This is a genomic window from Amycolatopsis sp. NPDC051903 (genome assembly GCF_044452505.1).
Classification (GTDB): Bacteria; Actinomycetota; Actinomycetes; order Mycobacteriales; family Pseudonocardiaceae; genus Amycolatopsis.
Map to the genome: position 1 here is coordinate 1 of NZ_JBITBT010000048.1, position 52,569 is coordinate 52,569.

A 52,569-nucleotide genomic window follows, 5' to 3' on the forward strand; every position below is an offset into this window, starting at 1 on the left:
GGGTTTCCAGCTGCCGAGTCAGCTCGGCCAGCTCGGTGTCGAGCGCCGCGATCTCCGCGGCGCGTGCCGCGGCGGCGCGCGCCAGGTCCGGGTGGTCGACGGCGAGCTCGGCGGAGGTAGCCAGATCAGCGCGTGTGGCGACGCTGTCGCGCAGCCGCGCCAGTAGCGACCACCGCTTGGCCCGCACGGTGCGGCGCAGGCCGGCATCGATCCATTCGTCCCGCACCGCGCGGGTGCGCTCGAGCGCGTCGAGCGCGGCCATCAGCCGATCCGCCTGGACCCGAAGCGGTCCCTCCGGCAGTTGATCGCGCCGGACCTGGTGCTGTGCAGCCCACCGGTGGGCCTCGGCCCGGGCGGTGCGCCGAGCCTGCGCGGCGTCGGCGAGCTGCTGCTCGGCCCGGGTTCGGTGCCGACGCCCACGTGCGCGGGCCACGGCACGGCCGAGCGCGACCAGTGCCGCGAGCGCGACGAGGACAGCCCCGCCCGCCTGGACGGTTCCCTCGGGCGGCACCCAGGTCGCGTCGGTGACCGGCGCGACAAGATAGGTGGCCAGTCCGACGTAGAGGCGGGGCACGGCGAACGCGGTGACACCGATCAGCATCAGCCACGCCAGGATCTTGCCGCGGCCCGGCGCTGGCACCGTCCACCTCGGCCGCCGCGTCTCCACACCGGCGGGCGGGACGACGGGACGGTCCGGCGCGTGCGGATCGGTTACGGTCCAGTCCACGCCGGTCACCGGGTCACCCGCCCCGCGGCGGTGGTGATCTCGGCGAGGCGCGTGCGGTGGCGGGTGATGAGGCTGTCCAAGCGGTCTCGGGCGCCGTCCTCGACGTCGATGTAGCGTCCGTCGCCGCGGTGGTCCACACCGTGCCCGATCTGCCAGTCCGCCACGCCGTCGATGCCCAGCTCGCCGGCCACCTGCTCCCGCAGCTCGGCCAGGCCTCCGCAATAGGTGCCCAGCTCGGCGCCGATGGTGGCCAGCTTGCCCTCAGACAGGTATTCCCAGTTGCCCACGATGGTCTTGGCCGCGTCGTGGGCATCGAGCAGCTGCTTGACCGCAACCTCCCAGCCGTGTGGCGGGTGATCGAGGTCCGACCAGGCCTGCTCGATCCGGGCGAAGGCGTCCGCGACTTTCGGCCAGGCGTCCGCCGCGTCACGCAGTACCCACTCGGCCTTGCGTCGGTAGGACGCCTTGGCCCACAACGTGGTCGCCGCGTCGTACTCGGCCTCGATCAGGCGCTGCTGCGCGCGCTGGCGCTCGGTCGCGTCCGGGATGTAGCCGGGCGCCGTCGAGACCGGCTTCGGCTCGTCCCCGGTGAACTCGGTGAACCGGAACCGCACCTTGCCCTCCGGGCGCCCCATGACGTGGGTCTGGGTGGCGTCGATGAACTTGTCGTGGTGCGCGAATGGGGAATCGTCGCCCGCCTTGGCCACTACGACGTTCTTGGGGCGGCGCGCTTCCCTCTCCGCTTCCCTGGCGGCGAGTCGTTTCCGCAGCTGCTCGGCCTCGCGGGCCCGCTCGGCGGCCCGTGCCTGCTCGGCGGCAATGCCTTCGGCGATCAGCGCGTCGATCTCGGCCGGCTGCCCAGGGTGGCTCGCACCGCCGGCGTCGAGGTAGAAGCCCTCGTAGGACGGCTCCGGGGAGGTGCGGGCGCCGTGGTGCAGCTGGACCGTCAGTTCGGGCGCGTGGCGCTGCCATGCGGCGTGGGCCCGCGTTGCGTCGTCCCGATCAGCGAAATTGCGCAGCGCGACGAGTCGGCCCCGGTGTCCCTGCACGGCCGCGGCGTCGTAGACGGACACCGTGGAGTACGGGTCGCACAGGGAGTCGAAATCGAAGTCGCCGAAGTGCGGCGAGGGCTGAACCAGTTGAGTGGGCTCGGAGGCGCGGCGCCAGGGCCACAGTCGGATCATCGGATTCCTCGTTTCTGGAGCGGGCCGCGGTTCGTTGTTCGCCTGTCGCTGCTCATCGGGCCACGACCGATCCGGCAATCTCGTTGAAGGCGGCGGCGGCCGCGGTGTCGTCGGTGCCGCGGTAGTACTCGCCGGTGTGGTCGGTCAGCCGGTAGGCGCGGATCGCGGTGCACCACTCCAGCCGCAGGGTGCCGGACTCGGCGACGACAATGGTGTCCCGTTCGCGGGCCAGGCCGCGGCGGACCAGCAACTCGGCCCGGTCGGCCGTCAACTCCGCCGGCGCGATGTGCCGCGGCCGCTCGGCCAGCAGCCCGGCCTCAGCCAGGACCTCAACCGCCCGGCGAGCACTGTCGCCCAATCCACGCCAGCCGTAGCGGGTGCAGCTGATGTCGCGGGTGCGCAGCACGTGCTCGGCCCGGGCGAGCATGTCCTCGTCGACCGCGCCCGTGTCAGTCCGGTCCATCGGAATCCTCTCGCTCATCGCGCACGACCGGCGGGGATCAGCTGCAGCGCACCGGAACGCAGGGCGGCGTTAATGGTCTGGACGTCGACGACCTCAACGGCGTGCACGGCCCCGGAGTCGATGGTGACGGTTAGGTCGGCCGCGGTGACCGCGGTGGTGACTGCGCGCTCGGCGACGCGGTGGGCGTCGCGGACGTCGACACCCTCGGCGTCGACGAACACGGTCACCGCCACCCGCACTTTGACACCCGATTGTGCGCTTGCGTGCGTTTCCGGCTGGTTCACGGTCATCTCTCCTGTCTCGCCGTAAGCTACTGATATCACAGGTTATCGGTAGCTTCTGATCGCCGACGCAGCCGAACGAGTGAAATTGTCTAATGACTCGACATGTCGAGTGGTTCGTCATATTGTGGGTGCATGCCGAACACCACTCCCCCCGAGCCGGCGGCCGCCGCGCCCGCCCAGGCGATGGCGCTGGAGGCGCTGCAGTCCTGGGCACGCAACCGCGACCGCCTCCCAGACGACCGGGCGATGCTGGTGGCGCTGGCCTGGCACACGGGTGCCCGTAACATCCGCGAGCTCGCGCGCCTGGCCGACGTCTCCCGCGACACCATCTACGCCGACCTGCGCGCCCGCGGCATCGACGCCGGCGACCGCACCGCAGCGCCCATGCCCCCGAAGTACCAGACGCTGACCGCCGCCGCGATCGCCGGGCTGGGCCGGCTGGTGCAGACGCGGGCGCTGCCCTCGCTGATCGGCGATGACCGGCAGCCGCTGGCCGAGGCCGTGTGGGCCATCGGCATCGCGCTCGACCGCATCGAGCATCTGCTCGGGCACCCGCACGGCATTGACGACACCGCAGGCGAAGCGGGGAGCGGTTCGCGTGCGCAGGTGTTGCAGGAGATCGTCGACCGCGCCGCCATCGTCATCGACGAAGCCCAAGGGCTCTTGACGGAGGAGTTCGCGGGGTTCACGGACGCGCAGCTCGCGGCCCGCACCGAGGAAGCCGAGATCGCCGCCCTCGAGGGCGGGCAGCGCCCCGTCGTCGAACGCGCCGAGCTGCGGCTGGTCCTGCCCAACGACGAAGCTCCGGCCGTCACGATGACGCTGCACCGCCCCTCGGGCGGGTTGCTGGCCGTGTCCAGTGACAACCCGCTCGTCGTCGGCCAGCTCGATCGCCGCGGCCACGTCGTCCTCACCGAGGCGTTCGGCGTGATCGCCGGTGCACTCGAGGCCGTGCTCGCCGACGAGGCTTACCTCGATGACACGATCAACAAGGGAGGCGACCGTGAATGAGCGCCCCGATCTCACCGCCGGGCTCCCGACCCCGGCGCAGCTGCGGGTCCTGGCTGCCGACGTGCGCGCGCTGCGCCAGCGTGCGGTCGAGCTCGGCGCCGCGTTCACCGCCTCGGCGGATGAGGGCATCCGCCGCATCGGCTACCTCGTCGACGACGACGGCCACGGCTTCCTAGAGGGTTATCTCGCCGACCTCGACCGCGCCGTCGAGCTCCTCGTCCGCCACCGGGCCGCGGCCGGCCCCGGTCTGTGCGGAGTGCCGTGGGGCGTGTGCCCTCAGCACGGCAACACCCTGCGCTCCAGCGGCGGCCGAACCTGGTGCACCGCCACCGGATGCGACCGCAGCTGGAACTACGACCGCCTCGGCGCGCCCTGCGGTGAACCGGTCGCCGCGACTATCACCGACGCCGGCGGCGAGACCCGGATGTGGTGCCTCGGCCATGCCCGCGACGCCGAAACCGCGATCCTCGGCGCGAGGGTGCTCTACCTCGCCCCCGACGAATCCGATCCGAGCTGACCAGACACCACCCAGCCTCGCCTGCAGCACCGTCCCGATCGCCACGACTCACTACGAAAGGCCCAAGTCATGAGCTTCGACGACTTCGAGGACGAACAGCCCCGCAGCGTCCTGCCCGCCGACCTCGACGCCCTGCTGTCGCGGCGGTTTCCCAATGACGGCAAGGAGCACTACGCCTCCGATCAGGCGCTCGAGGTGCTGGCCCGGGTGCTGCCGCACATCGAGGACACCGCCGACGTGATCGGCACGGTGTTCCCCTACGACGGCCCGCACAGCCGGGACACCGTCATCGACGCCGCCCGCGCGATGGCCGCGATCGGGCGCTACCTCAACAACGCCACCCAACCTGGGAAGGCGACTCTGGAGTGGGGCAGCACGATCGGCTCGATCATCGGCTCCGTCAAAACCGTGCTCTTCCAGTTCGACCAGCTGCTCGATCAGCTCGCGGAAGGCTCGCTGCGGCTGGCCGAAGACCCCACGCTCTACTCCGACCAGACCCCCTACCCCAAGGGCATGCCGCACGAGCAGTGGATGGCGGCCCGGCACGACGACGGCGTCCGCACCGCCATGACCCTCGCCGACCAGCTGCGGCAGATCCGCACAGCCCTCGTCACCTGGGACAGCCAGGGGTTTTTCCCCATCGGCGGAATTCCCACCCAGCTCGAAAAGCCGCACTCCCTCGCCATCCAGCTCGGCCACGACACGCCTCTCGAGGACGACTGAGCGTTCGTTGCACCCGATCTGTCGACCGACGCGGCGCCCTGGGCGGGACCCCGCCCAGGGCCTCAGCCCGCCACTGCTTCGCGCCGGGGAGCGGAAAACGCCTCCAGCGCGGCGTCTTCGAAGGCTTGGATTGCTGTGGCGACCCTGTTCGCGGCTACCCGGCCGTCGACGACCACCTCCATCGGCGCACGCCCCCGGGCGTCACGCGAGCAGGTCGAGAACGCCTGCATCGGCTCCAGTGCGTTTTCACTGGCGGACTGGATCCGGTCGAGTTGCTCTCTCAACGCAGGTGTGACGATCGCCAACCGGGCGAGCACGAGAGCGTGGTCGAATTCGCGGCTCGCTGCCAGGTAGTTGTCGTGTGTCCACGAATTGGCTTGTTCGACGGTGTCGGACACCACGCTGAGGAACATCAACAGCCCTTCGAAGGCTTTCGCATAGCGCGGCGCCGAGCGCAGGAGCTCGACCACAGCTTCCCGCTCGTCGAGCCGCTCCCGGTCGGCACGCTCCGCTCGGGCGAGGTCCAGGTGTTCCTTCGCGATCATGGCCTGCCCTTCGGCGGCAGCGGCCGCCGTGCGCGATGAGCCAGCTTGGTCCTCTGCGGCCTTGCGTGACTTCTTCGCCTCGCGTGCCTGCCAGAACGTGATCGATGCGCTGACGATCGCGACGACGGCCGCACCGGTGGCGATCCAGTCGCCGACGTCCATGCGCTCGGTGAGCCAAAGCCAGAAGGAATGCACGGTTGGTGATCGCGCGTGGCGTGCGAAGTGTTGCCGCGCTCGCCCGTGTCAGCCACACGGTTGCAGCTTGTGCTGGTCTGGTCCAGCTTGATTCTGATCAGATTCCGGCGCGACGCCTGGCGATCTCGGCTTCCCACTCCTCGTTGGTGGGCGCCGCTTCGTCTGGCCCCAGAACCTTCCAGGTCTCCTCGTCACCCTCGACGTCGATCGCCTTGACTTCCCATCCCCAGCCTTCGGCGCAGACACCGGGGATCACCCGAGTGTCAGGCCCGACTTTCGCCTCAAAGTCGGAGGTCGGCGACACGAGAACTTCGCTGCCTGGCTCGTCGGTGAAGGTGAAGTTGTGCCGTTCTTGCACCAGCCACGCCGCGATGGGCGCTACGTTGCGGCGTCCGTTGAAGACGCTGAGAAGTCGCCAACCTGGAGGCGCCGCCTGGCACGCGATCGTCCGCCAGTGTTTCTCCACTTCCGCATTCTCGGCCACTCGTTCTCCCTGGTGTTATTGGTGTTGCCCATCTCTATTGCGCTGACCGATGCCCCGGCATGACCGCGTACTTCCGCCGCCCGCACTGGGCGGGCCGGCGAGCTCGGGCACCGAACATCTCGGCCAACGCCAGCCCACCAGTTCACGCTCAGGTGTTCTGAGGTTGGTAGGGCATCGTGCGAGGTTCGGGCGGAGGTGCAATCAGGTTGTTGCCGGGCCAGAAGGCACCTTCGGCGGCGAAGCGGTGCACGTGCTCGGTCAGCTCGTCGAGGTGCTGCTGCCGGTCTGCCGGCCCGGCCTGAGATTGGCCTCCGTCGGGGTGGTGCAGGGTATGCACGGTGGCGGGTCCGCCGCCGAGCAGGATCGCGCCCAGCTGCGGCAGCCCGATCGGCATCGCGTCACAGGCCTGGCGGCGGGCCAGGTCCGCGACCGCGTCGATCACCCGCGGCCAGTCCGCGACCTTCGGCCACAGCTGCCCGCCGGCCAGCTCGAACGTCAGCGTGGACAGCGGCACGAGGCTGCCCTCCGTGCGGCCGGGGGCCTCGGTGAGGCACCGATACATCCGGCCGCCGTCCGGCTGTGGCACACGCGGGTGCAGCAACGTCTTCGCGTGCACCACCGTCGCGTTGATCATCTGTCCCTGCGGCGACTGGTACGGCTCGTGCAGGGCGAGCAGGTACACGTCCTCGACCATCGACTCTTCCTTCCCTGTCGGCGAGCGGCGGCGCTCGCCGTGACCGTCTGGCACGTGCCGCGGGTCGATCTACTTCGGGTGGTGTCGGCTCATCGCGTCGGCATGGCCGGCCATCTCGCTCACGTGCGCGTCGAGCGCGTCGGCGTGCTCGTGCAGCGCTTCGGCGTGCGCGGTCAGGGCGGCGATCTGCTGGGTCGCCAGCTCGTTGCCGCGGCGGATCTCGTGGTAGATCGCGAACAGCAGCTCGGTGTGCATGGAGCTGTGCTCGAACAGCGCCACCGGTACCGCCTCGGGCGCCAGCTCGTCGTTGTCGACCCCGGTGTAGAGGCCGCGGGCCTGGGTGAAGTGCTTGTCGCTCAGCGCGCGCTCGGCGAGGTCCTCGGGCAGCTGTGGGTCCTCGGGCATGTGGTCGGCACCGTCCTGCTCGTCGTGATCAGCCCGCGCGACGCGCGTTCGCGACGGGGCTACGTCGGGTCGCCGTCGATCGTCGCGCGGCACCGCGGCCGGTCGCGGCTGCGACGCACCGCGCATTCGTGTGCTCTGCCCCGGCCTCGATCTCGCGCCACGTGATCACCGTGGCCTGGCCGGTGATCACGTTCGGGGGCAACCGCTAGGGCAAGCCGGTGAAGACCGCCCGGCCCCGCGGTTCGCGACGCCGGCTGCCGGCCGTGGAGTGCCAGCATCGCAATCATGGGCGCTGATCGTGACCGGTCCGACATGAGCGAGCAGAAGCTAATCCGCGGCTGGGCCACCGGCAGCGCGGGGGTGAAGATCCGGCTGGCCAAGGCCGACCACCTTCCCGCGATCTCCGAGCTCACACCGGAAACGGGGCAAGAGCTGGGACCGCGGATGACCACGATCATCCGCGACGGAGTGATGGGATCGGCCCACCGTGCGGGCCTGGCCGCCCGCGGCCGCGACAACAGGCAGGAGGCGTTCTCCCGCGCGCTGGCCGAGGCAGCGGGCCGGCACGGCCCCGACCAGGCCTTCAACGTCACCTCCCTGGTCCTGGTCGCCGAGCACCCCGAACACGGCGTCATCGGCACCGCCATCACGTTCTCCCCCGCCAACGTCGCCGAGCAATACGCCGAGCACGCCCAACGCGCCGGCGCACCGCCGCGGGAGATCACCGGGGTCCTCCTCAGTTCGGTGATCGCGCTGGCGAAGGTCTCGACCTTGGCCGTGGCCGAGCCCTTTCGCGGCAGCGGGATCGGCGCGGCGCTGCTGAGCCGGGTGAAGAAGGTGTTCTTCGCCAACGGCTACCAGTACGTCTACGGCCAAATCCCAGCCGATCGCCCGCACCTGGTGGGCTTCTACCGACGGGCCGGGTTCGACGTGCTCGAGCCCGACGAAGGCCTCGATCTGTGGACGGTGTTCGGCATCCCCGGCGGCATCCGCCCCGACCGCGGCGAGCGGTTCTTCGTGCACACCAACGCGCCCGGATGAAATCCCCGGCCCCCGCGGGCATCCCTCGCTAGCGTGCAGGCCATGGCGAACCTTCACGACAACCAAGCCCGCGGCCGCTCGATCAACGTGCGGCTCGGAGTCGCAGAAGACGACGGCGGGGTCTGGACCGGTGTCGGCGTGTGTCTGGCCTGCCAGCCCGACACCGACGTGCGCCGGACGTTCTCCCACGACGAGCCCTGCCCCCGCTGCGGCGGCCCCGGCGAGCTGGAATGGCGCCGCACCCCCGACATCGATCACCTCGCCGCGGGCATCACCACCAAACTCCGCTGGCCAGACCGCGCCGATCGCTAGGCCGCCGACCGAATCTGGTCGATGAGCTCGTCGAGCTCGCGCTCGGACGGAACGTTGATCCCGGACCTGTTGATCGACCACGCACGCCGCAGGTTCGAGCCACCACGGCCCACATCGCCACAACGGCCGTTTACGCAGAGGACGAGACCTCGGACGACCTTGGTCTGCCGGCTTCTCGCGGCTCGTCCCGACGTAACAGCCGCGCGTCCGGTGGCGACGTGGTGGTGTGCACGAGAACCCTGACGAGCGGCTGGCGCGGTTGCTGGCCGCGTGGCGCCGTGGCGTCGACGCCGAGCCGCTCCCGCCGTCGCTGTGTGTGGCCGCGCTGCGCCGGCGGTGGCTGGGTCGCCGCACGTCGCAGCCCGGGTAGCGGCCGGTCCTGCGCGGACCAGGCGGCCGCCGCATGCCGACGACCGTTCGTCGCAGACAGCCAGACGAGGCCGTCACGCCCGCGCTGGAACCACCCTCAGCAGGTGCCCTTCCTGGGGACTTACCCCCGAAATTCGTAATGCACGTGCATATACACGTGCCAAAACGCGTTGACGTGCAGGTCTGCTGAGCGCACAGGCCGTGATCGGTCCGACGGGACTCCACTGGCCGTTGTCCGCACGATGCCGACCGGTTGCCGCGCGTGCCCCGCGCAGACGATGTGGATCACGTGGTGGTGGCCCTAGATTGCGGCTGACGCCGACGGTCCGCAGGTACTGGGGGCGGGTGGCCCCATCGAGACATGGGGGCCACCCGCGGGCACGCGTCGCTGGGGTCCAGCCCGGCGACGCGGCCATTGGCCCTCGCCGGCGTCGCATCCAGGCTGCCGGCCTCGGCCCCGCGTGAGCGGCGCCGAGGCGGGCGGCGTTCGACACCGGAAAGGTTCCGACGTGACCCTACGTTCCCCTCGTCCCCGCGAGAACCCGTTGCCGCCGTGGCACGACGACCCGACACCGACGATCGACCGGCGGTATGCCGAGCCCGCCGACCCCGACATCACCCTCCCCGCCCCCCGTGTTCCGGTGGACGAGCGGTGCGACCAGCGGCGCGGACTGGCTGGCCTGGCCGCGCTGTGCCTGGGTAGCTGGCGCAGTACGGCCAGGTCAGTGACGGTTGCCGCGGTGGCAGCCGGGCTGATCATCGCGGTGCTGCACACGATGGACGTCTCCCAGATCGACATCGGCCCGATCCGCATCGTCGGCGGCGCCGGCACCGCCGCCCCGTAGGTCCCGTACTCCGACGGTGGCCCGGCCGCGGCATCCAGCTCGCGCCGGGCCACCAGCCCGCCGATCCTCAAACAGGCGCTGCACCCCACCGCGCTCGCTGCGCCGATCGGCTGGTCGTGACCGCCACGCCGAGCGATCCGTGCCTGCTGCCTCCGGGTGACGCCCATGATCATCCGTGGCGGCCTCCCCTGCGAGAAAGGCGATCATGACCGTGGACAACTCCCTCGAGCGCATCGCTCGCGACGACACCTCCCCCGAGCTCGTTGCCCGCGACGTGCTGTCTGGCAGCGGGAGTCTGGACGTCTCGGTGGCCACGATCCGGGTCGCGCCGCAGGAGCGGATGGCGTGGCTGGTGCGGGCGTTCGGCAACCCTCGCGACGCGTTCCATCTGTGGCCCGCGCTGGTGCAACCGAGCGCGACCACGGTGCAGACCACCGTCGGGCCGTTCGCAGACACCGCCCTGGATCTGGGCATGTTCCTGCGCATCGCGAAACGACGCGAGCTCACCCCCGAGAGCTCGGCGATCTACCTCGCGTACGTGGACCAGCCCCGCGACCTCGACGACGCGGGCAACGCCGCCATCGGGGACGGCCTGGTCGTCCAGTTCGTCGCCGGCGGCATCCTGCACACCTGGCAAGGCGCACCGGTCACCGAGCCCGCCGCGGCGAGCTCACACCCCAACCCGAGCCAGCAGGAAGCGATCGACGAACTGGTCGCCCAGCTGGCCGGGGATCCGGCGTACCGCAAGCTGCCCCGCAAAACCGCCCGCGACGACTATGCACGCACCGACGGCACGGGCGAGGTCGCCGAAGTGTTCCGCGGCGAGCACCTGGTGCTGCCGCAGAACTTCGGCTACCGGATTCTGCAGGACGCCCACGCCGTCGTGGAGAAGGGCGCCCGGCGCGCCTACGCCGGCGTCGAGCGCGACGAACCGGAGCTGATCCGCCAGCTGCACGAGGACGTGCCGCTCGCCGGCGTGCACGACCGCACCGCGCGCCGGGCCCGGATCCGGGAGCTGCTGTTCCAGCGCTACCAGTACGCCCCGCCCACCGACCTCGTCGGCCGCCTCTACGACGCCACGAAACCCACCAGCCGCCACTGAGCCCGACGATGGCCAACGATCCCCCGAACCCGGGATCCGACACGAACCCCGCCACCGCCGGGCAACCCCCAACCGGGCCCGGCGGCGTTGATCTCGGTGGCGGTGTGCGGCTCGGCCCGGTGCACCGCCGACACGAGCCGGAGGGCGTCCTCAACCAGTGGCACCGGATCTACCGCGGCCAGGCCGAGATCGGCAGCATCGACTACGACATCTGCCCGACCTGCCGCCAGATCCTGATCCTCGAGATCGGCCTCCTCGACACCGAGCAGCGCCGCGGGATCGGCACCCGCGTGCTCGCGCACCTGCACACCGAGCAGGCCGGCTACCGCTGGTTCATCACCCCGGAAAAGGTGACGTCACGCCAGTTCTGGCCCCGCATCCGCGCCGCCTACCCCGGCGACTACGACAACTTCGGACGCGCACCAACCCGGTGCCCGCACATCGACTGACCCGCAGCCCCGAAGCGAGACCTCGCCGCGAACGCGCACGCCCACGACGAGGACACCCACCGCTCGGAACTTTTCCGGGCACGTGATCCTCCCGCACCCACGACGGCAACCCGGTGGCGCGTGCTCGCCCAAGCTCGGTCCCGGATCGCCTGACGCGCCGGGCAAGATCGTCGAGGCTGTGACCTGCGCTGTTCCCGGCACCACTGCGCCACACGGGTTACGCTCGCCTTCAGCGCCACCGGGCGCGCACGGTCCCCCGGAGGAGCACGGGAGGCCACGATGGCAGGCGACGCATCAGGCGAGCGATCCCGGGTGCCGGCCGCGATTGAGCCGATGCTCGCGACCCCTGACGGCGGCATGCTGCGCGATGGCCCGGGCTACGCCTACGAGTTCAAGTGGGACGGCTACCGGGCGATCATGCGCGTGGCGGCCGACGGCACGACGGTTCTGACCAGCCGCAACAACAACGACTTCACCGGCCGCTTCCCCGAACTCGCCGGCGCCCTGACCCAGACGCTCGGCGGCCGGCGCGCGATGCTCGACGGCGAGATCGTCGCCCTCGACGAGCAGGGCCGGCCGGACTTCGGGCTGCTGCAGAACCGCGGCACCAACGCCGCCCCGGCCGCCTACTTCGTGTTCGACGTCCTGCAGCTCGGCGACGACGTCCTGCTCGACCTGCCCTACGACCAGCGCCGCACCGTCCTCGAGAGCATCGAGCCCACCGACAAGAACCTCGTCGCGATCACCCCCTCCTTCAGCCACGCCGACCTCTCCGCGACCGGCATGACCCCGCAGGACCTGCTCGACCTCGCCGCGACCAGCGGCCTCGAGGGCCTGGTCGTCAAGGCCCGGGCCTCGAAGTACCGGCCGGGCCGGCGCAGCCCGGAGTGGTTGAAGCACCCCCTGATCCAGACGTTGGAGGTAGTGATCGGGGGCTGGCGCCCCGGGCAGGGCAGCCGCGACGGCCTGCTCGGCGGGATGCTGCTGGGCGCGCACGACCGCGACACCGGCGACTTGCTCTACATCGGAGACGTCGGCACCGGCTTCAACCAACGGGCCCTGCTCGACGCCCAGCAGAAGCTCTCGCCGCTGGAGCGCGCGAGCAGCCCGTTCGCCAACGAGGTGCCGCGCGACCGCGCCCGCGGCGCCCGCTGGGTCGACCCGACCCTGGTCGGAGAGGTCGTCTACCGCCAGTTCACTCCGCGCGAACACCGCCTGCGCCACACCGCGTGGCGCGGATGGCGGCCCGATCGCGTGCCCAGCGAAGCCGTTGTCCCCGACACCAGCCGCGGCGCCGGCGGGTGAGCCTGATGCCCGAGAAGAAGCTGACCGTGCAGGTTGGGGAACGCCGATTGACGCTGTCCAACCTGGACAAGCCGCTCTACAGCACGGGATTCAGCAAAGCCGAGGTCGTGCGGTACTACACGCATATCGCCCCGCTCCTACTCCCACACATCAGCCGCCGGCCGATCACGATGGTGCGCTTCCCAGACGGCACAGATGGCGAAGCGTTCTTCGAGAAGAACTGCCCGCGCGGCGCACCCGACTGGGTCCAGACCGTGACGCTGCCCAGCTCCGGATCCCGCAGCGGCCGCGGCCCCGGCACGATCACTTACCCACTGATCGAGGACCTGCCGAGCCTGGTGTGGGCGGCCAACCTCGCCGCGCTCGAGCTGCACGTACCCCAGTGGACAGTCTGCCCCGGCCCGAAACGCCAGCCCCCCGACCGGCTCGTGTTCGACCTCGACCCGGGAGAGGGCGCCAGCGTGGTCGAGTGCGCCCGGGTGGCCGAGCGGCTGCTGGAGGTCCTCACCGCCGACGGGCTCACCCCGCTGCCCAAGACCAGCGGTTCGAAGGGCCTGCAGATCTGCTGCGGCGTCCGAACCCGCCGGCCCGACCGAACCTCCACCTACGCCAAGGCAATCGCCGAGCAACTCGCCGCCGAGCTGCCCGACCTCGTGGTCGCCAAGATGCCGAAGAACCTGCGCACCGGCCGCGTACTGATCGACTGGAGCCAGAACCACGTCGCGAAGACCACCATCGCCCCATACTCACTGCGCGGCCGCGACATCCCGACCGCCTCCACCCAGATCACCTGGGACGAGGTCCGCGCCTGCCGCACCCCGGCCGACCTGCGCTTCACCGCCGACGATGTACTGCATCGCGTCGACGAGCACGGCGACCTGCTCACCGAGCTCGAGACGTCGCGCGTAGCTCTCCCCGCGAACGACCGCAGGTGATCGTCGGCAACGGTATGTGGCCCCTGGGGCCTAGATATACGTCGAGTCTTCGACCGTCTCGATGGGCGGCAGTGCCCAGGTCGCGGGTTCGCCGAGGCGGTGCGTGGTGACGATGACGACTATGTGCAGGTCAGAGGTCTGAACAAGGCGATGAATGACAACGCCCGGCGGCCGGTCAATCCGGTACGCCGGGCGGTTGGTGCTACCCGAGTTGAGATCCGCTGAGGATCTGAATCAGCGGTACTGGCTGGACAGCTTCTTGGCGTTGGCGAGAGCTACGTCGTAGGACAGCGGTGCGGTGGTGATGTCGTGCAGGCAGCCGGCGCACAGCACGCCGCCGGGGCCTGGTTCGGCTTTGCGGCACTGGAAGCACTTCTTCGTCGGCTGCTCTTCGTCGGCCACGGCCATACCCCTGCTTTCGTCCACCTTGGTTGCGCTGACCGTAGGCCGGGCCGCGCCGGCTGCCGGCGCTCGACATGCCCTCCCGTGGTGTGGCGTTCGCAGCATGCCTGCGTTCTGACGGTGCCCACCGCGTCCATCACCCGTTCAGAGCAGTGTGGCGGTGGGCATGTTGCGATCAGCGCATGTCGGAGAGAGTATACGAACACGCGTTCGAGATAGAACCAGGTTGCCGTCTCCCCACGGCGAAGACGTAGTGGGAGCGGTCGATGGCCTTCAACAACCCCCCGATGCCCTGGTCGGAGCTGGAGCGGATCGCGTCCGGCCGGGGCGTCCCGCCCGCGCGGCCGGTCGGTGACGAGGAGGCGCCGCGCTCGCACAAGCGGGAGGGCTACCAGCCGCCCCGGGGCCTGCGGCCGCGCGCGGATGTCGAGGCCGCGGGGGTGCGGGTGCCGTACGCGGAGCTGCACTGCCACTCCAACTTCAGCTTCCTCGACGGCGCCAGCCACCCCGAACAGCTCGTCGAAGAAGCCGCGCGGCTCGGTCTCGACGCCATCGCGCTCACCGACCACGACGGCATGTACGGGGCGGTCCGCTTCGCCGAGGCCGGCCGCGAGCTCGGCGTGCGCACCGGCCACGGCGCCGAGCTGTCGCTCGGGCTGTCCGCGCCGCAGGGCGGCGTCCCCGATCCGGAGGGCGCGCACCTGCTCGCCCTCGCGCGCGGAGTGGAGGGCTACCGGCGGTTGTGCCGGGTGATCTCCCACGCCCAGCTCGCCGAGGGCGGCCGGAAAGGCCGCCCCGTCTACGACTTCGACCAGGTGGTGGAGGAGCTGCGCGGGCATGTGCTGGTGCCGACCGGCTGCCGCAAGGGCCTCGTGCGCCAGGCCCTCACCCGCGCCGGCGGCGGCCCGGGCTCGGCGGCCGCCGAGCTGCGGAAGCTGGTCGAGTGGTTCGGCCGGGAGCACGTGGTGGTCGAGTTGATCGACCACGGCCAGCCGGCCGATGCGGTGCACAACGACCTGCTCGCGGGCATGGCGGCCGAGCTGCGCCTGCCGACCATCGTGTCGAACAACGTGCACTACGCACGCCCGGAGCAGCACCGCCACGCCGCCATGGTGGCGGCGGTGCGGGCGAACCGGTCGATCGACGAGCTGGAGGGGTGGCTGCCGGCCGACGGGATGGCGTTCCTGCGCGGCGGCGCCGAGCAGCGGGCACGATTCACGCGGTATCCGGGTGCGGTGCAGCGGGCGGCGCTGCTCGGCGTGGAGCTGGCGTTCGACCTCGCCTTGGTGGCGCCGAAGCTGCCGCCGTTCCCGGTGCCGGCCGGGTTCTCCGGCGAAGACGCCTACCTGCGCCACCTCACGTTCGAGGGCGCGCGGGCGCGCTACGGCACCCGCGCGGACAACCCGAAGGCCTACGCGCAGCTCGAGCACGAGCTGGCGATCATCGAGCAGCTCGGGTTCCCCGGTTACTTCCTGGTGGTGTGGGACCTGGTGCGGTTCTGCCGCGAGGCCAACATCCTGGCCCAGGGCCGCGGCTCGGCGGCGAACTCGGCGGTGTGCTTCGCGCTGCAGATCTGCCACGCCGACCCGGTGAAATGGAACCTGCTGTTCGAACGGTTCCTCTCAGCCGAGCGGGACGGACCGCCCGACATCGACGTGGACATCGAGTCCGACCGCCGCGAGGAGGTCATCCAGTACGTCTACGCCAAACACGGCCGCTTCCACGCCGCCCAGGTCGCCAACGTCATCGCCTACCGCGCCAAATCCGCCGTGCGCGACGCCGCGAAAGCGCTCGGCTACTCCCCCGGGCAGCAGGATGCGTTCGGCAAGAAGGTCGACCGCTGGGCCCACGTCTCAGCCGGTGCGGGCGACGAGCTGCCCGCCGACGTCGTCGAGTTCGCCCGCTGGCTCGAAGACAGCCCCCGGCACCTCGGGGTGCACTCCGGCGGCATGGTCATCGCCCACACACCGGTCTCGGAGATCGTGCCGGTCGAGTGGGCCACGGCCAAGGACCGCAGCGTGCTGCAGTGGGACAAGGACGATTGCGCCGCAATCGGGCTCACGAAGTTCGACCTGCTCGGCCTCGGGATGCTCTCCGCGCTGCACTACACGATCGACCTGCTCGCCGAGCACCACGACGTCCACATCGGACTGCACGACCTCGACCTGGCCGACCCTGCCGTGTACGACATGCTCTGTGAGGCCGACGCGATCGGCGTGTTCCAAGTCGAGTCCCGCGCGCAGCTGGGCACCCTGCCGCGGTTGCGGCCGCGGAAGTTCTACGACCTCGTCGTCGAAGTCGCGCTCATCCGGCCCGGCCCGATCCAGGGCGGCTCCGTGCACCCCTACATCCGCCGACGCCGCGGCGAAGAACAGTGGCAGCACGAGCACGAGCTGCTGGCGCCCGCGCTCGAGCGCACGCTGGGCGTGCCGTTGTTTCAGGAGCAGGTCATGCAGATGGCCCGCGACGTCGCCTCCTTCACCGCCGCCGAAGCCGATCAGCTGCGCCGCGCGATGGGCTCGAAACGCTCCAGCGCGAAAATGCAGCGTCTCGCAGGCCGGTTCTTCGAGGGCACCGACGCCAACGGGATCCCGCGCGAGCTCGCCGTGCGGATCTTCGAGCAGATCCACGCCTTCTCCGGCTACGGGTTCCCCGAGGCGCACTCGATGTCGTTCGCGCTGCTCGTCTACGCCTCCGCGTGGTTCAAGCGCTACTACCCCGCCGCGTTCTGCGCCGGCCTGCTGCGCGCCCAGCCGATGGGCTTCTACTCACCCCAGTCGCTCGTGGCCGACGCCCGCCACCACGGCGTCATCACCCACGCCCCCGACCTGAACCTCTCCCTGCCCCACGCCACCCTGGAGCCCTGCCCGGACAGCACCGGCGGCGTCGCGATCCGCCTCGGGCTGGCCGGGATCCGCGCCGTGGGCCAGGACGTCGCCGAGCAGATCGTCGCCGACCGCGACGCCCACGGCCCCTACCGCTCGATCAGCGAGCTCACCGAACGCGTCCAGCTCGCCCGCCCGGTCGTCGAAGCCCTCGCCACCGCCGGCGTGTTCACCGCGCTCGGCCCCGACCGCCGGGCCGCGCTCTGGACCGCCGGCGCCGCCGCGGGCACCCGCGCCGAGCACCTGCCCGGCCTCGCCATCGGCCACGACGCCCCCGCCCTGCCCGGCATGAGCAGCTTCGAGCTCACCGCCGCGGACCTGTGGGCCACCGGCATCACCCCCGACCGCCACCCCGTCGCGTTCCTGCGCGAACGCCTCGACGCACTCGGCGCGACCCCCGCCAAGCAGTTGCTCGACGTCCCCGACGGCACCCGCGTGCAGGTCGGCGGCGCCGTCACCCACCGCCAACGCCCCGCGACCGCCGGCGGGATCACCTTCCTCAACCTCGAAGACGAAACCGGCATGACCAACGTGATCGTCTCGCCCGGGGCCTACACCCGGTTCAAGCAAGTGCTCCGGTCCCAGAACGTGCTGCTCATCCGCGGCATCGCCCAAGTCGGCCACGGCACCGTGTCCCTCGTCGCGGACCACGTCACCCCGCTCGACCTCAAACGGCTCGCCACACCCTCACGCGATTTCCGCTGAATGCCCAGGAAATGTCGGAACCACCACCGTCACCGACCAGTGCAGCCCAGTACTGACGGTCCCCTGCCGGTGAAAGCAGGTCGACGCTCATGCTGCTCAGCGGGCCGGGCGTGGCCCGGTCCGCTCGGTGATCGTCTGGTCACGACCGACGGGCAGGCCGCTCGAAGTAGGTCACGTCGTTGTCGGAGACCACGCTCAGGCCGAACACGTAGAACACCGTGGTGCCCGCGGCGTCGCGTCCATCGGCCCAGCCGGGGCCAGTGGCCCAGGTGAGCGCGCCGGGGTTGTCCGGGTGCTGGGCACGGAACCCGTCGAGATACGCGATTGCCTTCTGGATGGACTCGAACGCCTCGGACAGGATGCCGGGCTGGGCAGACGTAGTGCGGTCATGCACCACGTACACGGCTCGCTTGCTGGTCATGGACGTCATGGTGCCAGGCACAACCGACAGAAACGATCAACACGCCCAGGCCGGGGAGCGAAGTCAGTCATCGAGGTAGGAGCGGCGTTTCTTGCTGATCGCCCACTTTCCGAGGGTGGAGAACACCGCGGAGATCACCACGCCCAGAGCGATCACGAAGACGACCTTCACCGCGACGCCGTAGGGCAGGACCGGGACGAACGGCCACCAGTCGTGCACTATGCCGACCACCCACGTGGCCAGCCAGGCCAGGACGAAGGCCCACCCGACCGACAACGCCAGCGTGACGAACCAGCCGACCACGCGCTGCGCCGGGCTGCGCAACTCGTCCCCGGCGCGGCTCGTCGAGACGCTGGGCGGCGTGCCGAACGGTGAGGCCGCCGGCGTGCCGTAGGGCGCGTAGCCGCCGGGTGGTGGCTGGTGTTGATCCATTCCGGTTCCCCTCGTCTGCGACCCCCGGCTTCACACGGCGGTTCCTGCGGGTCTCACCATGGTGGATCACGACGGTCAGCACAACGCGACCCGACGGTGCCGAAGCGGCACGCCCTCGACGTCCACCTGGGGTGACGGCGTGATGCTCGGCTCCGGCCTGGCTTCGTCAGTCGTGAGCGACCCGCGTGGCTACGCTGCCGTGGTGGGGATCGACAGCGGCCCGGCGCTGGCGCGGTTGCACGCGCTGATGGTGCAAAGTCGCCGGTGGCGCGAACAGCATCCGGATCAGGTCGCGGCGGTGCCGCCGGGGTACGTCTCGACGGAGAAGAGCCGGCGTGTGGAGGACGAGGCGGCGGCCGCGTTCGACTGGTCGCGCCTGGTCTACGGGCAGTGGCCGGAGTATCTGGCGTGGCCGCAGTCCACGCTGCAGCAGGTTGTCGGGGGGCCGGTGCGTGAGCAGCTGCTGGACTGGCTGCCGGAGATGGCGGGCTGGTGGGTTCCGCAGGCCGAGCTGGCCGCGCTGGGCGATCTCACCCGCGACAGCACCGGTCAGGACGCACGGCAGCTGCTCCTCGAGGAGGGCTTCAGCCCGCTGCCCGGGGCGGTGCTTCATCCGTGCCATCGCCTGCAGCTGATGCTGCACGCCGCCGACGGGCTGCTGGCCGAGATTCACGAGGCCGAGTCCCTCGTCGACCCGGCCGGCGGTTTCGAGCTGCGGCACGTGCGCGTCTACGGGTGCGTCAAGATCCTCGACCGCGACCTGCTGCACACCGGCACCCACGGCATCAGCAACGTCCTGGACGGAGACCGGCAGCGCACGCGGTTCGCCGCCGGGCGTCTGACGGGTTTGCCGGGGGGCGGCGCCGGGAGCCTGCGCGTCGCGCTGGCCGTGCTGCGGGCCGCGACCCGACCGGCGCTGCCCTGGCCGCACCCGCCGATCACGACCTGGATGGGACCGGGCTCGCTGCCCGGCCTGCCCGCCGATTCCACCCACGAGGACACCGTCGCGGCCTCGACCGCCGCGACCCGCAGGGTGCTCGACGATCTGCCGCGGCACGTGCACGAGCTGCTTGGCCCGAACCTGATGACCCGCTGACCGTCCCCGGCACGCCCCCGGCTGCGATCCCAGCGCCGGACGGTCAGCGGTCGAGCGAGATCACCGGGTGAGGGCGCCCGGGTCGAGGTCGAGGATGACGGGCGCGTGGTCGGTGCACTGGCCGACCGCGGCGTGATCGACAACCTCGACACCGCGCACGGCCGCGTCGGGAACGTGGTGGGTGGCGTACCAGCGGTCGATGCGCCGGGGCGGGTGGTTGTCGGCCGGGTGGAACCCGGTGGTGGCGGCCCAGGGGGTGCCGGCGATCCGGGCGCAGTCGCGCATGCGGCCCAGGTGCTCCAGTCGGATCGCGACGCGCCGGTCGAGCCGGCCGTGCTCGTCGAGCTGGTAGGCGTGGTTGGGGTGCCAGGGCTGGTGCAGGTAGGGGTCGTCGTCGTAGAAGGTCTCCCCTCCGTCGAGCAGTGCCACCTTCGTCGCGCCGACGCCGTTGAAGTCCCCGCCGACGACCCCGGGCACGTCGTCGCTGTGCATGGCGCGCAGGATCTGCGCGGCGTCCGACCATCCCCAGGCCTGGTCGAACGGCGAGAGCTGCACCGACCCCACGCGCAGCCGGGGACCACCGAGGTCGAACACGCAGGTGACCATCGAGTGCCACATCCCGGCGCCCTCGCGCTCGAACCGGCCGAGAGTTCCGGGCACCGGGGTGATCCCGTCGCGCCACAGCAGCGCGGTGTGATGGATGCCGCCGCCCAACGCCAGCACCGGCTCGCCGTCGTGCTTCCACTGACGGTCCACCGCCTTGGCCAGCCGTCGCAGCCGCGTGACCGCCAGGTCCCGCTTGCCGGGGTCGCGCGGTCCCGGTTCGCGGGCGACGATCTCCTGCACCGCCAGCACGTCCGCGTCGAGCCCGCGCACCAGCGCCTCCAGCCGCGCGAACCGTTCCTCCGCAGCCGGGGCATCGCCGTCGTAGAGGTTGAACGCGTTCACCGACACCAGCCGCACCACGACCCCCATTCCCGTCACCACACCATCGACCCCGCCGAGGGAGCCAGCCGGCGTCACCGTAGCGGCGGTGATCATCCAGCACGCCCGGTGTCGGGTACCGGGCCTGCCGCACCGATGCGACATCCGACTCGACCGGCTTTTCGCTGACGGAAAGGCTGGCACCACAGCCAGCACGATTGCCTGCGTCTCGACGTAGTGCCACAACGAGCGTTTTCGCTCCGCCGACCGACCCCGCCGAGTGTGTTCGCGGCGTGGGCTACAGGCCCAGGGGCGGGCCGTGGTCGAGGTGCTGCCTGTGCTGCGGCGGGTCGTAGCGTTCGTAGTCCAGGGCCTGCCGGCGTTCGGCCTGCCGCTGCTGGGTCTCGTGCTCGGCTTGCTCGGCGCGCCAGGTGGTGCGGAACCCGTCTTCGCGGTGGCGCTGGCGGTCGGGCATACCGGCGCGCAGCTGCTGCTCGTCAGCTCAACTCGAGCAGGCGGAGTTAGGCCTCCAAACGTGGGAAAGGAGAGATGATCGTCGATGTCTCGGGCTCTGCGGTCGCACCGAAAGCGACGTTGGACGCGGAAGCTTCGTCAAACGCGAGGAGTTCCGGCTGCGCGAACAACTTCGTGGCCGCCAGAACCTCCGGCACCGGAAACTCTCGCCGCTCGACATAGACACGGGCGACTTCTCGGTGCAGAGGGCTGGGGAGCTCCGACTCCTTTGGCACCTTGAAGTCGTTTTCGAGGAGGACCTGCACGATCCGCCAGCCCTCGTAGAAGACCTGCATGAAGCTTCCATCGTGCGGCATCGGGCAGACGATCAAGTTCTTCTGCTCGTCCTTCTTGATGCTGTCCGACACCCCGGACTTGCTCGGAACTATGGCGATTCGCAGCCCTCGGGCTGCTTCAAGGTGAGATCGGTTGATTTTGACGGTGGTCCCTACCCAGTGGTCCGGTGCCGTCGATCCGAGGAAGAGGTCCGCCTTCCATAAGCCTTTGATGCTCTGCGGCAGTTGCGCACGAGTGCCGGGCCGTCGGAACGCCGCAGCCAGCTGGTTGAGGTACCCCTTCAGCTTGACCGGCTGCCCGCGCTCTCCGGACAGCACCCTGGAGTCGGCTGTGATCAGGTCGATCTCAGTGGAGATCAGTTGCTGAGATCCGCTCTTCTCGATAGCGAACAGGATCGATGACGGGTCACCTTGGATGATCTTGCATCGGCCGAGAGCATCTGCAACGCGTTCTACGACAATAGGGACCCCAGTCGCCACTGCGTCGTGCACCGCGTACTCGAACGCGATGCCGGTATCGCCGTCACCCTTACTTCGGATCTTGCCGAGGATCTTGAGTTTGATGTCCTCGCGCTGCCCGATGCCACCCAGCACATCCTGGCTGATCGAGTGATAGACCCCGGCGATGATCGGTCGGGTGACCGCGATGAGGGCGCTTACCTCATCGGCCACCGGGTTTCTCTGTTTCTCAGCACGAATCCGCAACGCGTCCCCAGCTTTCTAGCCCGCTCGTCGGAGTGACGAGCATAGAACCCAGGTACGACAATCCCTCGTTTGTAGACCCGCGCGTGCTGAGTCACTTCGCGAGTGGGCTGGCAACCTCCACGTGGTCGTCGCACTGCTCCGAGGGGCCGACCTGCGAAACCTCGGCGACGCGAGCTCGGACTACAGGCCCAGGTGTGGACCGCGGTCGAGGTGCTGGCTGTCGTGCGGTTCGTAGCGTTCGTACTCGAGGGCACGGCGGCGTTCGGCCTGCCGCTGCTGGATCTTGTGCGCGGTCTGCTCGGTGTTCCAGGTGGTGCGGTACCCGGATTCGCGCTGCCGCTGGTCGTCGGGCATGTCGGCGCGCAGCTGCTGTTCCTCCCCCAGCTCGGCGCAGGCGGCGGAGGCCTTCGCGGCGGCAGCGCCGTGGCGGTCGATCTGGTGGCGCAGCTGGTCGAGGTCGTGCTGGTCTGCGGTGCGGGCGGCGTGGCGGTCGCGGTCGTGCTGGTCGTGGGCGCGGCGAGCTTCTTGCTCGGCGCGGTGCAGCTGGCCGGGTTCGCTGGCCTGCTGGGCGAGCTCGCGCATGCGGACGCCCAACTCGGCCGCGGTGGTCTCGGCGCGCGCGGCGGCCGCGCGGAGCCCGGTGGCGCTGGCGGCCAGGGCATCGCGGCGGCCGGGGCGGCGGATCGAGTCCCAGTGGGTGAGCCGGCTGGCTTCCCAGTCTTTGCCGATGGCCTGGGCGGTGGCCATGTCGCGCTCGGCGCGGGCGGCCTGCTGCTCGCGGGCGACGCGGGCATGTTCGGCGGCCAGAACGGCGCGTTCGCTCAGCTCGGCCAGCCGGGCATCGACGGCCTGCACGCGGGGTCCGTGACCGGCCTGCACCTGTGGAGCGAGCGCGGCCAGCCGGGCGGCGGTGTCGGCCTGGCGCTGGGCGGCGTCGGCGGCCTGCTGGTACTGCTGGGTGATCTCCGTGACCAGTTGCCGGTCGGTCAGAGTGGCGAACGGGCGGGACTCCCACGCCGCGAAGCCCTCGATCGCGCTGGGTGCGTCGGCCCGCAGGGCCCGGATGTTGTCGCGCTGGTCGGTGTCGACGACCTCGGGGTGGCGGGCGGTGAACTGCTCGAGCGCGGCACGCGCGTGCTGCTCGCGGATGTGGTCGCCCTCAGCCTGGGCGAGCAGCGCCTCGATCGCGAGCCGGTTGTACTCCCGCAGCAGCTGCCCCCGCTCGTGCACCTCCTCGCGCACCTCGTGGCGGGTGTCGAGGTCAGCCGGGACGGCGGTGGCCGTGGCGGTGAGGTGGCGTTCGACCCAGGCACGGGCCCGGTCGGCCTCGCCGGAGCGGCCGGAGGGCAGCAGGGCGGGGTCCTCGTCGGGGATGGCGAAGCGTTCGCGGTAGGCGGCGACCTGTCCGGCCACGGCGATCCAGCGTTCGCGCTCGATCGGGTCCGGCGGGAGCGGCCCGAGGTGGGCGGTCCAGACCGGGGTCTGTTCGGCGGCGCGTTCCCCGAGGTCGCGCACGCGCGCGGCGATGGCGTCGGCCTGCTCGCGCAGCCACCCGCCGAGCTCGGCCACGGCCGGGTCCTGGCCGGGCCGCTCGCCAGGCGGGGCCGCAACCCACGCGGGCAGCAACTCCGGCTGACCCGCCCCCACCGCCGGGTCAGCCACAGGGCTGGCGGTGGGGAGGTCGGCGGCCAGGCGGTGGTGCAGCACCTGCGCGGCGGAGCGGGCCGGGTCGGCCGGGTCGTCCTCCAGGGGGCGCTGGGCGGCGCGGCGGGCGAGCAGGAGCGCGGGGTCGGCGCCGGTGTCGCGGATCTGCAGCAGCGTCGCAGCCAGGGCGGGCCAGGCCGAGTCGGCCACGATGTCGTCGTGGCGCGCGGGCAGCGCCTGGCGAACCCAGTCCGCAGCCGCGGCCATCGCGTCGGGGCCGCGGTGCAGGGCCAGCGCGTGCTCGTAGCGGGGCACCACGGTGTCGAGCCGGTAGGGCTCGTCCAGGCCCGCGCGCAGTGCCTCGGTGGCCGAGGACTCGGCACCTTCGCGGCGCAGGATCGTCGTGAACGCCGCCGCGACCGGGGCTTGCTCGCGGTGCCGGTAGAACAGATCGCCGGGCAGGGTTTCCGGCTCGTCGGTGGCCAGCACCGTCTCGGTGTCGAGGTAGGCGTGGTTGGCGTCGGTGCCGCGCGAGAGCGCGACCAGCGCGGCTTCCCGCACCGCCAGCGGTGTCAGATACGCGCGCGAGATGTCGACGGTGAGGCCTTGGGAGCGGTGGATGGTGGCGGCGTAGCCGAGTTCGACGTGCTCGGCGACGTAGGAGGCGGGCAGCATGACCTTCCCGTGGTGCCGCGCGTGACGGACGGTGAGCGCGCCGTCGTCGTGGCGGGCGGTGACGTCCCACAGGTCGCCGTTCTTGACGTAGTCGGCGCCGCCGAGCACGGCCAGGCGGCGCGCGTTGCGCCGGGTCACGACCCGATCCCCCATGCCCGCGGTAGCCCCGTCATGCAGCTGCACGCCGCCGGCCTCGGCGCGGCCGGTGGCGCGGCGTTCGGTCTGGGCGCGGGCGGAGAGCTCGCGGGTGATCTCGGTCGAGTCGGAGATCATGATCGCGGTGCGCCCGGCCGCGGTATCGGTCCGCCAGTCGCCGTAGAGCTGGTCCAGCACCGCGGCGCGGGTCCCGCCGTGCAACCGCCCGCGACCTGTGTAGAAGTCGAGGCAGGTGGGGTCGCCGACGCGCAGGGCGAGCACGGCGGCCGCCTCGGCGGGGTCGCGGAAGCGGTGCACACGGGCCAGTTCGGTGCCGCCGTGCTCGTGGTGGATCAGCCGCAGCGCCCCGCCGGCCTCGACCGCGGCGAGCTGGCGGTAGTCCCCGACCAGCCGCACCACCGCGCCGCGCTCAGCGGCGATCGCGCGGATCCGGTCGAGCAGGAGGGTGCCGGCCATCCCGGCCTCGTCGACCAGCAGCATGTCCCCCGCCCGCACATCCACCTCGTCGCCGCGCCCGTGGGCGGCGGCGAGGCTGTGCAGGGTGTCCGCCGGGATCCCGAGCTCATCGCCCAGCACCGACGCCGCGGCCGCCGACGGCGCCAAGCCGATCACCCGCCCGCCGGTGGTCTCCCACGCCGCACGCACCGCGCGCATAGCGGTGGACTTGCCCGTGCCGGGCGGCCCGATCCCCACCGCCAGCGCCCGGCCGCCGGAGACGAAGTGCTCGACCAGCTGCCGCTGCCCCGCATCCAGGGCACGGCCTGCGTCGTGCTCGTGACGGGCGATCGCCGCCCGCGCCACCAGCGGCGGGACGACCGGGCCGGCGGTGCGGGCGGCGGCGTCGAGCAGGCGGGTTTCGGCGTCGAGGATCGCCGTGGAGGTGTAGCGGGTCGAGCCGTGCCGGTGGTAGATCGACTCCCCGTCCGCGCGCGCGAGCAGCGCCGGCGGCGGGGCCGGCGCGATCCCCAGCTCGAGCGACTCCGTGCCGAGCGCGGCCGCCACCACCTGCTCCACGGCCTGCTCCCGCGCGGCCGCGGTGGCGAAGCCGTGCGGCTTCAACGCCCGGATGGTTTCGGCCCGCACGTGATAGATCGTCCAGGTCGCGCGGTGGGCGGACACGACGTCGATGACCTGCGCCGCCAGCGCAGCAACGTCCAGCGGCTCGGCCGCCATGGTGGCGCGGCCCAGCGCGGCGGCGAGGACGGCGTCGACGTTCTGGCCGGGCAGCATCCGGGCGGCGTCGGCGGTCCACGCGGTGACCTGCTGGTGCAGCGTGCGCCCGGCCTGTTTGTCCGGGCGGTCGGCCAATGTGGCCTGCTGGGCGAGCTGGATCTGCACCGAACGGGGCGGGGTGTGGCCGTAGCGGGCCACGTAGTCGGCGACCAGCGCGTCGTAGCCGGCCTCGACCTGGGTGCGGCGCCGGGAGAATCCGCGGATCAACTCGACCGGGACGCCGTCGATCTCGCGCACCGCGCGCTTCCCGCCGGCCTTGGCGACCTCAACCCAGTCCACGCCCAGCCGCTCGGTCAGGCCGTGTTCCACGGCGGCGTTGTAGACCTCCGACATCGACACCGCGACCCGGTGCAGCTGCTTGGAATCCAGCGTCCGCCACCGCCCGTCCACCCCCAGCACCCGGTTGGCCACGGCGACATGGGTGTGCAGGTCCGGGTCGCCGGCACGGGAGTCGCGGTGTACGAACGCGGTGGCCACGAACCCGTGCGTGTCGATCTGGGCGACGCCGTTCTTCCCGACCCGGGTGTAGCCGGCCTCCCGCTCCCCATACGCCAGCGCCTGGCGCCACGCGGCCTCGTGCACCTGCTCGACGACCTGGCGCACCTGGGGCCCGCCCAGCGCCCACAGCACCGACACGCTCTTGACCGGGCTGAACACCAAGTCCACCCCGGCCACCGGCTGCCGGGCCTTGCCCAGCTCATCCGCGAGGAACCGGCGCACCACCTCCGGTGCCGGCGGCGTCCCGCCCGGGCCGGCCAACAGCTCGCCTGCGACGCGTTCCTTGATGACGCGCCGCTCGGCCACGCTGGGGCGCCGCTGATGCTCCCGCTCAAACTGGTCGTAGCCGTTGCGCGCGGCGGCCACGAGCGGGATGTCGGGCTCGTCGAACGTGTAGAAGCGCCGGCCCAGCCGGGTGCGGTCCACCGCTTTCGCGAACGGCATCCCGGCGGCGATGTAGGTCTGGATCAGCCGGTCGGCGTCCGGGTGCAGGCCCTCGCCGAACAGGGCCAGCATGTGCTCCTCCGACACCTGCCCGCGCATCCCCAGCGCCGTGATGCCCGAGCCGACCCACTCCCCTGGCGGGTTCCCGGCCGCCAGGTAGTAGTCGGCCAGCTCTTCGTGCGCCGAGCGCTCCACATCGCCCGCGGCGACCTGGCGGGTCAGGTACGTGTAGCCATCCCCCGCGTGCAGCACGTGACACGTCATCGTCATGAAGGGTCCCCTCCCCCACAAGATCCACTGTACGCCTCCGACCAGCGCATTTGCGTCCGCACATTGCAAATGCCAGAGGTGTGGTCGGTGTGGATCTTGGAGAAGGGGTGCGGATGGGCGCCGTGGAGGCGTGAGGCGGGCCGTGGCCAGACGTGGCGGTGAGGCGTGCGGGGTGAGCGTAGTGGTCGGTGAGGGGTGAGTGGAAGGTACCGGTGGGGTGGTGCGGGAAACCGGGTGATCTTGACGAGAACCGTGCCTAACCTGGGGTGATGGCGCGTACATCAGTCACGACACAGGCCCGGCGGGTGGCGCGGGCGCGGCTGGCGGAGAAGAGCGAGCTGCGCCGGCAGCGTGAGCAGGCCGAGCTGGAGCACATCACCGACTTCGAGGCCGCGGCCGCACGCAGAGCCCAGGCCGAAGCGGAGATGGCAGCCGCGGTGGCCGGCCTGATCGCCCTGGGCAACACCGTCGCGGAGGCTGCGCAGCTCACCGACCAGACTGAGGCCGAGATCCGCCGCCTGCGCAAGCTCGCGGCCGCCACCGCCGCCGAGCCTGCTGAGGAAGGCGACGCGGCCGCGGAGACCGGCACGAGCGAGGACGGGCAGGGCGCGCTGGTGTTCGACACCGCAGCCGATGAGCGGGCGGCGGGCTGAGCGCGTGCCGGTCACACACCCGCGCCCGCGGGCAGCGACGCCGCCTAGGCTGACGGGGTGGAGCCGACACCTGCACAGATCGGGGCCCGGGTCCGGCACGTGCGCAAGCAGCGGGGCATGACCCAGGCGGTGGCGGCCGGGCTGGCCGGCATCAACCAGGGCTACCTCGCCCGCCTGGAACGCGGTGAGCGGCACTTCGAGCGCCGCGGCCTGATCGAAACCCTCGCCGAGGTCCTCGGCTGCTCGGTCACCGACCTCACCGGCCAGCCCTACCAGGCCACCAGCCGCGACAGCGCTGCCGCGCTCGCCGCCCTCCCGCCGATCTCCCGCGTGCTGGCCGACGCGACGCTCGACGACGTGCCCGACACCGTCGCCCCGCGCCCGCTGGCGCAGCTCGTGGGCCTGGCGGCCGAGGCGAACGCGGCCGCCGCCGACTCCCGCTACGCCATCGCCGGGCACGACCTGGCGCAGCTGCTGCTGGAACTGCACGCCCACACCGCCCGCCCCCGCGACACCGCGGCCCGCCGCGTCGCGCTCGCGGCGCTGGTCGAGGCGTGCATCGTGGCCGTCGGCACCGCCCGCACCTTCGGCAACCTCGACCTGGCCACGCTCGTGGCCGGCCGCGCCCAGGACGCGGCCGCCGAACTCGAGGACCCCGCGCTGGGCGGGTTCGCGGCGATGTCCGCGGCGATCGTGCTCACCCGCTTTGGCGCCCGCCACCGCGCCACCCGCGTCACCGACACCGCTCTGGCCGGCCTGTCCCGCCTCGACCCCGACGCCACCGACACCGCCGCGGCCGAAGCCGCGGGGATGCTGCACCTGGCCACTGCCCAGCGCGCGGCGAAGAACCGCGACGCCGACACCGCTGCCACCCACCTCGCCGAAGCCCGTGCGCTCGCCACCCGCACGGGCGAGCGCACGACGCTGCGCTATGACTTCGGGCCCGCGAACGTCGACGCCTGGGACCTGTCGATCAACGTTGAGCTCGGCCGCGGCGCCGAGGCCGCCGACGCGATCACCCGCCGACCCGGGTTCGGCACCGGCCTCGCCTCGGCCGACCGCACAGCCGCGCTGCACTTCGACCTCGCCCGGGGCTTCGCGCAGGCTGGCGGCGTCCGCGACGACCTCGCGCTCAAGCACCTGGACCTCGCCGACGTCACCGCGCCCCTGCGCATCCGCCACGACCCCGTCGCCGCTGAGCTCATCACCGCGCTCGACGCCCGCGCTCAGCGCCGCCAGTGGCAGCTGACCAGCCTCAAATCCCGCATCCAGCCCCACCCCGCCCCGGCCGGCTGACCCTCGCGCCGCGGCGCCGGGCGGGACGACCGCGGGCACCTCATCGGGTGACGGTTGCCCGGATATGCCGCAGTGGCATATCCGGTGGTGAGCTGCGGTTCTAGCGTCATCGGTCATGGGGGAATCTGCACCGCGCGAACGGATCACGATCCGGCTCTACGTCCTCGATGACCGCCGCCACGCCTACCGCGCCGCGGACCTCGCTCCCGGACGGTGGTGGCAGGTTCACCCGGTCTGCCAGGACCTTGACGCCGTTCCCGGTGATGAATTGTTCGAGCAGCTCTACGCGCTCGCTCACCCCACCGATCTGCTCGACCCGCGCCCGCACGGCAGCCTCGGCGACCCGCCCCTCTGCTGTGACCGATGCGCGCGGCGGCTGCGGGTGCTCGAGCACGACATCGTGGTCGGCACCGGCATCGTCGCTCTCGGCGGAACCCTCGTCCTGCCCGCGCCTCGCGCGGTCGACCAGTCCGATCACGCCGGCTCAACCCGGCAGCCGCCCGGTCTCATTCTCGCCGGCGCCTGACCCGCTCCGGCCCGCGCGCGTGAATCCCCCGCACCCCCTCCCCGCGCGGGCCGGAGTTTCCACCGCGACGCCCGCGCAGCACTTCGGCGCGCCACGCGGTCTGCGCTCGTCGCCGGTGTGCGAGCAGGCGGTTCGGGCCGTGCGGCGGGTGATGATGGTGATCATGGGTGGCGGGGTTTTCGAGCGGGCAGAGTTGGCGGTCGCGCGGCAGCGAGCGCGCGCCGAGAAAGTACGGGTGCTGGCCCAGGCGGTGCGGCTGCCGGTCCTGGCCGGCGTCGCGTTGGTTGCGCTGTTCTCCAGCGCGTTGTCCGGCTGGGCATGGTGGCCGTGGGCAGCCGGTGCGGGCGTGCTGATCCTGTTGGCGTTGCTGCGCATTCCGGCGCGCCTGGGTCCATCGTGGACGGCCACGGTGGTGCTGGTGATCGTCGACGCGGCGTTCGTTGTCTGGTACGTCGATCCATGGTGGTGGGCGGTGTTGGCTGGTGTCGTGCTCACCGCGGCGGCCGCGGCCGCCGCGGTGCGGTTGCGGCTGCAGGTGCGCCGGCGCGAGACGCTCGGTGCGCTCGCGCTCGGGGTGGTGCTGCTCGCCGGTGGGGTGGCCGGGCTGCTCGTCGACGCGGCGGCCGAGCGGGCGGCGGCCGAGCGGGACTTGCAGGCCTCGCACGACGCGGCCGTGCCGCGGATCCTGCCGCGGACACCGAACGACATGGTGATCTTTGTCGTCGAGCGGCTGACCTACACACGCCAGGAGCAGCTCAAGCGGCCGCCCGGCTCGGCGCCGACAGCGGCCGAACGGAACTGGGCGGCCGACGCGTGCTTCGTGCTGGCGCCGGCCGCGCAGCGCGAGCTCGCGGCGGCGTACGGCGGCCCAGACTGCCCGGGTGCGGTCGAGGCGCTCGCGCAGCAGGTGCGGGATCCGCTGGACTACGCGAACAACGTGTGGGTGCCCGGCGAGGCGACGTCACAGCTTCCGGATGGGTCGACGCGGGTCGACGCGTGCCGGTTGGATTTCGGGTCGATCACCGATGACACGCCGACGTCGGATCCAGGACCTCAGCTGGGGGTTCTGACGCTGCAGCAACAGCAGGGGCAGGGCCAGCTGGTGACGAGGTTCGAGCGCTGCCCGAGCTGACCGGCTCGGCCGCGCCGCTCGCGTCGTTCTCGGCGCGAGCGGCGGGGTGAGAGGACTCAGTCGTCGGTGCCGCTGGCGGCGGTGGCGAGCAGATTGCCCAGCTGCAGCTTGACCAGGTCCAGGGCGGCCGTGGTGTCCTCGAGCGAGGTCGACAGCAGCGTGGAGTGATCCTTGGTGGCCTTCTGCACGTCGCGGAAGCGGCGGTGCAGCTTCGCCAGGACGTGGTCCGGGGCGCCGTCGCGCTGGGCCGTGGCGATCTCGGCGGAGAGCTGGTTCAGCTCGTCGCGGGCCTGCGTGGTGAAGGCGGTGATGATCATTTCCCGCATTTCGGCCTGGTCGGGGATCGGGATTCGCACGAAGTGCGATCCCTCGCCGAAGCGGGACGCGAGCGTGCGCAGCGCGCTGAGCACCTCGGCGTGCTGGCGGTGCACGAAGTAGACGCCGCCGGTGGGGCGGACCTTGATCCCGCCGAGGTCTTCGACGTATTCGCGGATCACCGCGCGCAGTTTGTCGCCGCTGTAGAAGGTGCGGCGGTGGCGGTAGGCGGCGGTGATCTCGTCGAGCAACTCGCGCACCACGCCCTGCTCGGCCTCGGGCAGCGCGGCGATCGCGGCGTTGTCCGGGGCCACGTGCAGCGCCCCGTCACCCGGCGCACCGGTGCCGGCGGTGTCGAACCGGAAGACGGCCTCGCCCAGCTTGGGCTCGTAGCTCAGGCTGGTCTCCTCTTCGTCGCGGACCTCGCGGACGACGTGGCGCACGATCTCCCGCCGGTCTCGGCGGACGTGGCGCAGCATGAGCGTGGCCTGGCGGCCGATCGCGTCGGCCTTGCGCCGCGACTTCGGCCGCGGCTCGGCCGTCGGGTCGTCGAGCGGGTAGACCGTGCGCACCCCGGACGGGCCGGTGACCTTCTCGAACGCCGCGTCCGCGCGCAGCCCGCCCGGCAGGAACGCCAGGTCCAGGCTCAGCTCACGGAACCACTTTTCCAGCCGCTCAGGCGTCACCCGGCCGTCGAAGATGCTGTAGAGCACCAGGTGCCCGAGCAGCGGCGTCTCGCCGGCCTCCAGCGCTTCGGCGTAGGAGTCGAACGCCGCGTCGCCAGTCGCGATGAACCCCTCGTCCCCGCCCGCGAGCTCGTCGTCGGCCTCATCAGGCAGCTGCGTGGCTGGCTGCGTCATCGTCGCTCCCTCCCGGTCCACACTGAACCATGTTGCGCAAACGTGCGTTTTCGCAGACACACTGGCGCCTTCACGAGAAACTGGCTATCCAGTTTCTCGAACCAGGTTAGCATGCCTGGTCGGTATCTGGATAGCCAGTTCTTATCGGATGGTCCAGCCGGTCATTCCGCCGCTTCGGTCGGGTCGACCGGGTCGTAGAGGCCGTGGCTGCGTTCGCAGGCCTCCGCTCCGGCGGGTGTGTCGTACACCTTGCCGCAGCCTGCGTAGATGCAGTGCTTGAACGAGTCTTCGATCAGCTCGATGTTGTCGTTCACCGGGTTTCCCTTCTCTCGTTCTCTCGTTGGTCCGCTGGTGGCGGTCAGGGTTGGTGCGCTTCATCCGTCGCGACGGCCGGCGCCTTCGTGTGTTGGTGGTCGCGGTCGGCGGCGTCGAGGTACGTCATGCGCCAGGTGGGGTGCGCCAGGGCCGAATGCGTCTCGCCCTCGAGGCGCACCCGGACGTGTGCGCCGGGGCAGCTGGTGATCACGCCCGGCCGGCCATCGAACTCGACGCGTGCGCCGCGGCGGGCCGGCACACCGTAGTAGCGGCGCACGTAGGCGGCACTCATCGTCCGGCGCTCGCGGTGGCGTTGGCGAGCGGATTGAACTCGCCGCACTTGAGAGTCCACGCGGCGAGCTGCTGATTGAACCAGGCCTGGCGGCGTGCGCTGCCGTAGCGGCGTTCGTTCGTGAGCCACACGCAGATCGCGGTGGCACCCTCCCAGGCGGTGAACCACAGCTCGGCACGCGCCTGGCGCTCGACCTGGCGGCAGGCAAGGCGGTAGGTGTGGCGGTTCCACACCTCGGCCCGCTCGCCGATGGGGCGATGGCGGAGCTGGTTGTGCAGGTAGGCGCCGCCGAAGGCCAGGCCGAAGCCGGCCGGACCGATCAGGGCGAGGAGCAAGGTGGACACGGTGTCGATCCTTTCGGGAGGTTTCCGGACACGAGTCAGATGACGCGAAAGAGGTCTGTGGTGGCGTCGGGGTTGGTGAGGTCGTCGACGGAGCGCAGGTTGTCGCAGAGGGCGTCCAAGACGCTGCCGGGTGCGGTGGCGTGGCTGTAGGCGCCGATCGAGATGCCGAAGGTGCGGAAGTCGAGCGTGGCCTTGGCCTGGTTCCACTCGCGCATCCAGTCTTCGTGCACGCTGCAGTTCCCGTCGGTGATCAGGACAATGTCGCCGCGGGCGCGGCCGTCGGCGTTGAACTCGGCGTCCAGCAGTTCGACGGCCTGGCTCAGCGGGGCTTCGAAGTCGGTGCCACCGCCGAAGAAGTGCTCGGCGAACTCGATCACGGTGGCGATGTCGTAGGGGGCGCCGGCCGGGAAGCGGAAGGTGCGCACCTGTTCGGCACTGCTGAACAGGATGCCGACGAAGTCCCGCTTGGCCTGGCGGGCCTGGTCGAGCAGGGCCAGGGCGCAGGCCTTGGCCCAGGCCTCACGCTGGCCGTGCATCGATCCGGAGCAGTCGATCGCGGCGATGATCGCGCCTTGGCCGGTGTGCTGCTCGCCGCGGGAGTCATACAGCATCAGGCGGGCCTCGGCGTACTTGCTGGCGAACACGGGGCGCAGGGCGGGCACGCCGAGCTGGGCCAGCTCGGAGGGGATGACGCGGCCGAGGTCGTCGCCGAGGGTGATGCCGACCAGCTCGCCGGGGGCGTTCTCGACGCGGCGGGCGCGTTCGCCGGAGGCCATCTGCCGGAATCGGCCGATGAGCTGGGCGAACTGGGCGAGCCGTCCCGTGCGCAGCCGCTGCGCGAGCTGGGCGCGGGTGGTGAAGTCCATGCGTTCCAGCCGGCCGGGCCCGATGCCCCACGCGCGCATGAGCGCGGCTTCCTCGCGGGCGTTGTCGACGGCTTGACTCATCGCCTGACGGGCGGCGGTGCGGAGGCCGGACGCCGCGCCGGCCAGCGCCTGTTCGGTGCTCTGCCCGGCGGCGGCCGCGGCGGTGTCGGCCGCCTCGGCGTGCTCGATCGCCGCGGCCACGGCGGCGGCCTGCTCGGCGGGCACGGTGCCCTCGTCGTCGGCCTGCTCGCCGGCGGCCTGCAGCGCCTCGGCGACCGCCTGCGCGGCCTCGTTGGCCTGCTGCTGGGCCGCGGCGTGCGCCTGGGCCTTGTCGTGGGCGTCCTTGGCGTGCTCGAGCATCGACCGCAGCCCCTCGCTCTGCGAGAGCACGGCCATCGCCGCGGCGTAGGAGTCGCCGGCGGTCTCGCGGCGCAGCTCGGCGAACTCCGGGGAACCCATCAGCGTGGAAACGACCTGGTGGTTGACCGCGCGGGAGGGATCCATCTCCCCCGTCGGACGCACCTGGGGGCTGGCCTTGTAGGCGCCGAGGAAGGTGTCTTCGAGCAGGTCGGCGGTGTAGTCGTAGTGCTGGTTGAGGTCCTCGGCGAGCTCGCGCAGCGCACCGGCCTGGTCGTAGGTGTCGCGCCAGGCCATCGTGTCGAAGCGGTCCGAGACGATCGCGCCGGTGTGCTTCGGGGCGGCCAGGGTCTCGGCCAGCCCGAGCCAGCGCCCGGCCCGCCGGGTCAGCGCACGCAGCTTGTTCACGGTGGTGCCCATGACTACCTCACTCCCCTGATTCGACGACGGTGCCGCTCTACAACTGGCCGGACAGGGCGCTCGCGTCCACGCCCAGCGATTCGGACAGCACCCGGGCCAGCACGGCGCGCTGGCGGCCGATCACGCGGTCGAGGGTGGCTGTGGAGCGCCCGGCCGCCTCGGCCTCGGCGCGCATCTTCGCCAGTTCCTTGCCCGCCCGCTTGAGCTTCGGATTGGCCTCCTTGATGCCCCACTCCGACAGCGACTCGGCGGACTGGCCAGCCTTGGCGTCCAGCTCGGCCTCCAGCTCCTCGATCGCGTCGGAGAGGTCCAGGGCCTTGCCCGCGTCCGGGTTCACCAACTCCAGCACGGCGCGCTCGACGGCAGGCCGCTCGGCCGGGGAATCCCACAGCACGTGGGTGAGGATCGCCAGGTCGGTGTCGGCGACTTCGGGGCGCCCGTCGAGGTAGGCCGAGGCCTGCAGCAGCCGCACGGCCTGGCGCCAGCGGCGGTCCGAGGCGATCAGCTCCTTGCGGCGCAGCCCGGCGCGCAGTGCGCAGATCGCGTCCACGATGCCGTCCGGGACGTCGATCGCGGGCACCTCGACCTCGACCGCGTGCTGCAGCGCGGACAGGGCGACCGTGGTGCGGGTGGCCGGGGCCGGGGTGAGGACCGCGGAGCGGACCAGCTCGGCGAAGTTGGACGGGTCGGCCAGATAACCCACCTCGATGCGCACCAGCAACCGGTCGTAGATCGCAGCAGTGTCTTCGCCGACCGGCAGCTCGTTGGAGGCGGTGATCGCGGCGATGAGCGGGCAGCGGATCGGCGCGCCGCCGTTCTCCGGGTGGTAGAGACGCTCGTTGAGCAGCGCCAACGTCTCGTTCAGCGCCGCGGTGGAGCACTTGAAGACCTCGTCGATGAAGGCGATGTGCGCCCGGGTCGCGCGACCTTCGTAGACCTGGCGGTACTCGCCCTGCGACAGGGCGGCCACGTCGATCGGGCCGAACATGCGCTTGGGGTCGGTGAACTTCGACAGCAGGATTTCCCAGTACTGCGCGTCCTCGATGCGGCCGGTCAGCTCGCGCGCCAGCTCGGACTTCGCGGTGCCGGGCGGGCCGAGCACCAGCGAGTGCTGGCCGGCGAGCACGGTCGTGATCAGGGTGCGCACCACATCGTCGCGCTCGTAGAACCGCGCCCCCAGCTCGGTGGCGATCGTGCGCAGCCGGTCCGCCGTGTCGTTCGTGGTCACCGTCACTCCTCCTCATTAACTGGATATCCAGTTTCTGATGCCAGCGTAACACCTCCGCTCGACAACTGGCAATCCAGTTTGACAGGATGGGGTCATGAACGAGCCTGAATCGCCTCCACCGGCGAAAACACCGCCGGCCGACTACCACCGCACGCCGTCGCGGTCGTTCTGGCCGGAACCGGACGAGTACGCCGAGGCCAAGGCCGCGCTGGGGGCGCAGGGCCGTTTCGTCAACGACTATCTGCGCGCCTGCCTGCGCTGGCTCAACGCCTCCCCCGAGGCCGCACTGGAAACCCTGCAGTCGCACTGGCCCCCGCCACGCCGGCCCGGACGTCCCCGCGGCCGCGGCGCCGCTGCGCCACCGGGTTCGCCGGCCGAGCAAGCCGGCAGCGCCGATCAGGGCCAGGCATGAGCGGGGCCACGCCAGGGGTTGAACGGTGAGCGCTGAGCAGGGCCCGGGCCTGCAGGGGCCGGGCTCGCCGTGGCAGGTCGGACGGGTGCGGCCGGTGCTCGACTCGCCGTGGCTGCGGGTGGGCCTGGCCGACGTCACCAAGCCGTCGGGCCAGTTCGAGGAGCACTACATGGTGTGGCTGCCGCCGGCGGCCGTGGTGGTGGTGCTCGACGAGCCCGGTGAGCATGTGCTGCTGGGCTGGCGGCACCGGTTCGTGCCGGACGTGTGGGGCTACGAGATTCCCGGTGGGCTGATCGAGGACGGTGAGGCCCCGGCCGCGACCGCGCGGCGCGAGCTGCTCGAGGAGACCGGTTTCCGCGCCCGCGGCCTGCGGCACCTAGTGACCTTCGAGCCCGCGGTGGGCATCGCGCGCAACCCGCACCACGTGTTCCTCGCGCGCGGCGCCGAGCAGGTCGACGAGCCCACCGAGTGCGACGAGGGCGTGTTCGGCTGGGTGCCGATGGCGCAGGTGCCAGCGCTGATCGCGGCCGGGAAGATCACGAACTCCGGGACCCTGGTCGGGCTGCTGTACGTGCTCGCCGACCGCGCGGCCGACGCCTGACACCTCGTACCTCCGGCGCGGCGCCATCGACACGGCGCCAGCCTCCCCATCAGAATTTCCGGCAGCATTTCCGCTTGCGGGAACGCTGCCGGGATCGCCAGCGGTCAGCGGCGGGTACCGGGCAAACCTCCGCTCACGACCCTGATCGCGGGAGGTGGTGTCGGCGGGTCGACGGCTTCCTTCTTGACCTTCTTCCGCTTCGCTGCGGCTTCGAGGTCCCGTTTGGCTTTCCTGCGGCCGACCTTCGTCGTCTTCGGAGTGAGCGCCTTGAAGTAGGAGTTCACGCTGACCTTGGCCGCCGCGACGCTGGGCGCTCCGGTGAGCTTGAGGATCTCGCGCTCGACCTGCTGGATCCTTGTGTTCCGCGCGGTGCTGATCTTCTGTTCCTTCAGCTGGCTCAGTTCCTCGATCAGCCCCTGGACCCGCTGGACGAGCGGAATGCTGTACCTGGCCACCTGTACCAACCCCCTCCGGTGATGACTGCCGGTGATCAACCGTGACACACCTCTCCCCCTGGTTCCACCCCCGACACCGCGCTGCCGGACTGGGTCCCGGGCGCCCGGCGGTATAGGGCGTTATACGGCCCACGTCCGTGCCGGATCGTCGCCGCGACGCATGGAGCCCGTCAGCATTTCCGCTTGCGGAAACACTGGCGAGATCGCCAGCGGTCCCGATTCTGGATATGGGCTGGTCAGGTGGCCGCATCGGGCGGGAACGGGTGCAGCTGGGCGGTGGTCGGCAGGTACAGCGGGTGGCGCGGGTGGCCGTCGCGGGTGCGGTCGCCGAGGTGGTGCAGCTCGACGCCGGCGTCGGCGAGCAGGGCGCGCACGTGCCGGTCGCGGCCGTGCAGGGTGGCGTGGGCACCCCAGGCAGCGACGGTGACCGCCGCGGGCGCGGGGGCGGTGAGCCACTGGTCGTTGTCGGGGCCGGTCGGGTCGGGGTGGCCGGCGAGCTCGGCCGGGTCGGTGGCGCGCAGGGCGAACAGGTTGTGCACGAGGATGCCGCCGAGGTGCCAGGTTTTCGCGTAGCCGACGCAGCGGCGGATGGTGGGGTCATCGGCGCCGGCGTCGGCGGTGGAGGGGTTGAGCATCAGGAACCGGGCCAGCCGGGTGGGGTCGCCCCACACCCGGCTCAGCTCGTAGCGGTAGGCGCCGCAGTCACTCACCACGGCGGTGCCGGTGGTGAACAGGTCCAGCGCCGCCTGCTGGTGCTGGGTCATTCCCGTGCGGCTTTCCAGGCGTCGAGGGCGGCACGGACCTTGGCGACGCGGCCCGGGCCGAACTGGGGCACGGCCGAGAGCCGCGAGCCCTGCGGGTGGGCGTCGTGGGCGTCCAGCAGCTCGGCGAGCAGCTCGACGGTGGTGATCCCGTCCTGGCGCAGCGGCCGAGTCTGGTGAAAGGTCAGCCCGACCTGGTGCAGGTCGACTATGTCGTGGACGTCGGCGTCGGTCGGGTTCGGCGCGGAGTGGGTGTTCGTCACAGGTGTGATGCCTTTCTGCGCGACCGGCCGGCGGCGAGCTCCCGGGCATGGGATGGACCAAGCGCAGGAGCTCGCCGGCCGGTCAAAGGGTTGTGGTCTCGTCGTCGGTGTCGTCTTCGGCGGCGGGGTCGTCTTCGACGTCGGGCAGGTCGCCCGGCGCCGGGTCGTCCAGGCGCGCGAACGCGGCCTTTTCCAGCAGTGCCAGCGTCGTGTTCCGCGTCGGCGCGGTGTCCCGGGTCATCCCTGGGGCGGGGTGACGCGGGTGATGCTGACCCCGCTGCCGGGCTCGAAGGGCTTCTCCTCGGCCGCGCGGGCCTCCTCAGCGGTGGCCATGGTGTCGCTGGACTTGCGGTAGTTGTCGTCCCAGGTTTGGACCCGGTGGTCGGGCTGTGTCATCGGTTTCCTTCCAGAGTGGGATGTTCACCCGCTGGTGCGGGGGTCGTGGGCGGCTCGCTCGTGCGGGCGGCGAGCCGGATCGGTGCTGCTCAGACGTCGTCCGAGGTTCGGATGGCGGCGTCGTCGTGGCCGGTGATCAGGGCGTTCATCTCGGCCAGCAGGTCCTGCGCGGCGTCGCCGCTGAGGCCGTCCTGGCAGCGGGTGCTCCAGCGGTCGATCAGCCCGGCGATCCGGCGGACACCGACGATGCGGGGCTTGCCGCGGCGCGGGGCGGGACATGTCCGGCGCGGCTGACCGACGATGCCCGGCGCGGCGGTGTCCGGTTCGCTGGCGGGCGACGCGTCGGTGGAGATCGTGGTGTCGGTACCGGCGTACCAGCGGCGGATGGTGGGGCCGCTGACACCGCAGCGGGCGGCGATTTCGCCGACGGAGAGGTGTTCGGCGTCGATGAGGATCCGCACGGCGTGGGTGCGTTCGGCCGCGGTGATCGGCTTGGTGTGGGTGCCGGTGGTGAGCATGGTGGTAACCGCGTCGGCGGTGCTGCGGGCGGGCACGATGTCCGCGCGCAGCCGCGCCAGGCCGGCGATGGCGGCGGCGCCGAAGCGGCGGTGGCCGTCGAGGATGACGTAGAAGGAGCCGCGGCGTTCGACCTCGAGGGCCTGGTGCTGCCCGTCGTGGGCCAGCGAGGAGGCCAGCTCGGTCAGGTCGCCCATGTCGGAGCGGATGTGGCTGGGGTGCACGCGCAGCTTGCCCAGCGGGATCATCGCGGTCCGGATGCCGGCGTGTTCGCGCAGCTCACGCCGGATGGCCAGGTCGGTGGTCGTTGTGGTCACGGTCTGCTTCCTTTCGGGATCGATGTGGTGGCCGGGGTCAGCGGGCCAAGTGGTGGCTGGCAGTGGTGGGGGCGGGCTGGTCGCAGGCCATGGCGGCGGGCGGGACGCACTCGTCGACACGGTGGAAGCCCTCGGTGATCAGGTCGGCGGCCTGCAAGATCGTGGTGCGGTACCAGCGCTCGTTCACCACCCCGAGCGGGACTGGCCGGGCACGAACGGCGTTGCGGGCACGGACCTGCTCCAGCGGTGCCCACACGAGCACCGCGATGGCCGGCACCTGGTGCTCGCGGGCGACGCCCAGCCAGATGGCGCGCACGTCGGGGGTGGTCGAGGTGGCGTCGATGGTGACGTGGGCGCCCATCGCCAGCAGCGCGTCCGCCTGCGCGCGCACGTGCTCGATCGCCGCGGGGGTGAAGTCCTGGTCGTGCTCGTGGGCGCCGAGCTCGGCGCGGGCCTCGTCGAGGGACAGCCGGATGCCGAAGCGGTGTCCCTCGGCCGTGCACAGCGTGGTCTTGCCCGCGGCGGGCGGGCCGATGAGCACGCGCAGCAGGCCGCGGCTGGTGTCGAGCTGCTCGGGGCGGGCGGCCAGTTCGATGTAGCGGATGTCGGGCATGGTTTCTCCTGCTCAGAGCCGGTGTCAGGGGTGTGTGAGGGCGGTCAGGGCCGTGGCGCCGTGCTCGCGGTAGCGGCGCTTCGGGGCGGGCGTGATGGCGGCGGCGGGGCGGACCGGGTCGACGGCGCGGTCGAACAGCTGCCAGTCGTGGCACAGGGCCTTGGCCGCGTACATGGCCGCGTCGGCGGCCGAGAGTCCCTCGCTGAGCACGTCGGCCCAGAACCGCTCAGTCCGGCGGTGGGCGCGGTCGGTGTCGAACACGGGCAGGTCACACAGCCAGGCCACGCCGAGGGAGGCACCCACCGCGAGCTCGCCAGCACCGGGGACGACCAGCGGCGCACGCAGCGCGGCGCTGAGTGCGTCGAGCTGGTCATGCACCGCGGGGAAGTCCAGCCCGGCGATCAGCGCGAACTCGTCGCCGCCCAGGCGCGCGATCAGTGCGGATTCGCCCAGCTCGGCGGTCAGGCGCGCCGCGGTCACGCGCAGCACCTCGTCGCCGGTGGCGTGGCCGAAGGTGTCGTTGACCTGCTTGAAGCCGTCGAGATCGAGCAGCGCGATCGCGTTGCCCGTGGCCAGGGCGGCCGGGGCGTGGTGCTCGAATCCCTCGCGGCGCCACAGCCCGGTCAGGCCGTCGTGCTGCTGGTGGGCGAGTTCGGCGGTGCGGCGGCGCAGTGTGCGGGAGGTGGCGGCCCAGCCGCCGGCCGAGCAGGCCGCCGCCGCGCCGGTGAGCAGGACCATCGCGGCGCTCATCGCGCACCGCCCTCGATGTAGTCGGGCTGGCCGTCGTCGCAGTGCCCGGGGCAGCGGGTGGTACCGGGCGCGGCGGTGTGCGCGCAGAGGCCGCCGTCGGCGAACTCGTGCTGGCACAAGGTGCCTGCGCCGTGGCCGGCGTGCGAGCCGGCCGGGGCGAGGCGGTGGTCGAGGGTGATGCTCATCAGAAAGCCCCTTTCCAGGGTTCGGGCCGGTTAGCGCACGTGCGCCAGACCGTGGGCGGGATGGGTGCCGGGGGCCGGCGCGGCGGGGATGGTGGTGATCTCGACCTCGCCGCTGCCGGAGCAGGCCGAGACGTCTGCAGTGCTGGTGCGGGCGCGGATCGCGCCGTAGCCGGTGCGCAGCACGGCGCTGCCGGTGATCCGGCCGATCTGGATGCCGCCGAAGGTGGCGACGGTGGCCTCGACGTTCTCGACGACGCCGACCTGGATCGAGCCGCTGCCGACCGCGGCGACGACGGTCTCGGCGTGTTCCACCTGGACGGTGCCGCTGCGGAGGGCCGCGGTGACCTGCCCCGCCGGGCCGCGGGTGGTGATCGTGCCGTCCCCCGCCTCCAGCAGCAGCCGGGTGCCGGCCGGGACGATGAGCACCGCGTCGAGCGCGCCGGTCGGCACGCGCACCGCGGCGTTCTCGCCAACGATGTGACCGTTGACGGTGGTGGTCTCGCCGCTGGACGCGACAACCTGCCCCGCCGGGCGGCCGTCGTGGTCGGTGACGAGGGCGGTCACGAACCCGGTGCGGCGGAATGCGGCCGGGCGGCGCGGGAGGCGAACCGTCAGCGTGGGGCCGTCTTCGCTGTCCGCTTCGGTGATCACCGCGGCCGCGAGGGCGCCGGCAGCCGCGGTGTCGGTGCCCAGGTGCGGGGCCAGCGACAGGCTTGCCGTCTCGACGTCGGCGCGGACCTCGACGCAGATGGCGCCGAGGGGCACGGTGACCGACACGGCCGCCGGACGTCCGGCGGTGGTGTGCGTGGACATGATCGGTGTTTCTCCTGCTCAGGACAGTGGCGGTGTTGGTGGGTGAGGCAGATCCTCACCATCGGGCTGCGAAAACGGGCGTTTTCGCAAAGGTCTGTCGGTGGGGTCGGGCAACCGGTGGGGTGTCAGCGGCCGAGCAGGCCGGCCAGCACTCGACGCAGCAGTGGTTCGGGTCGCCGGGCCGGCACGAGGAACGGGCTCCCGGACTCGCCCTGCATGCGCAGGTCGTTGATCCAGCCGTCTGCGAGGCGGAACCAGCGGCGGGCCTCGCGCCAGTCGTCGGCGCGCAGCCCCACTATCAGCGCCTGCACGGCCTGGTTGGCGGCCTCGCGCATCGCCGGGTGCGCCGCGGTGTCGTGCTGGCGGTTGCGCCAGGAATCCCGCAGGGTCACGACCTTGACGGCCGCGGCGGTCCACTCCCCCGCGTCGTCGAGGTCTGCGATCTCAGCGGCTCGCGTGATCAGCTGGTGGTGCAAGGGGCGCAGGTCGTCCGGGACGTGCAGCTCGCCGACGGTGGGAGGTTCGGGCCGCGGCGCGGGGCCGGGGACGTCGGCCCGGTCGGTACTGGTGGTGTTCATGGTGTTTCTCCTGCTCGGAGTCGGGTTGGGTCGGGGTCAGTGGGTGTTGAGGACGAACAGCGGGTAGTGCTGGGCGGCCAGCTCGGCGGCGCGGGTGCGCTGGCGGGTCTCGCGGTGGTGGTCGATGTCGTAGTGCAGGTGGCAGCCCTGGCAGGCGGCGAAGACCTCGTCCTCGCCGCGCTGCTCGGGCACGTGGTTGCGGTGGGCGACGGTGAGCACGACCAGCACGCCGGCCGCGGCCGGTGCGGCGGGGCCGACGAGAGCGGTCTGACACCCGGCGTCGGTGCCCAGGTGGGAGGGCTGGCCGTGCCAGTTTCGGCAGCGGCCGTCGGGGGCCAGGTGGCCGGGCGGGCGGCCACATTCGCCGCGGCACTCGCAGCGGCCGGCGGCGCGCTCGAAGCGGATGTAGGCGCTGAACTGCGGCCAGTCGGCGCCGTAGCGGGCGCGGTTCTCCGGTCGGATCGGCATCGCGCGTGTCACCCTCGGTGCCCGCTGAGCAGCACGGGAGCCGGGGTCAGGCGGGTGGCGCGATAGCCGCGGTGCTGCCGCAGGGTGCGCCACCAGGCCGTGCACAGCCACAGCCCGGCTGGGCGGGTCCAGCCGCCAGCGGGGGTGGCGTACTCGATCCACAGCGCGCCGGTCCAGGGGAAGCCGTGCTCGATCGGCGGGGCGAAGCGCCCGTCGGCCGGGCCGAGGTAGCGGCCGGTGTCGTAGACCAGGGTGCGGCGCCCGCTGCGGCGGGCGGGCACGGTCTCGCCCATGCGGAACACCGCGCCCTCCCCCGCCGCCAGGCGCTCGCGCGTCGCGTCGTCAAGGGTGTCCGGGCCGAACACCGGGCCGTTCTCGGTGAGCACGACCCACCCGGCGCCGGTGGCGGTCATCGGCCGGCCTCGCAGGTGCCGAGCATGGTGGCCAGGGCGTCGTGCTCGCGTGCGGTGATGGTGAGCCGGTAGTGGCCCTTGACCTCGATCCATCCGGTGGCGTAGCGGCACCACTCGCTCTGGACCGGCATGTAGTCCGGGGGCGGCTCGTCGCCCTTGGAGCGGTTGCTGTGGGCGGTGACCGCGACCAGCTCGCCGCCGGCGTAGTCGTTGGCGAAGCGTTTCCGCTGCTCAGGACTCCAAGCGGCGGCGCCGGTGCGCCAGGCCTCGGCCTCGGGCACCAGGTGGTCGATGTCGAGCTCGTGCGCGTCGTGCACGGTGACGCCGTCGTAGAGCGAGGTCCACGTGCCCGTGGTGACCTGGCAGGTCTTCGGGTCGCTGGTCACGTTCTGGCCCTGCTGGTGCAGCACGATCTCGCGGGTGTCGCACGCACTGCCCGCCTCGGTGGCCCAACTGTGGCCGAACTGCTCGCGGGAGTAGCCCGTCATCGCACCCGGCGCAGCGATCCGCAGCCCCGCCAGCTCCTCACCGGCCCTGGTGGCCGGGGCCGGCACCGCGACGGCGGACGGGGTTGTGCTGCTCGGGACGGGTGCGGGTGCCGGCGCCGAGTGGGCAGCGAACCGAACGGCGCCGCCGATGCCGATCAGGGCGGCCAGCGCGAGAGCCGAGGCGACGGGCACGTGCCGTGCGTTCAGCCGGCGCAGGGCGATCGGCGTCTTCATCGCCGCCTCCCCGACCGGACGGCCAGCGCGGTGGTGATCAGCGCGCCGAGCGGGATCTGCAGGCCCTTGTGCATGGCCTGATCGATGAGGCTGCGGCCGGAGGCGGCGGCGTCGCCGAGGTAGAAGAATCCGGTTTTCTGCTCGTGGTCGGCCTTCCCGGCCGCGGCGGCGAACCAGGCCAGCAGGCGCCCGTCGTCGACCAGGGTGTGGATCGCGATCTCGGCGAGGGTGCCGGCGAGCTTGGCCGTCAGCGGCACCCGCAGCCCGCTCACGCGGTAGGCGGCCTCTTTGGTGGCGGCCTGGGTCAGCCCGTAGGTGATGGCGTGGCGGGCCAGGCTGAGCCGTCCCCGTCGCGTGCGCTGCTGCTTGCGCTGGGCGTCGCAGTTGGACTGGACGAGGTAGTCGCCAGTCTCGTGTCCGGCGGTGCCGGCCAGCCAGGTCAGGCTGAGCACGGCCGCCCGGTAGGTGGTGGTGTTCATCGAGAACCTCTTTCCGATGAGTGCTGCTCAGACGGCGGACAGGAACGGCGCGGACACCTCGGCCGGCGAGGCGATGACCCGCCAGCGGCGGTGGCGGCGGAACGTCCGGTCGACGCCGTTGGTCAGCTGCAGCCGGATGTGCGTGTCGTCGGCGCCGTGGTCCTGCACGTAGGTCGTGGAGCCGTCGCGCTCGACCACTTCCGAGCCGATACGCAGCTCGTGGGTGCGCAGCGTGCAGGTCGCCAGCGGCACCATCGGAGGCTGTGTGAGCAGGGGCATTGCGGACTTCCTTCCCGAGATGAAGTGAGGATTCAGGCGGCGAGGTGCGCGGCCGCGGGCGTCAGCTCGACACCCTCCGGGGCGCCGAAGTCGCCGGTGCTTTTCATGCACGACCAGCACTTCCAGGTGCTCGTCGGCAGGTAGTGCTCGAACTCGGTGCCGCAGCGGCGGCAGGTGCGATGCGCGCGGCGCATGGCCTCGATCGAGGCCAGCCAGCGTGTGGATTTGCGGCGGCTCGCCAGTGCGAGATCGATGCGGAACAGCTCGCCGACCTGCTCGCCGCAGCCGCGCTTGCGGAACACCAACAGGCCGAACGGGTCCTGGCCGCGGCGCCGGCGCAGCTGCTGTTCCCACAGCTGCGATTTGGTGACCAGCCCTGCCGGCGCGGTCCCCCACTTCCACACCGGCAGGCCGTCGCGGAAGCCGTAGCACCACGTCCAGGTGCCGTCCCACAGCTGGACGTCATGCAGCTTCGTGCGCGGCATGATCGCCCACCTCGGCCAGCTCGGCAGCGACATCAGCCAGGCCGGACCACAGCTCGAACCGCGCGGCCGAGTCACGCAGCAGCCGTGCCGTGGTCGCCCACGTTCGGCCGGCGCCGGGCTCGGCCAGCGCAGCCACGCGCTGCACGTGGACGGCCGCTGCCGAAGCCAAACCGGCCGCAACCTGCCACTCGTGACCGGTCACCACAACGGCGTCGACGGTGCGCAGCAGCTGGTTCAACCGGGCCGTGTCCGCCTCGGCGATCGACAGATGCGCGCGCTGCTCGTCGGAAAGCGCAAGCGAATGAGACACTGGAGGTCCTTCCCGAGTTGGGTTGGGTTGGAGCCAGGCGGGGCGCAGGATTGCTTTCTCAGGGCGTCGTCCACGCCCCGCCTGGAGCTAGTCATTCGCGCTGCTCAGCGGACCCTTTGATCATCGCGAGCGAGCGCTGGCAAGCGGCAGTGAAAGACCGGGGAAACTTCAGTTTCACCACGGCCGCGCAACTAGCTCAGAATCCGCGCCTTCGCCTCGTCCAGGCCGATGCGGCGCGCGCCGACTTCCCCCGTACCGGACACGGCGACCTCCCAGGCCTGCCCCGTCTCGTCGAGGTTGATGTACCGGCGGGTGTCGGCGTGCTTGTACTGCTGGATCACCTGACCGCCGTACTCGACCGTGCCCATGTGCATCAAGTTGTTCAGCAACTCCGGCACCAACCGCTTAGCCGGGACCCAAGACCGCTCGGACATGCACGTCTCCTTGTTCGCTGTGGATCGGAACCTCGTCCGCTGCTCGCGGTTGCCGCCGTGAGCAGGGATGATGCGTACTGATACGAGTCTAATTTGATGATGCGCGTATCACAAGAGACCGCAGGATCTTCCACGCAGAGTCGCCCGATTGGACCATCATGAAGGCAAGCGAAGGGGCCAGCGTTTCCGCATGCGGAAACGCTGGCCCCTTCGTAAACTCACAGCTCAGGAAGCTTTTTCTGGACTACCCATGTAGCCGTAACTGGTCAGCCACGAACGCAGTGCCTCATCCGCGATGTACTGAGGAGACTTGCCCGTGTCTTCCACGGCCAACGTCAGGGCCTGATCGATCTCGTCCAAAATCCGCACCGTCAACGGTGTCCTGTCCGGACCGGCCGGCCGCCCAATCCGGCGGCCGGTTTTCTTGCCAGCCTTCTTGTTGTCTTTTCGGCCGCCGGGCGCGCTGGCCTTTCCGCTGCCTCGGGTTGCGGATTTGCGAGCAGATTCGCCAGCGGCCTGAGCAGCAGGAACGCCTGCGTTCATGCTTCCGGGTTCGCCAGCGTTCTCACGTGCGAAGCCGCCATCACTGCTGTCAGTATTTCGGATTGCGTTCTTGGCAGGATTCCCGCCATCTTGTGCGTCATCTGTCCCGCTGGCATTCCCGTCGGCGACACTGGCAGCCTTTTCGCCAGCAGGAACGCTTGCCCTAGAGATTTCAGCGCTGCCAGCGTGTTGAGCAGCGGAAACGTCCGCGCTTTCGCTTCCGGGTTCACTGGCATTCTCGTCTGCCAGACTGTCAACGGCACCGCCACCGTTCCCAGCAGCATTTCCGACAGTGCGGCCGCCAACTGCCTCGTCTGCGGTGGTGTTGTCGAGACTGCCAGCGGGTTGAGCAGTAGGAATGCTTGCTTCTATGCTTTCTCGCCCGCCTGCACCCTCGCCTGCCAAGCCGCCAGCAGTGCTGTCGACGTTCCCGACTGCGCCGCCGCCAGCTGTCCCGGCAGCGTTCCCGTCGGCGACACTGTCAGCCTTTTCGCCAGCGGGAACGCTTGCCCTAGAGATTTCAACGCTGCCAGCGTGTTGAGCAGCGGAAACGTTCGCGCTTTCGCTTCCGGGTTCACTGGCATTCTCGCGAGCCAGGTCGCTAGCAGCACCGCCAGCATTCCCGGCAGCTGTTCCGACTGCGCCTGCCCCTGAGCCTCCGCCGCTGGCGTTTTCGCCAGCGGCAACGCCAGCAACAGAGTTTCCCGCACTGCCAGCACTTTGAGCAGCGGCAACGTCCTCCTTTGGGTCATCGCTCGCGCCAACTCCGGCTCCGGAGGCGCCGGAGTTGGCGACGAGGCCGTCTTTGTCTTTTTCGGCAGTAGCTCCGCGAGCCGAGAGATCCGCTGGATCGCGGCCAGCATCGCCAGCCTTCTTCAGGCCGCCCTTCTTCTGCACGGCGTTCATCAACCCGGCCATCAGACGGCGCTCCCCACCGCGTTCAGCACGCGCGTATAGCTGTTGATCAGGTCTTTTGCGTCGGACTTGTCGGCAGCGGCTGTGATCGGCACGCACGCGCCGCGGGCCTCTTGCCGAATGACCCGTTTAGGGACCGCTGTGGTGATGACTTCGGCCCCGAATTCCTCGGAAAACTTGTCGTCGTAGTACTTCGCAAGCTTCGTCTTCGGTTCGACGATGTTGCGCAGCACTCCGACCCTGCGCAGCTTTGTCGGATTCGCCCGTGCCATGAACTTGTACGTTCGCATCGCGTCCCGGACGCCGACCAGCCCGTCCTCATTCAAGGTTCCGGGGAACAGCACGTGCGTCGCCGCCAGCAGGCCGGCGCCGACTAGCTTGCCGCCGGCGCGGGGCGGCAGATCGATAACGACGAGGTCAAACTGCTCCGCCACGCCCTCGAGTGAAATCCGAAGGCGATGTTCCAGCGCTGGCGTGGCGTTGTCGTCTTCACGGTTGGCGAGTGCTCTCTCGGCAGCGAGCACTCGAACGTTGTTGCCCCATGCTTTGCTGGCCGGCCGAAGTGCCACTTCAGCTAGGCCAGATAATTGTGGCAGGTCGTCAGGGTCAGCCTCGCGATCTTCGTACAGCAGGTCGTTGACCCCGTACTGGGTGGCTTCCGGCCCCTCCTCGCCTAGTTCCTTGAGAAGCGACTCAGTGTCCGCCCCAAGCTCGGCGGTGAGCGTGGCCCGTGGGTCAAGATCGATTCCCAAAACTCGCCGGCCACTGGCCGCCATGACGGCGATCAGACCGCCCGCCAGGCCTGACTTGCCGACGCCACCCTTCTCACTGTCGATGGCGAGTACGACTGGCCCCTCAGGGTTCCAGGTCAGCGCGATTTCAGTGCGGAGTTGCTGTTCCAGCACATCCCACACGGTCAGATCCTTCGTCGTGGTCACGCGCGGCATTTTGGCAGTCTCAGGCTTCGGACAGCAAGGCGGCTTGCCTTTCCGCTTGCGAAAAGGCAAGCCGGACCCCGGAAGGGGCGTACATTGTTGTGCCAAAACAGTCGTTTTAGCACAACCTAATCAGATGCGGGTGGGTTGGCAGCGGCGGCTCAGCCATGCTCGGAACACCCGGTCCACGCATCGAGTTGTGGCCGCTCCGTGAACGCCCTTTCGGCCGTTCGCCACCCCTGAAGCAAGCGCCCGCCGATAGACGATCGTGACGCTCCGTGCTAGCCTCCGACTTGCGTCTCGCGCGCGCAGCGCGCCATGCGCATAGGGCCCCATTCCGCGGCTGCCGGCGGCTTTCCAGTTTCCACTTTCCAGTACCGAGAGTGATCGGTCGGTGATTGCCGCTCGGGGTCTCACCATCCGCTGGTTTCGGGGTCGTGGTTGCACCGTGCGAGGGGCGCGTTCGGGTCGGTTGGGTCGACGGCGAAGAAGCCGTACTCGTCGCACAGCGGACAGCCCTCGATGGCGGCTCGACGCGCTGCTATATCGGCTTGGCGTGTGGCTTCCATCGTGGTCTGCCGGCGCTCCTGGAGGGTCGGGCTGGTCGACTCGATTCGGCGGATGATCTTCGCCTTGCTCGGTGGCGTGTGGGGGTCCGCGCGAGCGAACCGCGCCTTGATCCAGCCGGGCGCGTTGCGGATGAACCGAGGCAGATGGGGGTAGTCGGGAACACCGTGGATCAGGTCGGCGATCTCGTTCCAGGCCGCTGGCACCTGGTGGTTCCACTCGACCCCGAGAACGTCAGCTTGGGCGGCGCCGAACGTCGTGTTCCAGGAGGCGAGCAGACCACTGGCCCGTATAACGTTTGTTAACCAGCGGCGTGAGACCTCGATGCAGAGGTCCGGGTGCAAACGCGAGCGGAGAAGCCAGTCAGCAGCCCGCACAGCCTCGCTCTGAATGCTCCTGGGGTGATCACCTTCCGAAGGCGCCGTTAAGCCGCCAGCGAGCGAATCAGGGCCATTCCGGGACGGTTTAGACCTCTTCTTGTCTGAGCCCGGCGAAGCCGGTCGGTTATCCACATTCTGTACGTAGCTGGACTTCACTTGATCAATCTTTATGACCTGCGGGGGGTGGCCATTTTCATCAGGACGAAGAAGACCGGCTACGTTTCCGCAGGTCAGGGCCTCGGCCGCGTCCGGGCCGGCCAGGCGGGTCAGCTGCCCGTCGTGGCCGATCGCGAACAGCTCGCGGTAGATCGGGGCGTTCACCGAGGCCACCAGCTCGGCCTTGTGGTGGGTGGCCACGGCCTCGCCGGGGGTCGCGGCCAGCTTGGTGTGTGCGCGGATGATGGCGGCTTCCTCGGCGAGCTCGGCGTCGCTGAGGGGTACACGCAGTTCGTACACGGGCACCAGCTGGACCAGACCGGGGTCGAGCTCGTCGACGGCGTCAAGCGCGGCGAGGTCGGCGGGGGAGAGGGCCGCTTCGGCGGCCGCGGCGGCCGCGTCACCGAACAGGCCGTCGCGCACGGCGTCCAGCTCAGCCATCGCGCGGGCGATCGCCGCGTTTTCGGCGGCGACGGCGGCCGCCATGCTGGCCTCGCGTCGGGCCTGCTCAGCGGCGGTCTCGTCGTCCGGGACCGTCTGGCGCGGCATCTGGCAGCCCGGCAGCACCTCGTGCAACAGCCCTTCGCGCTGCAGCCACGCCACACAGCGACGCACAGTGCGCGTCGAGCAGCCGACCAACTCCGCGAGCTTCTCCTGCGACTTCCACGTCAGGGGGCGGCGCTGCCGGCGCGAGGGATCCTCTGAGCAGCAGCAGAGCTCGTTCGCAATGCGCCACCAGCGGCGTCGTTTCGCGTTGTACTTGAACTCGGTGCCGGTCTGCTGACGGATGCGCTCAGTCACGGCATCCAGCCAGTCGCCGGGAACGACGGCCACGCGGGTATGCGCCGGCGGAACGCGCTCAAGTACCCAGCGCACCAGATCGCAGCGTGCCGGCACGGCGATCTGCCGCAGCGTCTCCCACCGGATGCCCGCCTCGATCAGGCAACGATCGATCGGATGGCGCCGGTCATATTCCGCGGACTCAGCCAGCAGCGCCTCGAACTCGGCGCCCCCGTCCAGCGTGAGGACGAGCTCGCCGTGCTGGCCGAGCTCGGCCAGCACGGCGTCCTCGCCGCCTGCGGCGAACCAGCAGCGGTCGCACACCACCAGCTCGTTCGACTGGATCAAGCTGTCGCCGGGGGTCTGCGGCGACCGCGGCCTGCCCGGCGCACGCCGGCACTTCACGCAATTGCCGCTCTGAGCAGCAGGAATGATCAGCGGCGCAGGCTCAGTGGTAGTCATGCGACCACCACGAGGGGCGCTTCGACAGCGTCGCGTCGGGGGCAGGAATGTGTACCCACGCAGGAATTTCCCTGCAGAACTCGTGCCAAGGACGCGACGGCTACCCGATCACCACGCCGGGCAGCGGGCTGGGCAGGGACGACTGAGACAGGTGTGGCCGGTACGACACCCTGCGCGAGCAGGGATTTTGGGCGCGCGGGGGTACCGGCCGGGGCCGTTTTTGCTATGGTGGGCTCCGGACGTGACAAAGCTCGGCCTCTACCGGGGTGGCTCCCTGACAAGAAGTCCCGGTAGACGTGAGCAGCTGAATATGGAGTTAGAGGCGGTTAACGCCCCATCCGTGGAGTGACAGCTCCTGGAGGGGCGTTTTCGTCGTCTAGGCGGTCAGCGGCAGCTCCTCCTGAGTCGCGCAGTTCTGAGCAGCGGCCTCGTGGCGGGCTAGAACACGCCGCCCTTTCTTTCCAGCCGCGGCAAGTAGGTCTTCGAACAGGTCGTGCGGAACCATCGTGACGTAGGGCTGCTGGTCCTTGCCTCGAGTGAGCAACTGCGGCCTTCGGCTTGCGACGACTGCGGCGAGCCTCGCCGAGATGTTGCGGTTGAACTCACTGATTTGCATGACGCCTCCTGCCCGATCCTCGTGGAGCACCGGAACGCTAGCAGGCTTGTTTGCAAAGAACCGGCCTTTGTCGATGCACGGCGTGTCCCGTTCTCCCTGGTCAAGGCTGACAATGGAGCTGTCATTTCCGAAAGCCTTTTCGCAAGCAAAAAGGCTTTCGCCAGTCACGAGCGACCTCCGAGGTCGCGAAGTCGTTCCGCGTACTCGACGGCCTGCGGCGCATCGGGCGCCGTCTGTTTGATCGCCACGTCAAGGTCGCGGGCCACCATGAGCAGGCTCGGCAGCGACATCCGATCGGCGCTGATCGCCTTCACACCCCATTCGACGGCACCGTCGATGTCACCACGTCGTGCGGCAACGGTGCCGAGGGTGATTCTGGCTTCGGCGTTGCGCATGATCGAGCGTTCGGTGCCATCCCAGTCGGTGCCGGCAGCAAGCACCTCGTGGGCGAGCTGCTCGGCGGCGCCGTCGTCGCTGCGCAGGTGCCGGTAGACGTCCATTGCGTAGAAGTCGTATTTGGATGGATCGACGACGAAGTGGTTGCCGATGTTGGTCGGGTACTCCATTGGTTCGAGCATCCGGCGTCCGCGGTCCAATGCCTCCAGCGCGGACTTCTCGTCTCCCATGCGCGCGAACGCCTTGGCCTCCTGGGCAGCCAGCTGCACGCTGACGCCGTGGTTGCCTGCGGCGGCCGCGCCGGCCTGCGCCGCAGTCAGCACGCCACGGTAGTTTCCCGAGGTCAGGGCTTGCCACGCGGAAATCTCGTGTGCCCAGCCCTGGATGCCTGCGTGGCCGGCCTCGCTGCCGAGGCTCAAGGCATGGCGTCTGGTGATCTCGGCCGTCCGTGCGTTGCCGGTGTCGTACTGGACGCAGGAGACCAGCAACGCGAGCCAGCCGGCCTGCACCTGAACCTCGCGACGCTGCGTGAGAGTCATCGGCTGCTGGATCAGCTGCACAAGGCGGGCCAGCCACGCGCGCCCTTCGGTTAGCAGCTGCTCAGCGGGGGTGTAGGCGTATTCCGTGCACAGCTTCTCGACGGTGAGCAGGACGCCCTGCAGCGCTGAGTTGTCCACGCTGGAGTACTGCAGCTGCTGCAGCAGCTCCGGTACTTCGCCGCTTGGCAGCAGCTCGATCCGACGAGCGGGCGGGAACAGCGCGCCGGACACGGTGCTGAACAGCGTGGCGAGGTAGCGCTTGTTGTCCTGGCGGATCCCCCCACCTGCCTCCCACATTTTCCAGGAGCGCAGCAAGGACTCCTCGCTCGCGAGCTTGACCTTGTGCTGCTCACGGGTGGTGCGGCGAAACTCTTTGACCGCCTCAGACTGAGACCAGCCGCGGCGCTCGCGCTCGCGGCGGATGCGCTCGCCCCACTCGATGCGCCCAGGCTCGTTGATCTCCATACCGTCCTCGTGCTCCATACCGTCAGTCTTCGACAACAACGGCCGTTTCCGCAGGTGAAGAACTGGTGAAAC

Annotated in this window: 66 protein-coding genes; 19 read left to right on the forward strand and 47 right to left on the reverse strand. The window is 70.8% G+C overall.

What is annotated here, in order from left to right:
- The 4 genes from ACIA77_RS46365 to ACIA77_RS46380 all read right to left on the reverse strand — a co-directional run.
- The coding region (locus ACIA77_RS46365) for a hypothetical protein (RefSeq protein WP_395892578.1) at positions 1–736 on the reverse strand (736 nt) is incomplete at its 3' end.
- Positions 733–1,911: a hypothetical protein gene (locus tag ACIA77_RS46370; protein WP_395892579.1), complete on the reverse strand. Its 1,179-nt coding sequence runs from the start codon at positions 1,909–1,911 to the stop codon at positions 733–735. The genes ACIA77_RS46370 and ACIA77_RS46365, both read right to left, overlap by 4 nt.
- 52 nt (positions 1,912–1,963) lie before the next feature.
- A complete protein-coding gene (locus ACIA77_RS46375) occupies positions 1,964–2,374 on the reverse strand; it encodes a hypothetical protein (protein ID WP_395892580.1) in 411 nt (136 codons plus the stop codon).
- Positions 2,375–2,388: 14 nt separating this feature from the next.
- Positions 2,389–2,664, reverse strand: coding sequence for a hypothetical protein (locus ACIA77_RS46380; protein ID WP_395892581.1), 276 nt, complete (start codon positions 2,662–2,664; stop codon positions 2,389–2,391).
- 126 nt (positions 2,665–2,790) lie between these two features.
- On the opposite strand from ACIA77_RS46380, the gene ACIA77_RS46385 reads away from it, so the two are divergent.
- The 3 genes from ACIA77_RS46385 (at position 2,791) to ACIA77_RS46395 (ending at position 4,909) form a co-directional block, all read left to right on the forward strand.
- The gene (locus tag ACIA77_RS46385) at positions 2,791–3,669 is read left to right on the forward strand and encodes a hypothetical protein (RefSeq protein WP_395892582.1); all 879 of its coding nucleotides are present in this window, start codon (positions 2,791–2,793) and stop codon (positions 3,667–3,669) included.
- On the forward strand, positions 3,662–4,186 hold the full coding sequence (locus ACIA77_RS46390; protein WP_395892583.1) for a hypothetical protein: 525 nt from the start codon (positions 3,662–3,664) through the stop codon (positions 4,184–4,186). Before ACIA77_RS46385 ends, ACIA77_RS46390 begins: the two co-directional genes overlap by 8 nt.
- A 69-nt stretch (positions 4,187–4,255) precedes the next feature.
- Positions 4,256–4,909, forward strand: a complete 654-nt coding sequence (locus ACIA77_RS46395; protein WP_395892584.1) for a hypothetical protein — start codon at positions 4,256–4,258, stop codon at positions 4,907–4,909.
- 62 nt (positions 4,910–4,971) lie between these two features.
- Here the strand turns inward: ACIA77_RS46395 and ACIA77_RS46400 are convergent, their stop codons facing one another.
- The 4 genes from ACIA77_RS46400 to ACIA77_RS46415 form a co-directional block, all read right to left on the reverse strand.
- Positions 4,972–5,616 carry a hypothetical protein gene (locus ACIA77_RS46400; protein WP_395892585.1) on the reverse strand — a complete coding sequence of 215 codons (645 nt, stop codon included), beginning with the start codon at positions 5,614–5,616 and terminating at the stop codon, positions 4,972–4,974.
- A gap of 130 nt (positions 5,617–5,746) precedes the next feature.
- Positions 5,747–6,133, reverse strand: a complete 387-nt coding sequence (locus ACIA77_RS46405; RefSeq protein ID WP_395892586.1) for a hypothetical protein — start codon at positions 6,131–6,133, stop codon at positions 5,747–5,749.
- 148 nt (positions 6,134–6,281) lie between these two features.
- On the reverse strand, positions 6,282–6,827 hold the full coding sequence (locus ACIA77_RS46410) for a hypothetical protein (protein ID WP_395892587.1): 546 nt from the start codon (positions 6,825–6,827) through the stop codon (positions 6,282–6,284).
- A 69-nt stretch (positions 6,828–6,896) separates the two neighbouring features.
- Positions 6,897–7,232 carry a hypothetical protein gene (locus ACIA77_RS46415; protein ID WP_395892588.1) on the reverse strand — a complete coding sequence of 112 codons (336 nt, stop codon included), beginning with the start codon at positions 7,230–7,232 and terminating at the stop codon, positions 6,897–6,899.
- 285 nt (positions 7,233–7,517) lie between these two features.
- Here ACIA77_RS46415 and ACIA77_RS46420 point away from each other — a divergent pair, with 285 nt between their 5' ends.
- From ACIA77_RS46420 to ligD (ACIA77_RS46455), 8 genes are all read left to right on the forward strand, one after another.
- Positions 7,518–8,273: a GNAT family N-acetyltransferase gene (locus ACIA77_RS46420; protein WP_395892589.1), complete on the forward strand. Its 756-nt coding sequence runs from the start codon at positions 7,518–7,520 to the stop codon at positions 8,271–8,273.
- A 42-nt stretch (positions 8,274–8,315) separates the two neighbouring features.
- Positions 8,316–8,585, forward strand: a complete 270-nt coding sequence (locus ACIA77_RS46425) for a hypothetical protein (RefSeq protein ID WP_395892590.1) — start codon at positions 8,316–8,318, stop codon at positions 8,583–8,585.
- A gap of 226 nt (positions 8,586–8,811) precedes the next feature.
- The gene (locus tag ACIA77_RS46430; protein WP_395892591.1) at positions 8,812–8,955 is read left to right on the forward strand and encodes a hypothetical protein; all 144 of its coding nucleotides are present in this window, start codon (positions 8,812–8,814) and stop codon (positions 8,953–8,955) included.
- Positions 8,956–9,463: 508 nt separating this feature from the next.
- A complete protein-coding gene (locus tag ACIA77_RS46435) occupies positions 9,464–9,799 on the forward strand; it encodes a hypothetical protein (protein ID WP_395892592.1) in 336 nt (111 codons plus the stop codon).
- A gap of 205 nt (positions 9,800–10,004) precedes the next feature.
- The gene (locus ACIA77_RS46440) at positions 10,005–10,901 is read left to right on the forward strand and encodes a hypothetical protein (RefSeq protein ID WP_395892593.1); all 897 of its coding nucleotides are present in this window, start codon (positions 10,005–10,007) and stop codon (positions 10,899–10,901) included.
- 8 nt (positions 10,902–10,909) lie between these two features.
- Positions 10,910–11,350, forward strand: coding sequence for a hypothetical protein (locus tag ACIA77_RS46445; RefSeq protein WP_395892594.1), 441 nt, complete (start codon positions 10,910–10,912; stop codon positions 11,348–11,350).
- A gap of 333 nt (positions 11,351–11,683) precedes the next feature.
- The gene (gene ligD, locus ACIA77_RS46450) at positions 11,684–12,655 is read left to right on the forward strand and encodes a non-homologous end-joining DNA ligase (protein WP_395892595.1); all 972 of its coding nucleotides are present in this window, start codon (positions 11,684–11,686) and stop codon (positions 12,653–12,655) included.
- Between the two features lie 5 nt (positions 12,656–12,660).
- Positions 12,661–13,590: a non-homologous end-joining DNA ligase gene (gene ligD / locus ACIA77_RS46455; RefSeq protein ID WP_395892596.1), complete on the forward strand. Its 930-nt coding sequence runs from the start codon at positions 12,661–12,663 to the stop codon at positions 13,588–13,590.
- Positions 13,591–13,824: 234 nt separating this feature from the next.
- Here ligD (ACIA77_RS46455) and ACIA77_RS46460 read toward each other — a convergent pair whose 3' ends face one another.
- Positions 13,825–14,016, reverse strand: a complete 192-nt coding sequence (locus ACIA77_RS46460) for a hypothetical protein (protein WP_395892597.1) — start codon at positions 14,014–14,016, stop codon at positions 13,825–13,827.
- A gap of 242 nt (positions 14,017–14,258) precedes the next feature.
- Between ACIA77_RS46460 and ACIA77_RS46465 the strand changes: the two genes are divergently transcribed.
- The gene (locus tag ACIA77_RS46465; protein WP_395892598.1) at positions 14,259–17,582 is read left to right on the forward strand and encodes an error-prone DNA polymerase; all 3,324 of its coding nucleotides are present in this window, start codon (positions 14,259–14,261) and stop codon (positions 17,580–17,582) included.
- Positions 17,583–17,721: 139 nt separating this feature from the next.
- Here ACIA77_RS46465 and ACIA77_RS46470 read toward each other — a convergent pair whose 3' ends face one another.
- Positions 17,722–18,003 (reverse strand): hypothetical protein, encoded by a 282-nt coding sequence (locus ACIA77_RS46470; RefSeq protein ID WP_395892599.1) that lies wholly within the window; start codon positions 18,001–18,003, stop codon positions 17,722–17,724.
- Between the two features lie 63 nt (positions 18,004–18,066).
- Positions 18,067–18,435 carry a hypothetical protein gene (locus tag ACIA77_RS46475; RefSeq protein ID WP_395892600.1) on the reverse strand — a complete coding sequence of 123 codons (369 nt, stop codon included), beginning with the start codon at positions 18,433–18,435 and terminating at the stop codon, positions 18,067–18,069.
- Positions 18,436–18,637: 202 nt separating this feature from the next.
- Between ACIA77_RS46475 and ACIA77_RS46480 the strand changes: the two genes are divergently transcribed.
- A complete protein-coding gene (locus ACIA77_RS46480) occupies positions 18,638–19,531 on the forward strand; it encodes a hypothetical protein (RefSeq protein WP_395892601.1) in 894 nt (297 codons plus the stop codon).
- Positions 19,532–19,591: 60 nt separating this feature from the next.
- On the opposite strand, the gene ACIA77_RS46485 is transcribed toward ACIA77_RS46480, so the two are convergent.
- From ACIA77_RS46485 to mobF, 4 genes are all read right to left on the reverse strand, one after another.
- Complete coding sequence (locus ACIA77_RS46485) at positions 19,592–20,506, reverse strand: endonuclease/exonuclease/phosphatase family protein (protein WP_395892602.1); 915 nt, start codon at positions 20,504–20,506, stop codon at positions 19,592–19,594.
- A gap of 247 nt (positions 20,507–20,753) precedes the next feature.
- On the reverse strand, positions 20,754–20,930 hold the full coding sequence (locus tag ACIA77_RS46490; RefSeq protein WP_395892603.1) for a hypothetical protein: 177 nt from the start codon (positions 20,928–20,930) through the stop codon (positions 20,754–20,756).
- A 46-nt stretch (positions 20,931–20,976) separates the two neighbouring features.
- Complete coding sequence (locus tag ACIA77_RS46495) at positions 20,977–21,936, reverse strand: hypothetical protein (RefSeq protein WP_395892604.1); 960 nt, start codon at positions 21,934–21,936, stop codon at positions 20,977–20,979.
- A 213-nt stretch (positions 21,937–22,149) separates the two neighbouring features.
- The gene (gene mobF / locus ACIA77_RS46500; protein WP_395892605.1) at positions 22,150–26,889 is read right to left on the reverse strand and encodes a MobF family relaxase; all 4,740 of its coding nucleotides are present in this window, start codon (positions 26,887–26,889) and stop codon (positions 22,150–22,152) included.
- A 269-nt stretch (positions 26,890–27,158) separates the two neighbouring features.
- On the opposite strand from mobF, the gene ACIA77_RS46505 reads away from it, so the two are divergent.
- From ACIA77_RS46505 to ACIA77_RS46520, 4 genes are all read left to right on the forward strand, one after another.
- Positions 27,159–27,542, forward strand: coding sequence for a hypothetical protein (locus ACIA77_RS46505; RefSeq protein ID WP_395892606.1), 384 nt, complete (start codon positions 27,159–27,161; stop codon positions 27,540–27,542).
- A 57-nt stretch (positions 27,543–27,599) separates the two neighbouring features.
- Positions 27,600–28,838, forward strand: coding sequence for a helix-turn-helix domain-containing protein (locus ACIA77_RS46510; RefSeq protein WP_395892607.1), 1,239 nt, complete (start codon positions 27,600–27,602; stop codon positions 28,836–28,838).
- A 115-nt stretch (positions 28,839–28,953) separates the two neighbouring features.
- A complete protein-coding gene (locus ACIA77_RS46515; protein ID WP_395892608.1) occupies positions 28,954–29,364 on the forward strand; it encodes a hypothetical protein in 411 nt (136 codons plus the stop codon).
- A gap of 115 nt (positions 29,365–29,479) precedes the next feature.
- On the forward strand, positions 29,480–30,496 hold the full coding sequence (locus ACIA77_RS46520) for a hypothetical protein (RefSeq protein WP_395892609.1): 1,017 nt from the start codon (positions 29,480–29,482) through the stop codon (positions 30,494–30,496).
- A gap of 56 nt (positions 30,497–30,552) precedes the next feature.
- Here the strand turns inward: ACIA77_RS46520 and ACIA77_RS46525 are convergent, their stop codons facing one another.
- The 6 genes from ACIA77_RS46525 to ACIA77_RS46550 form a co-directional block, all read right to left on the reverse strand.
- The gene (locus ACIA77_RS46525; RefSeq protein WP_395892610.1) at positions 30,553–31,671 is read right to left on the reverse strand and encodes a DUF6744 family protein; all 1,119 of its coding nucleotides are present in this window, start codon (positions 31,669–31,671) and stop codon (positions 30,553–30,555) included.
- 161 nt (positions 31,672–31,832) lie between these two features.
- Positions 31,833–31,985, reverse strand: a complete 153-nt coding sequence (locus ACIA77_RS46530; RefSeq protein ID WP_395892611.1) for a hypothetical protein — start codon at positions 31,983–31,985, stop codon at positions 31,833–31,835.
- 44 nt (positions 31,986–32,029) lie between these two features.
- Complete coding sequence (locus ACIA77_RS46535) at positions 32,030–32,278, reverse strand: hypothetical protein (RefSeq protein WP_395892612.1); 249 nt, start codon at positions 32,276–32,278, stop codon at positions 32,030–32,032.
- A complete protein-coding gene (locus ACIA77_RS46540) occupies positions 32,275–32,622 on the reverse strand; it encodes a hypothetical protein (protein WP_395892613.1) in 348 nt (115 codons plus the stop codon). The genes ACIA77_RS46535 and ACIA77_RS46540 overlap by 4 nt, the downstream gene beginning before the upstream one ends.
- Before the next feature lie 35 nt (positions 32,623–32,657).
- On the reverse strand, positions 32,658–34,265 hold the full coding sequence (locus tag ACIA77_RS46545; protein WP_395892614.1) for a VWA domain-containing protein: 1,608 nt from the start codon (positions 34,263–34,265) through the stop codon (positions 32,658–32,660).
- Positions 34,266–34,302: 37 nt separating this feature from the next.
- Entirely contained in the window at positions 34,303–35,493 is a 1,191-nt protein-coding gene (locus ACIA77_RS46550) for an AAA family ATPase (RefSeq protein ID WP_395892615.1), read from the reverse strand.
- A gap of 94 nt (positions 35,494–35,587) precedes the next feature.
- On the opposite strand from ACIA77_RS46550, the gene ACIA77_RS46555 reads away from it, so the two are divergent.
- Together ACIA77_RS46555 and ACIA77_RS46560 are read left to right on the forward strand one after the other, a co-directional pair.
- The gene (locus ACIA77_RS46555) at positions 35,588–35,905 is read left to right on the forward strand and encodes a hypothetical protein (RefSeq protein ID WP_395892616.1); all 318 of its coding nucleotides are present in this window, start codon (positions 35,588–35,590) and stop codon (positions 35,903–35,905) included.
- 25 nt (positions 35,906–35,930) lie between these two features.
- Complete coding sequence (locus tag ACIA77_RS46560) at positions 35,931–36,506, forward strand: NUDIX hydrolase (protein WP_395892617.1); 576 nt, start codon at positions 35,931–35,933, stop codon at positions 36,504–36,506.
- A gap of 104 nt (positions 36,507–36,610) precedes the next feature.
- Here the strand turns inward: ACIA77_RS46560 and ACIA77_RS46565 are convergent, their stop codons facing one another.
- The 26 genes from ACIA77_RS46565 to ACIA77_RS46690 form a co-directional block, all read right to left on the reverse strand.
- Positions 36,611–37,000 (reverse strand): hypothetical protein, encoded by a 390-nt coding sequence (locus tag ACIA77_RS46565; protein WP_395892618.1) that lies wholly within the window; start codon positions 36,998–37,000, stop codon positions 36,611–36,613.
- A 197-nt stretch (positions 37,001–37,197) separates the two neighbouring features.
- On the reverse strand, positions 37,198–37,725 hold the full coding sequence (locus ACIA77_RS46570) for a DUF1643 domain-containing protein (protein WP_395892619.1): 528 nt from the start codon (positions 37,723–37,725) through the stop codon (positions 37,198–37,200).
- Positions 37,722–37,985: a hypothetical protein gene (locus ACIA77_RS46575; protein WP_395892620.1), complete on the reverse strand. Its 264-nt coding sequence runs from the start codon at positions 37,983–37,985 to the stop codon at positions 37,722–37,724. Before ACIA77_RS46575 ends, ACIA77_RS46570 begins: the two co-directional genes overlap by 4 nt.
- An 82-nt stretch (positions 37,986–38,067) precedes the next feature.
- Positions 38,068–38,226 (reverse strand): hypothetical protein, encoded by a 159-nt coding sequence (locus ACIA77_RS46580; RefSeq protein ID WP_395892621.1) that lies wholly within the window; start codon positions 38,224–38,226, stop codon positions 38,068–38,070.
- Positions 38,223–38,381 (reverse strand): hypothetical protein, encoded by a 159-nt coding sequence (locus ACIA77_RS46585; protein ID WP_395892622.1) that lies wholly within the window; start codon positions 38,379–38,381, stop codon positions 38,223–38,225. Before ACIA77_RS46585 ends, ACIA77_RS46580 begins: the two co-directional genes overlap by 4 nt.
- Positions 38,382–38,470: 89 nt before the next feature.
- Positions 38,471–39,214, reverse strand: a complete 744-nt coding sequence (locus ACIA77_RS46590; RefSeq protein WP_395892623.1) for a ParB/RepB/Spo0J family partition protein — start codon at positions 39,212–39,214, stop codon at positions 38,471–38,473.
- Positions 39,215–39,251: 37 nt separating this feature from the next.
- Complete coding sequence (locus tag ACIA77_RS46595) at positions 39,252–39,827, reverse strand: AAA family ATPase (RefSeq protein ID WP_395892624.1); 576 nt, start codon at positions 39,825–39,827, stop codon at positions 39,252–39,254.
- A gap of 24 nt (positions 39,828–39,851) precedes the next feature.
- Entirely contained in the window at positions 39,852–40,577 is a 726-nt protein-coding gene (locus ACIA77_RS46600) for a GGDEF domain-containing protein (RefSeq protein WP_395892625.1), read from the reverse strand.
- Positions 40,574–40,762, reverse strand: a complete 189-nt coding sequence (locus ACIA77_RS46605) for a hypothetical protein (RefSeq protein ID WP_395892626.1) — start codon at positions 40,760–40,762, stop codon at positions 40,574–40,576. Before ACIA77_RS46605 ends, ACIA77_RS46600 begins: the two co-directional genes overlap by 4 nt.
- Before the next feature lie 30 nt (positions 40,763–40,792).
- Positions 40,793–41,575, reverse strand: coding sequence for a hypothetical protein (locus ACIA77_RS46610; protein WP_395892627.1), 783 nt, complete (start codon positions 41,573–41,575; stop codon positions 40,793–40,795).
- Positions 41,576–41,700: 125 nt separating this feature from the next.
- Complete coding sequence (locus ACIA77_RS46615) at positions 41,701–42,153, reverse strand: hypothetical protein (protein ID WP_395892628.1); 453 nt, start codon at positions 42,151–42,153, stop codon at positions 41,701–41,703.
- 36 nt (positions 42,154–42,189) lie between these two features.
- The gene (locus ACIA77_RS46620; protein ID WP_395892629.1) at positions 42,190–42,621 is read right to left on the reverse strand and encodes a hypothetical protein; all 432 of its coding nucleotides are present in this window, start codon (positions 42,619–42,621) and stop codon (positions 42,190–42,192) included.
- Positions 42,622–42,629: 8 nt separating this feature from the next.
- Complete coding sequence (locus ACIA77_RS46625; RefSeq protein WP_395892630.1) at positions 42,630–43,034, reverse strand: hypothetical protein; 405 nt, start codon at positions 43,032–43,034, stop codon at positions 42,630–42,632.
- Positions 43,031–43,756 carry an HNH endonuclease family protein gene (locus tag ACIA77_RS46630; RefSeq protein WP_395892631.1) on the reverse strand — a complete coding sequence of 242 codons (726 nt, stop codon included), beginning with the start codon at positions 43,754–43,756 and terminating at the stop codon, positions 43,031–43,033. Before ACIA77_RS46630 ends, ACIA77_RS46625 begins: the two co-directional genes overlap by 4 nt.
- A complete protein-coding gene (locus ACIA77_RS46635) occupies positions 43,753–44,235 on the reverse strand; it encodes a hypothetical protein (RefSeq protein ID WP_395892632.1) in 483 nt (160 codons plus the stop codon). Before ACIA77_RS46635 ends, ACIA77_RS46630 begins: the two co-directional genes overlap by 4 nt.
- Positions 44,236–44,262: 27 nt before the next feature.
- Complete coding sequence (locus ACIA77_RS46640) at positions 44,263–44,514, reverse strand: hypothetical protein (RefSeq protein ID WP_395892633.1); 252 nt, start codon at positions 44,512–44,514, stop codon at positions 44,263–44,265.
- A gap of 32 nt (positions 44,515–44,546) precedes the next feature.
- On the reverse strand, positions 44,547–44,999 hold the full coding sequence (locus tag ACIA77_RS46645; protein WP_395892634.1) for an RRQRL motif-containing zinc-binding protein: 453 nt from the start codon (positions 44,997–44,999) through the stop codon (positions 44,547–44,549).
- On the reverse strand, positions 44,977–45,309 hold the full coding sequence (locus tag ACIA77_RS46650; RefSeq protein WP_395892635.1) for a hypothetical protein: 333 nt from the start codon (positions 45,307–45,309) through the stop codon (positions 44,977–44,979). Before ACIA77_RS46650 ends, ACIA77_RS46645 begins: the two co-directional genes overlap by 23 nt.
- 191 nt (positions 45,310–45,500) lie before the next feature.
- A complete protein-coding gene (locus ACIA77_RS46655; protein WP_395892636.1) occupies positions 45,501–45,743 on the reverse strand; it encodes a hypothetical protein in 243 nt (80 codons plus the stop codon).
- 225 nt (positions 45,744–45,968) lie between these two features.
- Entirely contained in the window at positions 45,969–46,286 is a 318-nt protein-coding gene (locus ACIA77_RS46660; RefSeq protein ID WP_395892637.1) for a hypothetical protein, read from the reverse strand.
- Positions 46,283–46,591 (reverse strand): hypothetical protein, encoded by a 309-nt coding sequence (locus ACIA77_RS46665; RefSeq protein WP_395892638.1) that lies wholly within the window; start codon positions 46,589–46,591, stop codon positions 46,283–46,285. The genes ACIA77_RS46660 and ACIA77_RS46665 overlap by 4 nt, the downstream gene beginning before the upstream one ends.
- Before the next feature lie 63 nt (positions 46,592–46,654).
- Entirely contained in the window at positions 46,655–47,149 is a 495-nt protein-coding gene (locus ACIA77_RS46670) for a hypothetical protein (protein ID WP_395892639.1), read from the reverse strand.
- A gap of 54 nt (positions 47,150–47,203) precedes the next feature.
- Positions 47,204–48,139: a ParA family protein gene (locus ACIA77_RS46675; protein WP_395892640.1), complete on the reverse strand. Its 936-nt coding sequence runs from the start codon at positions 48,137–48,139 to the stop codon at positions 47,204–47,206.
- Positions 48,140–48,549: 410 nt separating this feature from the next.
- Positions 48,550–50,481 carry a hypothetical protein gene (locus ACIA77_RS46680; protein ID WP_395892641.1) on the reverse strand — a complete coding sequence of 644 codons (1,932 nt, stop codon included), beginning with the start codon at positions 50,479–50,481 and terminating at the stop codon, positions 48,550–48,552.
- A 376-nt stretch (positions 50,482–50,857) separates the two neighbouring features.
- Positions 50,858–51,265: a hypothetical protein gene (locus ACIA77_RS46685; RefSeq protein WP_395892642.1), complete on the reverse strand. Its 408-nt coding sequence runs from the start codon at positions 51,263–51,265 to the stop codon at positions 50,858–50,860.
- A complete protein-coding gene (locus ACIA77_RS46690) occupies positions 51,262–52,515 on the reverse strand; it encodes a hypothetical protein (RefSeq protein ID WP_395892643.1) in 1,254 nt (417 codons plus the stop codon). Before ACIA77_RS46690 ends, ACIA77_RS46685 begins: the two co-directional genes overlap by 4 nt.
- Positions 52,516–52,569 lie beyond the last annotated feature (54 nt).

Excerpts from the sequence above, each read along its gene's own strand:
- ACIA77_RS46370 (WP_395892579.1), bottom strand. The coding sequence starts at position 1,911 with ATGATCCGACTGTGGCCCTGGCGCCGCGCCTCCGAGCCCACTCAACTG.
- ACIA77_RS46375 (WP_395892580.1), bottom strand. The coding sequence starts at position 2,374 with ATGGACCGGACTGACACGGGCGCGGTCGACGAGGACATGCTCGCCCGG.
- ACIA77_RS46380 (WP_395892581.1), bottom strand. The coding sequence starts at position 2,664 with ATGACCGTGAACCAGCCGGAAACGCACGCAAGCGCACAATCGGGTGTC.
- ACIA77_RS46385 (WP_395892582.1), top strand. The coding sequence starts at position 2,791 with ATGCCGAACACCACTCCCCCCGAGCCGGCGGCCGCCGCGCCCGCCCAG.
- ACIA77_RS46395 (WP_395892584.1), top strand. The coding sequence starts at position 4,256 with ATGAGCTTCGACGACTTCGAGGACGAACAGCCCCGCAGCGTCCTGCCC.
- ACIA77_RS46400 (WP_395892585.1), bottom strand. The coding sequence starts at position 5,616 with ATGGACGTCGGCGACTGGATCGCCACCGGTGCGGCCGTCGTCGCGATC.
- ACIA77_RS46410 (WP_395892587.1), bottom strand. The coding sequence starts at position 6,827 with ATGGTCGAGGACGTGTACCTGCTCGCCCTGCACGAGCCGTACCAGTCG.
- ACIA77_RS46415 (WP_395892588.1), bottom strand. The coding sequence starts at position 7,232 with ATGCCCGAGGACCCACAGCTGCCCGAGGACCTCGCCGAGCGCGCGCTG.
- ACIA77_RS46420 (WP_395892589.1), top strand. The coding sequence starts at position 7,518 with ATGGGCGCTGATCGTGACCGGTCCGACATGAGCGAGCAGAAGCTAATC.
- ACIA77_RS46425 (WP_395892590.1), top strand. The coding sequence starts at position 8,316 with ATGGCGAACCTTCACGACAACCAAGCCCGCGGCCGCTCGATCAACGTG.
- ACIA77_RS46440 (WP_395892593.1), top strand. The coding sequence starts at position 10,005 with ATGACCGTGGACAACTCCCTCGAGCGCATCGCTCGCGACGACACCTCC.
- ACIA77_RS46445 (WP_395892594.1), top strand. The coding sequence starts at position 10,910 with ATGGCCAACGATCCCCCGAACCCGGGATCCGACACGAACCCCGCCACC.
- ligD (WP_395892595.1), top strand. The coding sequence starts at position 11,684 with ATGCTCGCGACCCCTGACGGCGGCATGCTGCGCGATGGCCCGGGCTAC.
- ligD (WP_395892596.1), top strand. The coding sequence starts at position 12,661 with ATGCCCGAGAAGAAGCTGACCGTGCAGGTTGGGGAACGCCGATTGACG.
- ACIA77_RS46465 (WP_395892598.1), top strand. The coding sequence starts at position 14,259 with ATGGCCTTCAACAACCCCCCGATGCCCTGGTCGGAGCTGGAGCGGATC.
- ACIA77_RS46470 (WP_395892599.1), bottom strand. The coding sequence starts at position 18,003 with ATGACCAGCAAGCGAGCCGTGTACGTGGTGCATGACCGCACTACGTCT.
- ACIA77_RS46475 (WP_395892600.1), bottom strand. The coding sequence starts at position 18,435 with ATGGATCAACACCAGCCACCACCCGGCGGCTACGCGCCCTACGGCACG.
- ACIA77_RS46485 (WP_395892602.1), bottom strand. The coding sequence starts at position 20,506 with ATGGGGGTCGTGGTGCGGCTGGTGTCGGTGAACGCGTTCAACCTCTAC.
- ACIA77_RS46490 (WP_395892603.1), bottom strand. The coding sequence starts at position 20,930 with ATGCCCGACCGCCAGCGCCACCGCGAAGACGGGTTCCGCACCACCTGG.
- mobF (WP_395892605.1), bottom strand. The coding sequence starts at position 26,889 with ATGACGATGACGTGTCACGTGCTGCACGCGGGGGATGGCTACACGTAC.
- ACIA77_RS46505 (WP_395892606.1), top strand. The coding sequence starts at position 27,159 with ATGGCGCGTACATCAGTCACGACACAGGCCCGGCGGGTGGCGCGGGCG.
- ACIA77_RS46515 (WP_395892608.1), top strand. The coding sequence starts at position 28,954 with ATGGGGGAATCTGCACCGCGCGAACGGATCACGATCCGGCTCTACGTC.
- ACIA77_RS46525 (WP_395892610.1), bottom strand. The coding sequence starts at position 31,671 with ATGACGCAGCCAGCCACGCAGCTGCCTGATGAGGCCGACGACGAGCTC.
- ACIA77_RS46535 (WP_395892612.1), bottom strand. The coding sequence starts at position 32,278 with ATGAGTGCCGCCTACGTGCGCCGCTACTACGGTGTGCCGGCCCGCCGC.
- ACIA77_RS46545 (WP_395892614.1), bottom strand. The coding sequence starts at position 34,265 with ATGGGCACCACCGTGAACAAGCTGCGTGCGCTGACCCGGCGGGCCGGG.
- ACIA77_RS46555 (WP_395892616.1), top strand. The coding sequence starts at position 35,588 with ATGAACGAGCCTGAATCGCCTCCACCGGCGAAAACACCGCCGGCCGAC.
- ACIA77_RS46570 (WP_395892619.1), bottom strand. The coding sequence starts at position 37,725 with ATGACCCAGCACCAGCAGGCGGCGCTGGACCTGTTCACCACCGGCACC.
- ACIA77_RS46580 (WP_395892621.1), bottom strand. The coding sequence starts at position 38,226 with ATGACCCGGGACACCGCGCCGACGCGGAACACGACGCTGGCACTGCTG.
- ACIA77_RS46585 (WP_395892622.1), bottom strand. The coding sequence starts at position 38,381 with ATGACACAGCCCGACCACCGGGTCCAAACCTGGGACGACAACTACCGC.
- ACIA77_RS46595 (WP_395892624.1), bottom strand. The coding sequence starts at position 39,827 with ATGCCCGACATCCGCTACATCGAACTGGCCGCCCGCCCCGAGCAGCTC.
- ACIA77_RS46600 (WP_395892625.1), bottom strand. The coding sequence starts at position 40,577 with ATGAGCGCCGCGATGGTCCTGCTCACCGGCGCGGCGGCGGCCTGCTCG.
- ACIA77_RS46605 (WP_395892626.1), bottom strand. The coding sequence starts at position 40,762 with ATGAGCATCACCCTCGACCACCGCCTCGCCCCGGCCGGCTCGCACGCC.
- ACIA77_RS46610 (WP_395892627.1), bottom strand. The coding sequence starts at position 41,575 with ATGTCCACGCACACCACCGCCGGACGTCCGGCGGCCGTGTCGGTCACC.
- ACIA77_RS46615 (WP_395892628.1), bottom strand. The coding sequence starts at position 42,153 with ATGAACACCACCAGTACCGACCGGGCCGACGTCCCCGGCCCCGCGCCG.
- ACIA77_RS46620 (WP_395892629.1), bottom strand. The coding sequence starts at position 42,621 with ATGCCGATCCGACCGGAGAACCGCGCCCGCTACGGCGCCGACTGGCCG.
- ACIA77_RS46625 (WP_395892630.1), bottom strand. The coding sequence starts at position 43,034 with ATGACCGCCACCGGCGCCGGGTGGGTCGTGCTCACCGAGAACGGCCCG.
- ACIA77_RS46630 (WP_395892631.1), bottom strand. The coding sequence starts at position 43,756 with ATGAAGACGCCGATCGCCCTGCGCCGGCTGAACGCACGGCACGTGCCC.
- ACIA77_RS46635 (WP_395892632.1), bottom strand. The coding sequence starts at position 44,235 with ATGAACACCACCACCTACCGGGCGGCCGTGCTCAGCCTGACCTGGCTG.
- ACIA77_RS46640 (WP_395892633.1), bottom strand. The coding sequence starts at position 44,514 with ATGCCCCTGCTCACACAGCCTCCGATGGTGCCGCTGGCGACCTGCACG.
- ACIA77_RS46645 (WP_395892634.1), bottom strand. The coding sequence starts at position 44,999 with ATGCCGCGCACGAAGCTGCATGACGTCCAGCTGTGGGACGGCACCTGG.
- ACIA77_RS46655 (WP_395892636.1), bottom strand. The coding sequence starts at position 45,743 with ATGTCCGAGCGGTCTTGGGTCCCGGCTAAGCGGTTGGTGCCGGAGTTG.
- ACIA77_RS46660 (WP_395892637.1), bottom strand. The coding sequence starts at position 46,286 with ATGAACGCAGGCGTTCCTGCTGCTCAGGCCGCTGGCGAATCTGCTCGC.
- ACIA77_RS46670 (WP_395892639.1), bottom strand. The coding sequence starts at position 47,149 with ATGCTGGCCGCGATCCAGCGGATCTCTCGGCTCGCGGAGCTACTGCCG.
- ACIA77_RS46680 (WP_395892641.1), bottom strand. The coding sequence starts at position 50,481 with ATGACTACCACTGAGCCTGCGCCGCTGATCATTCCTGCTGCTCAGAGC.
- ACIA77_RS46690 (WP_395892643.1), bottom strand. The coding sequence starts at position 52,515 with ATGGAGCACGAGGACGGTATGGAGATCAACGAGCCTGGGCGCATCGAG.